This is a genomic window from Ideonella lacteola (assembly GCF_038066555.1).
In the GTDB taxonomy this organism is placed as follows: Bacteria; Pseudomonadota; Gammaproteobacteria; order Burkholderiales; family Burkholderiaceae_C; genus Ideonella; species Ideonella lacteola.
Genome location: NZ_JBBUTG010000002.1, coordinates 1 through 57,278 on the forward strand (window position 1 = coordinate 1; position 57,278 = coordinate 57,278).

45 protein-coding genes (1 of these 45 running past the window's edge) are annotated in these 57,278 nt (G+C 68.2%); 27 read left to right on the forward strand and 18 right to left on the reverse strand.

The window, feature by feature from the left end; translation table 11 throughout:
* Positions 1 to 287 precede the first annotated feature (287 nt).
* Complete coding sequence (locus AACH06_RS03505; protein WP_341424235.1) at positions 288 to 2,135, forward strand: hypothetical protein; 1,848 nt, start codon at positions 288 to 290, stop codon at positions 2,133 to 2,135.
* 204 nt (positions 2,136 to 2,339) lie between these two features.
* On the forward strand, positions 2,340 to 3,374 hold the full coding sequence (locus AACH06_RS03510; RefSeq protein ID WP_341424236.1) for a peptide-N-glycosidase F-related protein: 1,035 nt from the start codon (positions 2,340 to 2,342) through the stop codon (positions 3,372 to 3,374).
* A 99-nt stretch (positions 3,375 to 3,473) separates the two neighbouring features.
* Here the strand turns inward: AACH06_RS03510 and AACH06_RS03515 are convergent, their stop codons facing one another.
* From AACH06_RS03515 to uvrA, 3 genes are all read right to left on the reverse strand, one after another.
* The gene (locus tag AACH06_RS03515) at positions 3,474 to 4,118 is read right to left on the reverse strand and encodes a DUF7010 family protein (RefSeq protein WP_341424237.1); all 645 of its coding nucleotides are present in this window, start codon (positions 4,116 to 4,118) and stop codon (positions 3,474 to 3,476) included.
* Positions 4,119 to 4,261: 143 nt separating this feature from the next.
* Positions 4,262 to 4,999, reverse strand: a complete 738-nt coding sequence (locus AACH06_RS03520) for a hypothetical protein (RefSeq protein WP_341424238.1) — start codon at positions 4,997 to 4,999, stop codon at positions 4,262 to 4,264.
* Positions 5,000 to 5,037: 38 nt separating this feature from the next.
* Positions 5,038 to 10,704, reverse strand: a complete 5,667-nt coding sequence (gene uvrA / locus AACH06_RS03525) for an excinuclease ABC subunit UvrA (RefSeq protein ID WP_341424239.1) — start codon at positions 10,702 to 10,704, stop codon at positions 5,038 to 5,040.
* A gap of 185 nt (positions 10,705 to 10,889) precedes the next feature.
* On the opposite strand from uvrA, the gene AACH06_RS03530 reads away from it, so the two are divergent.
* On the forward strand, positions 10,890 to 12,011 hold the full coding sequence (locus tag AACH06_RS03530; protein WP_341424240.1) for an ABC transporter substrate-binding protein: 1,122 nt from the start codon (positions 10,890 to 10,892) through the stop codon (positions 12,009 to 12,011).
* Here the strand turns inward: AACH06_RS03530 and gtfA are convergent.
* Together gtfA and AACH06_RS03540 are read right to left on the reverse strand one after the other, a co-directional pair.
* Positions 12,001 to 13,515 carry a sucrose phosphorylase gene (gene gtfA / locus AACH06_RS03535; protein WP_341424241.1) on the reverse strand — a complete coding sequence of 505 codons (1,515 nt, stop codon included), beginning with the start codon at positions 13,513 to 13,515 and terminating at the stop codon, positions 12,001 to 12,003. The two genes, AACH06_RS03530 and gtfA, sit on opposite strands and share 11 nt — an antisense overlap.
* Positions 13,512 to 14,822, reverse strand: a complete 1,311-nt coding sequence (locus AACH06_RS03540) for an MFS transporter (protein WP_341424243.1) — start codon at positions 14,820 to 14,822, stop codon at positions 13,512 to 13,514. The genes gtfA and AACH06_RS03540 overlap by 4 nt, the downstream gene beginning before the upstream one ends.
* A gap of 485 nt (positions 14,823 to 15,307) precedes the next feature.
* Here AACH06_RS03540 and AACH06_RS03545 point away from each other — a divergent pair, with 485 nt between their 5' ends.
* Positions 15,308 to 16,408 carry an alpha/beta fold hydrolase gene (locus AACH06_RS03545; protein ID WP_341424244.1) on the forward strand — a complete coding sequence of 367 codons (1,101 nt, stop codon included), beginning with the start codon at positions 15,308 to 15,310 and terminating at the stop codon, positions 16,406 to 16,408.
* 218 nt (positions 16,409 to 16,626) lie between these two features.
* On the forward strand, positions 16,627 to 17,490 hold the full coding sequence (locus AACH06_RS03550) for a Calx-beta domain-containing protein (protein WP_341424245.1): 864 nt from the start codon (positions 16,627 to 16,629) through the stop codon (positions 17,488 to 17,490).
* 30 nt (positions 17,491 to 17,520) lie between these two features.
* On the opposite strand, the gene AACH06_RS03555 is transcribed toward AACH06_RS03550, so the two are convergent.
* Complete coding sequence (locus AACH06_RS03555) at positions 17,521 to 18,471, reverse strand: alpha/beta hydrolase (protein ID WP_341424246.1); 951 nt, start codon at positions 18,469 to 18,471, stop codon at positions 17,521 to 17,523.
* Positions 18,472 to 18,649: 178 nt separating this feature from the next.
* Between AACH06_RS03555 and AACH06_RS03560 the strand changes: the two genes are divergently transcribed.
* The 5 genes from AACH06_RS03560 to AACH06_RS03580 are packed head-to-tail and all read left to right on the forward strand — an operon-like array spanning position 18,650 to position 24,443.
* Positions 18,650 to 21,061: a bifunctional salicylyl-CoA 5-hydroxylase/oxidoreductase gene (locus AACH06_RS03560; RefSeq protein WP_341424247.1), complete on the forward strand. Its 2,412-nt coding sequence runs from the start codon at positions 18,650 to 18,652 to the stop codon at positions 21,059 to 21,061.
* Positions 21,058 to 21,837, forward strand: a complete 780-nt coding sequence (locus AACH06_RS03565) for an SDR family NAD(P)-dependent oxidoreductase (protein WP_341424249.1) — start codon at positions 21,058 to 21,060, stop codon at positions 21,835 to 21,837. Before AACH06_RS03560 ends, AACH06_RS03565 begins: the two co-directional genes overlap by 4 nt.
* Positions 21,834 to 22,391, forward strand: coding sequence for a MarR family winged helix-turn-helix transcriptional regulator (locus AACH06_RS03570; RefSeq protein ID WP_341424251.1), 558 nt, complete (start codon positions 21,834 to 21,836; stop codon positions 22,389 to 22,391). Before AACH06_RS03565 ends, AACH06_RS03570 begins: the two co-directional genes overlap by 4 nt.
* A gap of 32 nt (positions 22,392 to 22,423) precedes the next feature.
* Positions 22,424 to 23,284: an enoyl-CoA hydratase family protein gene (locus tag AACH06_RS03575; protein ID WP_341424252.1), complete on the forward strand. Its 861-nt coding sequence runs from the start codon at positions 22,424 to 22,426 to the stop codon at positions 23,282 to 23,284.
* Between the two features lie 4 nt (positions 23,285 to 23,288).
* Complete coding sequence (locus AACH06_RS03580) at positions 23,289 to 24,443, forward strand: acyl-CoA dehydrogenase family protein (protein ID WP_341424253.1); 1,155 nt, start codon at positions 23,289 to 23,291, stop codon at positions 24,441 to 24,443.
* A 35-nt stretch (positions 24,444 to 24,478) separates the two neighbouring features.
* Here AACH06_RS03580 and AACH06_RS03585 read toward each other — a convergent pair whose 3' ends face one another.
* Both AACH06_RS03585 and AACH06_RS03590 read right to left on the reverse strand, forming a co-directional pair.
* On the reverse strand, positions 24,479 to 25,402 hold the full coding sequence (locus AACH06_RS03585) for a LysR substrate-binding domain-containing protein (RefSeq protein ID WP_341424254.1): 924 nt from the start codon (positions 25,400 to 25,402) through the stop codon (positions 24,479 to 24,481).
* Positions 25,403 to 25,582: 180 nt separating this feature from the next.
* On the reverse strand, positions 25,583 to 26,518 hold the full coding sequence (locus AACH06_RS03590) for a serine protease (protein ID WP_341424255.1): 936 nt from the start codon (positions 26,516 to 26,518) through the stop codon (positions 25,583 to 25,585).
* Positions 26,519 to 26,896: 378 nt separating this feature from the next.
* Here AACH06_RS03590 and AACH06_RS03595 point away from each other — a divergent pair, with 378 nt between their 5' ends.
* The gene (locus tag AACH06_RS03595; RefSeq protein ID WP_341424256.1) at positions 26,897 to 29,323 is read left to right on the forward strand and encodes a collagenase; all 2,427 of its coding nucleotides are present in this window, start codon (positions 26,897 to 26,899) and stop codon (positions 29,321 to 29,323) included.
* 110 nt (positions 29,324 to 29,433) lie between these two features.
* Here AACH06_RS03595 and AACH06_RS03600 read toward each other — a convergent pair whose 3' ends face one another.
* Both AACH06_RS03600 and AACH06_RS03605 read right to left on the reverse strand, forming a co-directional pair.
* Positions 29,434 to 30,201: an intradiol ring-cleavage dioxygenase gene (locus AACH06_RS03600; RefSeq protein WP_341424257.1), complete on the reverse strand. Its 768-nt coding sequence runs from the start codon at positions 30,199 to 30,201 to the stop codon at positions 29,434 to 29,436.
* Between the two features lie 105 nt (positions 30,202 to 30,306).
* A complete protein-coding gene (locus AACH06_RS03605; RefSeq protein WP_341424258.1) occupies positions 30,307 to 31,416 on the reverse strand; it encodes a cation diffusion facilitator family transporter in 1,110 nt (369 codons plus the stop codon).
* 110 nt (positions 31,417 to 31,526) lie between these two features.
* Between AACH06_RS03605 and AACH06_RS03610 the strand changes: the two genes are divergently transcribed.
* Positions 31,527 to 32,318, forward strand: a complete 792-nt coding sequence (locus AACH06_RS03610; RefSeq protein ID WP_341424259.1) for an isocitrate lyase/PEP mutase family protein — start codon at positions 31,527 to 31,529, stop codon at positions 32,316 to 32,318.
* Positions 32,319 to 32,360: 42 nt separating this feature from the next.
* On the opposite strand, the gene AACH06_RS03615 is transcribed toward AACH06_RS03610, so the two are convergent.
* The 6 genes from AACH06_RS03615 to AACH06_RS03640 form a co-directional block, all read right to left on the reverse strand.
* Positions 32,361 to 33,023 carry a protein-methionine-sulfoxide reductase heme-binding subunit MsrQ gene (locus tag AACH06_RS03615; RefSeq protein WP_341424260.1) on the reverse strand — a complete coding sequence of 221 codons (663 nt, stop codon included), beginning with the start codon at positions 33,021 to 33,023 and terminating at the stop codon, positions 32,361 to 32,363.
* 37 nt (positions 33,024 to 33,060) lie between these two features.
* Positions 33,061 to 34,056: a protein-methionine-sulfoxide reductase catalytic subunit MsrP gene (msrP, locus tag AACH06_RS03620; RefSeq protein ID WP_341424261.1), complete on the reverse strand. Its 996-nt coding sequence runs from the start codon at positions 34,054 to 34,056 to the stop codon at positions 33,061 to 33,063.
* Between the two features lie 111 nt (positions 34,057 to 34,167).
* A complete protein-coding gene (locus tag AACH06_RS03625) occupies positions 34,168 to 34,572 on the reverse strand; it encodes a hypothetical protein (RefSeq protein WP_341424262.1) in 405 nt (134 codons plus the stop codon).
* A gap of 36 nt (positions 34,573 to 34,608) precedes the next feature.
* The gene (gene ccsB / locus AACH06_RS03630) at positions 34,609 to 35,991 is read right to left on the reverse strand and encodes a c-type cytochrome biogenesis protein CcsB (RefSeq protein WP_341424263.1); all 1,383 of its coding nucleotides are present in this window, start codon (positions 35,989 to 35,991) and stop codon (positions 34,609 to 34,611) included.
* Complete coding sequence (locus tag AACH06_RS03635; RefSeq protein WP_423221981.1) at positions 35,988 to 38,150, reverse strand: cytochrome c biogenesis protein ResB; 2,163 nt, start codon at positions 38,148 to 38,150, stop codon at positions 35,988 to 35,990. The genes ccsB and AACH06_RS03635 overlap by 4 nt, the downstream gene beginning before the upstream one ends.
* A gap of 115 nt (positions 38,151 to 38,265) precedes the next feature.
* Complete coding sequence (locus AACH06_RS03640) at positions 38,266 to 38,895, reverse strand: c-type cytochrome (RefSeq protein ID WP_341424264.1); 630 nt, start codon at positions 38,893 to 38,895, stop codon at positions 38,266 to 38,268.
* A 50-nt stretch (positions 38,896 to 38,945) separates the two neighbouring features.
* Between AACH06_RS03640 and yihA the strand changes: the two genes are divergently transcribed.
* Entirely contained in the window at positions 38,946 to 39,635 is a 690-nt protein-coding gene (gene yihA, locus AACH06_RS03645; RefSeq protein WP_341424265.1) for a ribosome biogenesis GTP-binding protein YihA/YsxC, read from the forward strand.
* Between the two features lie 93 nt (positions 39,636 to 39,728).
* Here yihA and AACH06_RS03650 read toward each other — a convergent pair whose 3' ends face one another.
* Positions 39,729 to 40,250 (reverse strand): single-stranded DNA-binding protein, encoded by a 522-nt coding sequence (locus AACH06_RS03650; protein WP_341424266.1) that lies wholly within the window; start codon positions 40,248 to 40,250, stop codon positions 39,729 to 39,731.
* A 392-nt stretch (positions 40,251 to 40,642) separates the two neighbouring features.
* On the opposite strand from AACH06_RS03650, the gene AACH06_RS03655 reads away from it, so the two are divergent.
* Positions 40,643 to 41,083, forward strand: a complete 441-nt coding sequence (locus AACH06_RS03655; RefSeq protein WP_341424267.1) for a hypothetical protein — start codon at positions 40,643 to 40,645, stop codon at positions 41,081 to 41,083.
* Positions 41,084 to 41,167: 84 nt separating this feature from the next.
* Here AACH06_RS03655 and AACH06_RS03660 read toward each other — a convergent pair whose 3' ends face one another.
* On the reverse strand, positions 41,168 to 44,350 hold the full coding sequence (locus AACH06_RS03660) for an Rne/Rng family ribonuclease (protein WP_341424268.1): 3,183 nt from the start codon (positions 44,348 to 44,350) through the stop codon (positions 41,168 to 41,170).
* Between the two features lie 841 nt (positions 44,351 to 45,191).
* Here AACH06_RS03660 and AACH06_RS03665 point away from each other — a divergent pair.
* The 13 genes from AACH06_RS03665 to AACH06_RS03725 all read left to right on the forward strand — a co-directional run.
* Positions 45,192 to 46,118 carry an RluA family pseudouridine synthase gene (locus tag AACH06_RS03665; protein WP_341424673.1) on the forward strand — a complete coding sequence of 309 codons (927 nt, stop codon included), beginning with the start codon at positions 45,192 to 45,194 and terminating at the stop codon, positions 46,116 to 46,118.
* Positions 46,115 to 46,777: an HAD-IA family hydrolase gene (locus tag AACH06_RS03670; RefSeq protein ID WP_341424269.1), complete on the forward strand. Its 663-nt coding sequence runs from the start codon at positions 46,115 to 46,117 to the stop codon at positions 46,775 to 46,777. The genes AACH06_RS03665 and AACH06_RS03670 overlap by 4 nt, the downstream gene beginning before the upstream one ends.
* A gap of 7 nt (positions 46,778 to 46,784) precedes the next feature.
* A complete protein-coding gene (locus tag AACH06_RS03675; RefSeq protein ID WP_341424270.1) occupies positions 46,785 to 47,171 on the forward strand; it encodes a Rieske (2Fe-2S) protein in 387 nt (128 codons plus the stop codon).
* Positions 47,172 to 47,288: 117 nt separating this feature from the next.
* Positions 47,289 to 48,320: a S49 family peptidase gene (locus AACH06_RS03680; RefSeq protein ID WP_423221988.1), complete on the forward strand. Its 1,032-nt coding sequence runs from the start codon at positions 47,289 to 47,291 to the stop codon at positions 48,318 to 48,320.
* Positions 48,321 to 48,362: 42 nt separating this feature from the next.
* Positions 48,363 to 49,784 carry a hypothetical protein gene (locus tag AACH06_RS03685; protein WP_341424272.1) on the forward strand — a complete coding sequence of 474 codons (1,422 nt, stop codon included), beginning with the start codon at positions 48,363 to 48,365 and terminating at the stop codon, positions 49,782 to 49,784.
* 150 nt (positions 49,785 to 49,934) lie between these two features.
* Positions 49,935 to 51,119 carry a hypothetical protein gene (locus tag AACH06_RS03690; protein WP_341424273.1) on the forward strand — a complete coding sequence of 395 codons (1,185 nt, stop codon included), beginning with the start codon at positions 49,935 to 49,937 and terminating at the stop codon, positions 51,117 to 51,119.
* 165 nt (positions 51,120 to 51,284) lie between these two features.
* Positions 51,285 to 52,160, forward strand: a complete 876-nt coding sequence (panB, locus tag AACH06_RS03695; protein WP_341424274.1) for a 3-methyl-2-oxobutanoate hydroxymethyltransferase — start codon at positions 51,285 to 51,287, stop codon at positions 52,158 to 52,160.
* 5 nt (positions 52,161 to 52,165) lie between these two features.
* On the forward strand, positions 52,166 to 53,005 hold the full coding sequence (panC, locus tag AACH06_RS03700; RefSeq protein WP_341424275.1) for a pantoate--beta-alanine ligase: 840 nt from the start codon (positions 52,166 to 52,168) through the stop codon (positions 53,003 to 53,005).
* Between the two features lie 125 nt (positions 53,006 to 53,130).
* Positions 53,131 to 54,153 (forward strand): biotin synthase BioB, encoded by a 1,023-nt coding sequence (bioB, locus tag AACH06_RS03705; RefSeq protein WP_341424276.1) that lies wholly within the window; start codon positions 53,131 to 53,133, stop codon positions 54,151 to 54,153.
* 40 nt (positions 54,154 to 54,193) lie between these two features.
* The gene (locus AACH06_RS03710; RefSeq protein WP_341424277.1) at positions 54,194 to 55,120 is read left to right on the forward strand and encodes a pyridoxal-phosphate dependent enzyme; all 927 of its coding nucleotides are present in this window, start codon (positions 54,194 to 54,196) and stop codon (positions 55,118 to 55,120) included.
* Positions 55,121 to 55,156: 36 nt separating this feature from the next.
* Entirely contained in the window at positions 55,157 to 55,552 is a 396-nt protein-coding gene (gene panD, locus AACH06_RS03715; protein ID WP_341424278.1) for an aspartate 1-decarboxylase, read from the forward strand.
* Positions 55,553 to 55,589: 37 nt separating this feature from the next.
* Complete coding sequence (locus tag AACH06_RS03720; protein ID WP_341424279.1) at positions 55,590 to 56,102, forward strand: DUF1993 family protein; 513 nt, start codon at positions 55,590 to 55,592, stop codon at positions 56,100 to 56,102.
* A 20-nt stretch (positions 56,103 to 56,122) separates the two neighbouring features.
* Positions 56,123 to 57,278, forward strand: the 5' portion of a protein-coding gene (locus tag AACH06_RS03725) for an adenosylmethionine--8-amino-7-oxononanoate transaminase (RefSeq protein WP_341424280.1). It continues 227 nt past the right edge of the window; 1,156 of the gene's 1,383 nt are visible here — the first part of the coding sequence; its start codon is at positions 56,123 to 56,125; its stop codon lies off the right edge, out of view.

The window sequence follows — 57,278 nt, forward strand, 5'->3', positions numbered from 1 at the left end:
GGCCGTCCAGGGCGCATGGCGGCGTTGCCCAACTTGCCCAGGCACCAGCCTGGGCGGCGTCGGGCGCCTTGCCCTGCATCCCTGGACAACCCGTTCGCACGGGGCTGCGTCGTGTGAACACGCCCTGACCCCGAGCCTCCCCGGGCGCCCGGGCTCACCCTGGCATCAATACCAATTGAGATACCAATAGATACCAATAAGATACCTGCCAGGCGAGCGAAGGCTCAGCGCCCCCTGAACCCGTCTGTGTCTTCTGCCCCGTCTGCCCCCACACCCTGGAGCCTTCGATGACGATGCATCTGCCCCTGCCCACCCGCCTCAGCACGGCACTGGGCCGTGCCCTGTCCTCGGCCTTGTCCTGCGCGCTGCTGCCGACCGTGGTGTCGCTCGGCGGCGCGGCCCTGTGGATGCCTGCCGCGCAGGCCCAGTCGTACAACAGCGGGGGCAGCGTGCCCGGCTGGCCATCGTTCATCGCCATGGGCGCGATCGGCGGCCCCAACATCACGCCGCCCACAGGCAACTCGCATGGGGGCAACGACGACTTCGGCGGCCGGCCGGTCGACGTGGTGTTCAAGTACGCCGGCGTCAATGGCAATGGCGATCCGGGCGTGATCGACCCGCCGACCAATGCCTGGCGCATGACGAACGACCTCACCACGCTGAGCCAGATCAACGCGCACCCGATGCGGGTGGCCATCGTCGAATACACCGCGCAAATGAGCGGCGGCTTCAACACCGACGACTTCACCAACGGCCCGCCCGGTCAGGCCTCGGGCACTCCCACCGCCAGCTACCTGATGGGCCGGCACCTGTCGTCACTGGCGGCCGACGCGCAGATGCTGGCCACCTACCCGGTCAAGTGGAACGGTGAGTTGTTCCAGGGCTCGCTGCTGATGAACCCCGATCTGCTCGGCGCCATCCAGCAAAACGGCTACATCGGCACGGTCAACGCCGCCTTGCCCGCCGGCGCGGTGGACACCGCCATCGCCCAGGCACTGTGCTTGATGACCACCTCGCGCAGCTACACCAACCACTCGAACCCCAACGGCCTGCCCTCGGCCCCCTATCTGGGCAAGACCTACACAGGCACGCCAGTGCAGATCCTGCAGGCGCTGCTGGCCGACACCTACCCTGTCTGGAGCATCGACAGCCAGGGCGATGCCTACTGGAACACCGCCATCAACAACCAGACCTCGGGCTCGACAAAGAGCCAGGTGGGGCAATGGTTCGACGCGTGCGTGGCCAACCCGGCGTACGACCGCGCCAAGTACCGCCCGCCCGTCTTCCCCGCCGGGTTCGATGGCTGGGTGCAGGCCAACAACTGGCTCATCCGTGCCCTGGCCCCGAACGACAGCGTCACCTTCGGCTGGCAAGAGAACCTGTGGGCCGCCGGCAGCGGCTTCTGGCCCCACCAGACCTTGACGAACAAGCAGGTCGCGTCGACCTTCTCGACCCCCGTGACCAACTGGCTCAAGGCCAACGCACCGAGCGCCATGGCCCGCGGCGGTGCCACGGGCGTGCATTTCGTGCTGTTCGATCGCTACGAGATGGACGACAGCGCCGCCCCGGGCGCGGCCACGCTGTACAACGCCCGCTCATGGGACAACGTGCTCACCGCCGTGGGCCAGGTGAGCAAGAACTTCAAGAACCTGCCGGTGATGCTGTGGCAACTGCCCGGATCCCACCTGCCCAACACCAAGGAGCCGCAGCCCCAACTGTTCCAGGACACCCCGGGCGCCTACGTGTTCAGCACCGCCCCGGTCTACTTCTTCGGCGATGCCAACCTGACGAGCGACCTCTCCAACCTCATCCATGGCCCCGCTGGCGGCAGCACCAACACGGCTGTGGGCAACTACAAGCTCGATTGCAGCGCCTTCGCCTACCACTGCCTGAACGCCAACGACACCTACGGCCAATACCTGCGCCAGTACAAAGGCCTGCCCAACAACTACGACTGGAGCAAGCCGCACGGCAAGCTGGCGCTGGCGGCGAAGAAGAACGTGTTCGCCATCCTCTGGGGCGGTGGCAACACCACCAACGTGATCAAGAACTTCAGCAACTCGGACGACCACGGCTGGCTGGCGGGCAAGATCCAGCAGTACTACACCAACCCCACGCCCGTCGTGTTGCATTGAACGGGGGGCAACAGCCACCGATGCATGCCACCAACGGCCTGGGTGGATGTGCACAACGGCATACCGCGTGAGCGGCCTGACCTGGTCTGGCGAGGGATCTGACGCTTCTTGACATTCATCTGAATCGTGGGCCCATAACGTGCTTGCTCCACGCAGCGGCCGCCCGTGCGGGCCGCGTTGTCGACGACCCACCCCACGATCCAGATGAACACTTCTCTCGCTCGCCTGCCGGTGGCCCTGGCCGCCCTCCTCCTCGCTTCGGCTGCGGCCCAGGCCGCGCCCGGCACCTTCACGCCGTTCAGCGACATCCCGATGTTCGGCCTGTACGCCACCGACGCGCCGCCCTACACACCGCCCGCCGGCGTGCTGATGAAGAACAACGGCACGCGCTACATCACCAAGCTCACCTCGGCCCAGCGCGCGCTGATCGGCAGCGATCTGAAGGCCCGCATCACCTACCACGCCCAGTGCGACAACTACGACCGCCTGGGCGCGATGTTCCTCATCGTCAAGCGGCCGGGCGAAGACCCACTGGACACCGACCCGATCGTTGAAGTGGCCCGTTGGGTGACCCCCTTCAGCGACTTCTGGCAAGGCGCCAAGGCCACCTACACCTTCCCCGAAGCCGACCTGGCCCCGTTCTCGGGCCTGATGCGCAACCGCAATGTCGACGTCTGGCTGGGCATCGACGGTGGTTCGAACCCCTACACCGGCGACCCCTGCACCAACAAGGACGTGACGCCCGAGTTCCGCGTGGTCGGCTTCCGCTACACCGTGGACCTAGTGTCGACCCAACCCGGCAAGGCCAGCAAAGGCCTGCCCTCGATGCCCGTGCCGATGAGCGACTACACCAGCGTGCCGGTTGCGGGCAGCGCCACCTCCAAGCGCACGGGCGGCGGCACCGCGGTGGTCATCGTCAGCGGCCACGGCTCGGCCAGCGGCGGCGATGAATACAAGCACACCGTGGACACCCTCACCGTCAACGGCGCCGCCGTGGGCAGCTTCAGCACCCAGGCCATGTGCGCCGCCTATCGCAAGTACAGCCCCGACGGCAACCCATTCATCTTCCTCAACAACGGCGGCAGCAACCCACGCAACTGGTGCCCCGGCGCCCTCATCCCGGCCCACAGCTTCCGCGTCACGCTCGGCGCCGAAAACACCGTGAGCCTCGACATGGACGACCCCCGCGTGCCCGACGGCTCGTACTACCGCACGTCGATCACGCTGCTGCCTGACTGAGGCAGGGGACGGGTGCCGCCAACCGCGGCACCCGGGCCACTTTGCGGCCCACTTTGCAGCCCATTTGGGGCCCACTTGGAGGCCCTCGTGTCGACCCGCTCAGGCCGCCAACATCCGCCAGCGCCGCTCCAGCACCACGATCGTGACGAGGTAGACCCCGACGATCACCGCGGGGATCAGGGTGAGGCGGTGTTGGGGGAAGGCGAGCCAGGCGGTCAGCACGAGCAGCGTGCGCAGCACGGTGTGGAAGACACCGACCCCATGCTGGATGACCCACGACAACGGCAGCCACATGAGGCCGGTGAGGATGCCCACGCTGAGCGGCACGGAAGAGCTGTCGCACATGGCGAACGGAATGGCGATCGAATAGACCAGCACGGCCATGCCGACAGTCGACATGAACAGGGCATCGAACGGGTTCTTCGGCCGTGAGCGGTCCATGAAGTGCTCGCCGGTGAACCGCGAGATCAGCATGCCGAGGTAGGCGATGCAGCCGGTGGCGATGTAGAGCACCAAGGTGGCCTGGGCCGGCGGCAACGTGGCACCTGCCACGCCCACCACCACCCAGGCCAGCGTGCCGGCCAGCGGCATGGCCAGAAAGCGGCGGCGCGCGAATTCGGCACGGTGGGCATCGAGACTGATGGCCTGACCATCAGCCCCGGTCGATGACGAGTTGCCTGAGGGTGCCAGGGCTGGCGGGATGGCGTTCAAGGCGATGGCGGTGGTGGCAGCGGGGGTGTTCATGGCCGCCACCTTAGCCAGCGCAACCCCATCAGCCGCTGACCAGACGACGGCCAGCCAGCCCATGCGATGAATCGACGGCAGCGCGGCTGGGTGGTCGAGATTCCGACGGGCTGATGAACCGATCAGCCGGCCCGCCGATACCGCTACGAGACTCTGCAGGGGTCGTCGCGCACCCAGGCCTGGCCGGTCAGCAGATCCAGCTCGGCGCTTCGGCACTGGTTGCGGGCCTCGTCGACGGTGGCGTGGCCTTGCAGCGTGGGATGGCCGGGCGTGCAGGGCTTGGCGCAGTGCTGCCGCAGCTGCCCGAATTCGCTGCGCTGCGGCTTCAGGCCGCCCAGCTCTTGCACCAGGCGTTCTTGCGCCAACGCCTCGGTGGCGAAGGCAGGCTTCGCGGAGAGATCGTGTTTCTGCAGTTGAGCGGGCCCCACCCGTGCATCGGCCGCACGCAAGATCTCTGAGGGCAGCCACAGCCGATCGCGCGCCAGGTTCAGGTGGCGGTACTCGTCGGTCGAGCTGTACAAGGTGAGCACCAGTTCATCGTGGGTGGCGACGCGGGCCCAGCCATAGGCCACGGTGTAGTTCACCCGCCAGGCCAGGCCGCTGTTCCAGCCACATTCCACCTCGTGCCCCTGCACCTCGACGCGCTGCGCCATCTCGGCCGCGTTGATGCCGTGGCGCCGCAAGAACTCGTCGCGCCACAGCGCCAGCCAGCCGGCCTGCTGGGTCTTGGCGGCCGCACACAGCGTGGTGCGCATCGCGCCCGCCGCAGCGCCTTCGTCAGCAGCCAACGCTGGCCGGTGGACGATGCCCGCCACAGCGGCCACCGCCAGGCCAGCGGCCCACCACACCGGCCGGCGGGGCGCCGGATCGTTCGAATGCATGGGTTCGCCCCGCATGTGTTCTTTCACCGTTCGGCACCTCATCGCGACAGGACGGGCTTCAGCGCCACGCCGGTGTGCGTCCCCGCGCGCACCACCTGCTCGGGCGTGCCGGCGCACACCACGCGGCCACCGGCGGCGCCGCCTTCGGGGCCCAGGTCGACCACCCAGTCGGCCTCTGCGATCACATCGAGATCGTGTTCGATGACCACCACCGAGTGGCCGCCATCCACCAGCCGGTGCAGCACGTGGATGAGCTTTTCCACGTCGGCCATGTGCAAGCCCACCGTCGGCTCGTCGAGTACATACAGCGTGTGTGGCGGCTTCTGGCCGCGGCGGGTGACGTCGTCACGCACCTTGCTCAGCTCGGTGACGAGCTTGATGCGCTGCGCCTCGCCGCCGCTGAGGGTGGGTGAGGGTTGGCCCAGCGTGAGGTAGCCGAGGCCCACGTCTTTGAGCAACTGCAGCGGGTGGGCGATGGACGGCATGCTGGCGAAGAAGTCCACCGCCTCGTCGACCTCCATGTTCAGCACATCGCCGATGCTCTTGCCGCGCCAGCTCACCGCCAGCGTCTCGGCATTGAAGCGCTGGCCGTGGCACACGTCGCACGGCACCTTCACATCGGGCAGGAAGCTCATCTCGATGGTGCGCATGCCCTGCCCTTCACACGCGGGGCAGCGGCCCTGGCCGGTGTTGAAGCTGAAGCGGGCCGCGGCATAGCCACGGGCCTTGGCCTCGAGCGTCTCGGTGAAGAGCTTGCGGATCGCGTCCCAGAAGCCGATGTAGGTGGCCGGGCAGGAGCGCGGCGTCTTGCCGATGGGCGTCTGGTCGACTTCGAGCACGCGATCGACCGTGCCCCAGCCATGGAGTGCGCTGCATCCGGCGAGGGTGAACTCGCGCGGGGCACCCCGGCCCTTGGCGGCCACCGCCGTGGCCACGTTGGCCAGCAGCACATCGCGCGCCAGCGTGGACTTGCCCGAGCCGGACACGCCGGTCACCGCCACCAGCCGCTGCAGCGGAACGTCGACGTCAACCTGCTGCAGGTTGTGCAGCTTCGCACCGCGAAGCTCCAGCATCGGCGTGGTTGGCGTCACCGCGCGGCGCTCATGCAGCGGGTGTTTCAGCGGAGTGGCCAGGAAGCGGCCGGTGAGTGAATCGGGGTGTGCCGCCAGTTCAGCCGCCGTGCCCTGGGCGATCAGGCGGCCACCGCGGCGGCCGGCACCGGGGCCGATGTCGATGATGTGGTCGGCGCGACGGATGGTGTCTTCATCGTGCTCGACGACCACCAGCGTGTTGCCCTTGTCGCCCAGCTTGTGCAGCGCGTTGAGCAGGATGCCGTTGTCGCGCGGGTGCAGGCCGATGGTGGGCTCGTCGAGCACGTAGCACACCCCTTGCAGGTTGCTGCCCAGCTGCGCGGCCAGCCGGATGCGCTGCGCCTCGCCACCCGAGAGCGTGGGGGCGGCACGGTCCAGCGTCAGGTAGCCCAGGCCCACCTCTTCCAGGAACTCGAGCCGGTTGCGGATCTCGGTGATCACGTCGCGTGCGATGCCGGCCTCGCGGCCCACCAGTTTCAGGCCGTCGACCCAGGCACGGGTATCGCGCACCGACCACTGCGCCACCTCGTGGATGCCCAGCGCCGCGAAGGTCACCGCGCGCGAGCTGGGGTTCAGGCGGGCGCCTTCGCAATCGGGGCACGGCTCGCCGGCCACGCCTTCGACCTCGGGCTCTTCACTCGGGAAGCTCTGCTCGCGGCCCTTGTTGTCGTCGTCGCGTTTGCTGTCGTCGAAGGCCTGGCGTTGTTCGCGCGTCAGCGTGAGGCCGGTGCCCACGCAGGTGGTGCACCAGCCATGCTTGCTGTTGTAGCTGAACATGCGCGGGTCCAGCTCGGCATAGCTGGTGCCGCAGACCGGGCAGGCCCGCTTGGTGGAGAACACCGTCACCTGGCCGATGCGCGCGGTGCTGCCGCCAGCGGCCATCGTGCCGGCCAGGCCATCGAGCGGGTGCAGCAGGTGCAGCACGCCCTTGCCGATGTCCAGCGCCTGCCCGAGCAGCGCACGCAGCTCGGCCTCGTTGTCGGCCCGCACGATCAGGTCGCCGACCGGCAGCTCAAGCGTGTGCTCTTTGAACCGGTCGAGACGCGGCCAGGGGTCGACGGGCAGGAACTCGCCGTCCACGCGCAGGTGGGTGTGGCCACGCGCCTTGGCCCACTTGGCCAGATCGGTGTAGACACCCTTGCGATTGACGACCAGCGGCGCCAGCAGGCCCACATGCTGGCCGGCGTGGTCGCGCAACAGTTGGGCGGCGATGCTCTCGGCGCTCTGCGGCATCACCGGCGCGCCGTCTTTCACGCAGTGCTGCAGGCCCAGCTTGACCCACAGCAGGCGCAGGAAGTGCCAGACCTCGGTGGTGGTGGCCACCGTGCTCTTGCGGCCACCGCGCGACAGCCGCTGCTCGATCGCCACGGTGGGCGGAATGCCCCAGACGGCATCCACCTCCGGCCGGCCCGCCGGTTGCACGATGCTGCGGGCGTACGCGTTGAGCGATTCGAGGTAGCGCCGCTGGCCCTCGTTGAACAGGATGTCGAAGGCGAGCGTGGACTTGCCTGAGCCGGACACGCCGGTGACCACGCTGAACTTGCCGCGCGGGATGTCGACCGACATCGACTTCAGGTTGTGCTCGCGGGCATTGACGATGCGGATCGCGTCGTCTTCCAGGCGGTGCTCGCGGATCTTGCGGCCGAGGTAGGCCCCCTCGGGGTGCAACTTCTCGCTCACGCCCAGCGCACAGTCGTAGTCGCGCAAGGCCTTGCCAGTGTGCGACGAGGCATGGGCGCGGATGTCCTCGGGCGTGCCGAGGGCCACGACCTCGCCACCGGCGTCGCCACCCTCGGGCCCGAGGTCGATCAGCCAATCTGCCGCGCGGATCACGTCGAGGTTGTGCTCGATCACCAGCAGCGAGTGGCCCGCGTCCAGCAGCTTGCGCAGCGCGCGCATCAGCTTGGCGATGTCGTCGAAGTGCAGGCCGGTGGTGGGCTCGTCGAAGATGAAGAGCTGGCCCTTCTTGGCCACCGCCTGCTTGGGCGACGAGGCGGCTTCGGCGAGGAAGCCGGCCAGCTTCAGGCGCTGCGCTTCGCCGCCCGAGAGCGTGGGCACCGGCTGGCCCAGGCGCACGTAATCGAGGCCGACGTCGACGATGGGCTGCAAGGTGCGCACCACCTCGCGATCGTGGGCGAAGAGTTGCACGGCCTCGCTGACCGTCAGCTCCAGCGTGTCGGCGATGCTGAGCTGCCGGTCGCCCCGGATGATCTTCACATCGAGGATCTCGGCGCGATAGCGGCGGCCGTCGCAATCGGGGCAGCGCAGGTACACGTCCGACAGGAACTGCATTTCAACGTGCTCGAAGCCCGAGCCGCCGCAGGTGGGGCAGCGGCCATCACCGGCGTTGAAGCTGAACATGCCCGCGGTGTAGCTGCGCTCTTGCGCCAGCGGCGCCACGGCAAACAGCTTGCGAATCTCATCGAACGCGCCCACGTAGCTGGCGGGGTTCGAGCGCGCGGTCTTGCCGATGGGGCTTTGGTCGACGAAGACGGCACCGGCCAGGTGGTCCATGCCCAGCAACCGGTCGTGCTCGCCGGGTGCCTCGGTGGCCTCGCCAAAGTGGCGCGCCAGCGCGGGCACGAGCACATCCTGCACCAGCGTGGACTTGCCGGAGCCGGAGACGCCGGTCACCACCGTCAGCCGCTGCAGCGGGAACTCGACCGAGATGTTCTTCAGGTTGTGTTCGCGGGCACCTTCGAGCAGCAGCCGCGGCGTGCCCTCGTCGACGAAGCGCTTGAAGCCCATGCCTACGCTCTTGCGGGCGCCCAGGTAGGCGCCGGTGAGCGTGTCGGCCGAGCGGGCGGCCGCGGGCGAGCCATCGAACACGATCTGCCCGCCGCGCTCGCCGGGGCCGGGGCCCATGTCGATCAGCCGGTCGGCGGCCAACATCACCGCAGGGTCGTGCTCGACCACGACCAGCGTGTTGCCCGCATCGCGCAGGCGGTGCATGGCTTCGACGATGCGGTTCATGTCGCGCGGGTGCAGGCCGATCGAGGGCTCGTCCAGCACGAACATGGTGTTCACCAGCGAGGTGCCGAGCGCGGTGGTGAGGTTGATGCGCTGCACCTCGCCCCCACTGAGCGTGCGGCTTTGTCGATCGAGCGTGAGGTAGCCCAGGCCCACGTCGCACAGGTACTTGATGCGGGTGCGCACCTCGTCCAGCAGCAGCTTCAGAGCATCGTCGCGCAAGGCGTCCGGCAAGGTGAGCTGGTCGAAGAAGGTGCGCAGCCGGGTGATCGGCAGCAGCATCAGATCGTGCAGGCACAGGCCCGGCAGCGCTTCGAGCTGCGCGCGCGACCAGCCCACGCCTTGCGGCAGGAAGCGCCGTGAGGGCGCCAGCACCGCATCCGCCTCTTTCTGGCCGCCGAGCCGCCACAGCAGGGATTCGAGCTTCAACCGCGCGCCGCCACAGGTGGTGCAGGGGGTGTAGCTGCGGTACTTGGACAAGAGCACCCGGATGTGCATCTTGTACGCCTTGCTTTCGAGGTACTCGAAGAAGCGGCGCACGCCGTACCACTGCTTGTTCCAGTTGCCGTTCCAGTGGGGCGAGCCGTCGATGACCCAGCTGCGTTGCGCGGCGTTGAGCTGGTTCCACGGCGTGTCGCGCGGGATGCCGGCCTCGCCGGCGTACTTCATCAGGTCGTCCTGGCACTCTTTCCAGGCCGGCGTCTGCAGCGGCTTGATCGCGCCGCCGCGCAGCGTCTTGCGTTCGTCGGGGATCACCAGGCCGAAGTCGACACCGATGACCCGGCCGAAGCCGCGGCAGGTGTCGCACGCCCCGTAGGCCGAATTGAACGAGAACAGGGCCGGTTGCGGCTCGCCATAGCGGCGATCGCTCTCGGGGCAGTGCAAGCCGGTGGAGTAGCGCCACAGCTCGTCCGCGCGAGCCTGCTCGGGCGATGCGGCCGGCGCCGCTTCGAGCGCATACACCGACAGCCTTCCGCCGCCGCGCTTGAGGCCCAGCTCGATGGCTTCCATCACCCGCACCCGCTCGGCCGTTGAGAAGCGGAACCTGTCGGCCACCGCATCCAGCAGCTTGCGATCACCCGAGGTGCGTTCGGCCTGCACCCGGGTGAAGCCACTGGCCGCCAGCCATTGCTCCACTTCCTCAGCGGTCGTGTTGGCCGGCAGTTCCACCGGGAAGGTGACGACCAGGCGCGGGTCACCCGCCGCGGCCGCCCTCGCCTGCAGATCGGCGTAGATGGTCTCGGGGGTGTCGTGGCGCACCCGCAGCGCGGTGTCGGCATCAAACAGCTCGGCGGCCCGGGCGTAGAGAAGCTTCAGGTGGTCGTTCAGCTCGGTCATCGTGCCGACGGTCGAGCGGCTGGTACGCACCGGGTTGGTCTGGTCGATGGCGATGGCCGGCGGCACGCCGTCAACCTTGTCGACCGCGGGCCGATCCATGCGATCGAGGAACTGGCGGGCGTAAGCCGAGAAGGTTTCCACATAACGCCGCTGGCCTTCGGCGTAAAGCGTGTCGAAAACCAGGCTGGACTTGCCTGAACCCGAGGGGCCGGTGACCACCGTCATCTCGCCCGTGCGGATGTCCAGGTCCAGGTTCTTCAGGTTGTGCTGGCGCGCACCGCGGATTTGGATGGTTCCGGAGGACATGGACAACAGGAGACGAGGCTCGGACGAGGTGGAACCCTCTATGTTGGCATGCAGAATTGGCCCCCGCTGTCGCGGGGGGAAACGTGCAATAGGTCTCGTTCGAAGACCGTTCCGCACCTGACTGTCACGAACAGCCACCCCTGGCTATTCACAGAATGAAACACCCTTGCATTGCGGAGTTGTCGATGAGTTCGTGGATTCGTCAGGCCAGCCAGGCGGCATGCCTGCTGGCCTTCTTGGGAACGGCGGTCAATGCCGTGGCCCAGATCAAGATCGGCCAGACCGCCGGCTTCAGCGGCCCGGTCGCCGCCGGCGTGAAAGAGGTGGGCGACGGTGCCAAGCTGTACATCGACTCGGTGAACAAGGCGGGCGGTGTCGCTGGGCAGCAGATTGAGCTGATCGCGCTGGACGACAAGTTCGAGCCCACCTTGGCCGCCGAAAACGCGAAGAAGCTCATCGACCAGGGCGTGGTGGCCCTGTTCCTCACCCGCGGCACGCCGCACACCCAGGCGGTGATGCCGCTGCTGCTGCAGTACAAGGTGCCGCTGATCGCCCCATCGACTGGTGCGATGGCGCTGCACCAACCGGTGCACCCCTGGCTCTTCAATGTGCGCGCCACCTACCAGCGCGAAGCCGAGCGGGCCATTCGCCACCTGAGCCTGATCGGCATCGATCGCATCGCGCTGGTGCAGGTGGACGATTCGTTCGGCGCCGACGCCGCGACGGGCGCCCTGGCCGGTTTCACCGCAGTCAGCAAGCACCCGGTGGTGCACGAAAAGTTCGATCGCAACAAGCCCGACATGGCGCCGGTGATCCCGAAGGTCATCAAGGCGGATGCCCAGGCCGTCCTCTTCATCGGCTCCGGCAACATGGTGGCCGATGGCGTGAAGCTGCTGCGCTCGGCCGGCTCACGCGCCCAGGTGGTGACGCTGTCCAACAACGCGTCGGCTGGTTTCGTCAAATCGCTCGGCGACAACGCCCGCGGCACGGTGGTGAGCCAGGTCTTCCCGTATGAGCGCTCGCTGTCGGCCCCGATCGTGAAAGACGCGATCGACCAGGCCCACGCGGCCGGCATCAATGAAGTGACACCCGCCATGCTCGAGGGCTACACCGCCGCCAAGGTGCTGGTGGAGGGCCTGCGCCGCGCGGCGCCGAACATCACCCGAGAGCGCCTGCGCTCGGCCCTCGAGAGCTTCAAGCGGGTTGACCTGGGTGGCCTGGAGCTGAGCTACAGCCCCACCGACCACAGCGGCCTCGACTACGCCGACCTGTCGATCGTGGGCGAAGACGGGCGCTTCAAGCGCTGACCGAACCGGCCGGCGACGACGCCTGGTCGAAGCGCCACTCGAACGCCACGCCACGGGTGCGGCCAGACAGGCGGTGGGCCAGCGTACGGAAGTTGACCACCAGCCGCACCTCGTCGTCACCGGCATGCCAGCGCATGGCCAGCGTGTCGGCCTCGCTGGCCAGCAGCTCGAAGCTGCCGTTGAAGGCCGGGTGCCGGTTGCGCAGGCGTATCAGCTCCAGCAGACGCTGCACCACCGGCCGCGTCAGCGCCACATCGATGTCATCTCGATCGAAGTGGCTGCGGTTGATGTCGCGGCCAACGCCGGTTCGGCTCAGCAGCGCCATGTCGTTTTCGCCGGCCAGCAGGCCGACGTAGTAGACCTGGGGCACGCCCGGCAGGAAGAACTGGATCGCACGGGCCAACAGATAGGCCTGGTCGTCGCGCGCCAGCGCGTCGTAGAAGGTGCAGTTGACCTGGTAGAGATCGAGGTTCGAGGCCGCCGCACCGGTGGCCCGCCGGCTGTGGCCCCGGCTGTTGACGTGGATGCGTTCAACCAGTTGATCCAGTTCGGCATCGGGCACCAGGCCGGGGTGCCCGGCGCGGTCGGCCGAGTCGGCACCGATGTCGATGATGCCGATGCCGTCGTGGGTGTCGAGCACGGTCAGCGCATTGCGCGGGCGGATGCCGATCCATCGCTTGAGCGGCTCGGCCGTGTGAAAGCTGAAGGCGTGCAGCACCAGTGGTGGCAGCGCAAAGTCGTAGACCCAGTCGACTGCGCGGGCGATCTCGATCTGCCGCTGGTGGTAGGCGTGGATCTCGACCAGCACCTCAATGCCGCGCGCCTTGGCCATGGCCGCGAATTCGCCGATGAAATCAAACGTCTCGGGCATCATGAAGCAGCTGTGGCCAGGCTTCTTGATCGCATAGCCCACCGCGTCCAGCCTCACCATGCTGACTTTCGCGTCGGCCAGCGTCTGCAGGATGCCCCCGAGATACGCTTGCCCGCCAGGGTGACGCACGTCGATGTCGATCTGTTGTGGCGTGAAGGTCGTCCACAGGATCTTGCGTTGGCCGTCACGCAGCGTGGCGGTGGTGAATGGCATGCCCGGGCGCGGACGGTAGATCGTCAGCAGATCACGCTCGGTGGCGCCCTGCGGAAACACGGCATCAAAGGTGAGGAACAGGCCCGCATAGGCCGAGTGGTCGCCGTGCTCGACATAGTCGCGGAACTGGGGCGATTCGCTCGACATGTGGTTGACGATCACGTCGGCCATCACGTCCACATCCTGCGCCAGGGCCTGCACGTCGCCCCAATCCCCCAGCCGCTCATCGACGCGGGTGTGGTCGATGGGGTCGAAGCCAGCGTCGGCGCCATCGATCTTGTGGAAGAACGGCAGCAGGTGGACGCCACCAAAAAGCCCTGCCAAGGGCGCGAACGGCCCGGCCAGCAATGCGCGCAAGTCACGCAGGCCGCCGCCACCCAGGCGGTCGACATAGGTGATGAGTTGAACCTGGTTTTTCATGAAGTGTGTCGGGAAGTCGGCACGCGCAGCACCGCGACGGCGGCAGCCAGCAGCAGCACGCCGGCCAGGCGGATGACGTTGTCGGGTTGGCCACCCAGCCACGCCTGGTAGTACAGCGGCAGCGTCAGCATCTGCAGCAGCATCGGGATCACGATGAACATGTTGAAGATGCCCATGTAGACCCCGGCCCGCTCCGGCGGGATGCTGCCGGCCAGCAGCACATACGGGTTGCCCATGATGCTGGCCCAGGCGAGGCCCACGCCCACCATCGGCAGGAAGAGCCAGGCTTTGTCATGGATGGCGGGCAGCGCCCACATGCCGACGCCGGCGGCGACGAGGCAGATCGCATGCATCACATGCGCGCCGAAGCGCCGGGTGAAGGGCACCAGTGCGAACGCGGCAACGAAGGCCACGGCGTTGTAGAAACCGCCGATTTGGCCGTTGAGCAGGCTGGCCTCGCGAAAGCCGGCGGAGGTGGCGTCGGCCGTGCCGAACATCGTCTTGGCCAGCGAAGGGACGATGTAGATCCAGTAGCACATCATCCCGTACCACTGGAACAGCTTCATCCACCACAGGCGGCGCATTTCTGGCGGCATGTCGCGCAGGGCCTCGGCGATTTCGCGAAGCGTGCCGCCAATGCCGCCTGGCTTGGAGCGGATGATGCGCAACTCGCTCTCGGTGAGCGGCAGCTCGGGGACGCGGCGCACCGACCAGTAGACGGTGGTGAACGACAGCACCGCCCCGATCACGAAAGCCACCATCGTCGACACGGGGATGTGGCTGCCCATCGTGGCGTCACGGTCGAGGCCCCACCACACGAGCAGCGATGGGCTGAGGTAGGCCAGCGTCTGCGCCAGGCCCGTGAAGGCGCTCTGGGTGAGAAAGCCAAGCGCGTGCTGGTCTCTCGGCAGCCGGTCGCTGACATATGCCCGGTAGGGCTCCATGGTCACGTTGTTGGCCGCGTCGAGGATCCACAGCAGGCCGGCCGCAAACCACAGCGCCGGGCTGAAGGGCATGAACAGCAGACCGATGCTGCACAGGATGGCGCCGATGAGGAAGTACGGCGTGCGCCGACCCCAGCGCGACACCGTGCGGTCGCTCATCGCACCGATGATGGGCTGCACCAGCAACCCGGTCATCGGTCCGGCGAGCCACAGCAACGGCAGGCTGGCTTCATCGGCCCCCAGCGTGCGGTAGATCGGGCTCATGTTCGCTTGCTGCAGGCCGAAGCTGAACTGGATGCCGAAGAAGCCGACATTCATGTTCACGATCTGCGAGAAGCTGAGCCTGGGAAGTGGCTTGCCCATTCGTGGAGGTGGATGACAGAAGAAAGATCAGGGCGCCGGGGCGGTGGCCCCGCCACGGCGCCCCACGTCGACCGCAGAGGGCTTAGGGCGTGTTCTCACGACGCAGCCCCGTGCGAACGGGTTGTCCAGGGATGCAGGGCAAGGCGCCCGACGCCGCCCAGGCTGGTGCCTGGGCAAGTTGGGCAACGCCGCCATGCGCCCTGGACGGCCCGTTCCCGCAGGGTGCCACCAGAACCAGCCGCCCGCGGCGTTGCAAAGCCTCGCCGGGGCCGCACCCCGGCTTCGTTTTGCGCCTTGCGCTCGACCGGTTCTGGTGGCAACGCAGCGGGGCTGCGTCGTGTGAACACGCCCTAGGGGCTCGGCGCCCCTTGCCTGCGGGAGACGCTTCTTGGCCCTCCGCTTCTAGCATCGCGCACGAATCGTCCACCCCACCCGGGCCGCCTGCGCCTCTGGCTGCGCGCCCCGGGCCATCGCAGGAGCCGACCATGCCGGCCACCCCCATCCGCTTTGCCGCCAGCCGCGACGGCGTCCGCCTCGCCTACGTGGCCGAAGGTTCCGGCCCGCCCGTGGTGAAAGCGGCGCACTGGCTGAGCCACATCGAGTTCGACACGGACAGCCCCGTCTGGCGCCATTGGCTGCGCGACTGGGCGGCCGAGCATCGCCTGTGGCGCTACGACGAGCGGGGATGCGGCTTGTCCGACCGCGCGCCGGCGGATCTCTCCTTCGAATCGTGGGTGAACGATCTCGAAGCGGTGGTCGATGCCAGCGGGCTGGAGCGGTTCGCCTTGCTGGGGGTGTCGCAAGGCGGTGCAGTGGCGCTGGCGTACGCCGCCCGGCACCCCGAGCGGGTCAGCCATCTCGTGCTCTACGGGGCTTACGCGAGGGGTCGGCTGGTGCGTGATCGGTCGCCCGCGGCGCGCGAGGAGGCCGATCTGATGCAGCGCCTGGTGCGGCTGGGATGGGGCCGCGACAACGAGGCGTTTCGGGCGCTGTTCACGGCGCAGTTCATCCCCGGCGGCACGCTGGAGCAACTGCGTTGGTTCAACGAGTTGCAGCGCCGCTCGGCCACGCCGGAAGACGCCGCGCGCTTCCTTGATGAGTTCAACCGGCTCGATGTGACGGCGCTCGCCGCCCAGGTGCGCTGCCCGACGCTGGTGCTGCACGCGCGCGACGACCAGCGGGTGCCCTTCGACGAAGGCCGGCTGCTGGCCGGGCTGATCCCGCATGCGCATTTCGTGCCGCTTGATTCGCGCAACCACGTGCTGCTCGACGAGCCTGCCTGGCCGGTGTTCATGGCCACGGTGCGCCAGTTCCTGTCGGCCGACGCGCACGCCGAGCGATCGCCTCGGCCCGGCGCTTCGGCGGGCGATTGGACACCGCGCGAGCGGCAGGTGCTCGACCTGATCGCGCGCGGCGTCGACAACGCCGGCATCGCCGATGCGCTGCGACTGAGCAGCAAGACGGTGCGCAACCACGTGTCACTGGTGTACGACAAGCTGCAGGTCCACAGCCGGGGGTCGGCGGTGGTGCGGGCACGCGAGATCGGCTTCGGCACGGTGTCGAGGGCGCCGCAACTGCGGGGTTGACACCGCTGAGCCGGGACACGTGTCCCGCCGCACGGCAACGCGGCCCGAAAAACGCTCTGGCCCCATCGCGCAGCCGGGACATCGGCCTCAAGACGATCGGGACGCCCGGCCGATGAAATCTCCCCTGGTTGTCGCGGCTGCTGATCGATGAATCACGCCGCCCAACTGCGGGGTGGCATGGGGCCGCCCTGCCACGTCGATACAGGGAGCAATCCATCATGAAATGCATCACCTCGTGGCTCGCCATCCTGGGCCTGGCCACGTCCTTCGCCACCCCCTCTGCCACCTTCGCCGCGACCGGCGCGCCGCGCATCGCGGTGACCGACGCCACCACGGTCTCGGACGGTGGTGGCGACCAGGTCGCACGCTTCGACGTGCTGGCCGTGTACGACCCGGTCTTGATCACCTGCCCGATCGACCAGCCGGACTGCAACCGCCGACAGTTCTCGTTCTGCGTGGGCTACCGCACCGTCTCCGGCAGCGCCGTGGCGCCCGGCGATTTCACGGCCGTGGATGGTCAACTCAGCCGAACGGTGGTGGTCGATGGGCCCGACCTCATCGACATCGGCACGGTGGAGGTGCCGGTTCATGGCGATGCGCTCGTCGAGGGCACCGAGCACTTCAGCCTGCAACTCTCGAACGGCGTGGGTTGCGCCAACCAAGGCAGCCTGTCGGATCCGGTGGGTGAAGCCACCATCGTCGATGGCGCCTTTGGCCGGCCCGATCTGCTCGTCAGCCGCATTGAGCTGGTCGATGGCTGCGAGATCCAGCTCACCTTGACGAACGCTGGCACGGGCGGCGTGCCGGAATCGGCCTACCACCCCACCGCCGGCGCGGTGCTTCAGATGCGGGCCGACGGTGCCGCCTGGGGTGGCCTGCGCCTGCTGGGCGCCGACCCGTCGCGCCTGTTGCAGACGCCGGGCGCCTCGGTGGTTCACCGCTGGTTCCCCGACACGCCCAACCTGCAACTCTCGGCCGGCCTGCATCAACTGGAGGCGACGATCGACCAGAACAACGTGGTGGTCGAGTCGATCGAGACCAACAACACCCGCCGCCAACGGGCGTCGTGCGTTCTGCATTGAGCCCGCAGGGCACATCGCGCCCTGCCGTGCTCAGGGCGTGATGTTGCTCGTCTGATTGGCCCAGTTCTTCGGCTGGAAGAAGATCTCGCCGCTGCCGGCCACGAAGGCCTGATGGGCTTCGGCATCGCCCTGCAGCTGGTCCATCAGCCAGGCGGTGGGGTAGCCCAGGTAGCCGTAGACGCCGTTGTGGCAGGTGGAGCCCACCAGCGCGCAATCGGGCTGGCCCATCATGTCGTTGTGGTTGGCGCCGCGCAGCGTGGCCCAGAACTTGGGCAGCGTCGACGGCATGGCGCGGTAGTACGCCGCGTTCGATTGCAGGCCCCGCGTGCCCTTGGGTTGCCGCGAGGGCGAGATCACCACATCCAGGCTGCCGTTCAGGTAGAACACCGATCCCGCACGCAGGCGGGACGGATCGGTGCAGTTGATCTCGTCGCTGCAGAAGACCTGGGCCGGCAAGGCCATCGCGATGGCGGTGCGGATCGCGCCGCCCGAATCTCGCATCGCATTGATCACGCCGGTGGCGCCTTGCGAATGCCCCATCGCGCCGATCCGGTCGACCGCGAGCGTGCCCTCGAAGGGGCTGCCGGGCCGCGTGTTCTCGGCTGCCATGAAGCGCGCCGCATCGCGGATCTCGCGCCCGGTGCCGGTGTTGGGCTGCCGCGTGGCCACCACCACGAAGCCCCAGCTGGCCAGGTGGCGCAGCAGGTAGTCGTAGTTGTACGGCGCGGTGCCGGTGCCATTGCCCCAGGTGACGATCGGGTGCTTGAAGCCACCGAGCCCGGGCGTTTCCGGCCCGTAGATGTCGAACGCATAGCCGGACGAGTCACAGCAGCCGAACGACGGGCGATGGCTCACCGCCCACGGCCCATCGGCATAGAACCGCTTCTCGATCTCACCGGTGGGCGCGTTGGGCACGGCCGAGAGGGTCGCGCCGCTGCCGGCCAGGGCCAGCGCGGCGAACAAGGTGTGCAAGAGCTTCATGGCAGGGTGTGTTGAGGTGGTGAAAGGGCAGGGTGGAAGGCGACTGGGCGGCGGCCGGCGCAGTGTCGTGAAAGCAGGCCTCGATGCCAACCCGAGATAGCGAGCACCGTGCCACGCCTTTGATTGACACTTAGATAATTCACAATTAAAGTAATTTCGACCAGCCCCAGGTGAGCGCATGAACATCGTCTGCATTGGCGGCGGCCCCGCCGGCCTGTACTTCGCACTGCTGATGAAGCAGCAGAACCCCGCCCACGACATCACCGTGGTCGAGCGCAACCGCCCTTACGACACCTTCGGGTGGGGGGTGGTGTTCTCGGACCAGACGATGGAGCACATGCGGCAGTGGGACAAGGCGACCGCCGACGAGATCGAGCAGGCCTTCAACCACTGGGACGACATCGAGCTGCACATCAAGGGGCGGGTGATCCGCTCGGGCGGCCACGGCTTCGTGGGCATCGGCCGCAAGAAGCTGCTCAACATCCTGCAGGCGCGTTGCGAAGCGCTGGGCGTGAAGCTGGTCTTCGAATCCGAAGTCGACTCGGATGCCGACTTCCCCGACGCCGACCTGATCATCGCCAGCGATGGCATCAATTCGCGGGTGCGCACCCGGCACGCCGAGGTCTTCCGGCCTGACATCGTCACCCGGCCCAACCGCTACATCTGGCTGGGCACGAAGCGCCTGTATGACGCCTTCACCTTCCTGTTCGAGAAGACCGAACACGGCTGGTTCCAGGCCCACATCTACAAGTTCGACGAGACCACCTCGACCTTCATCGTCGAGTGCCCCGAGCATGTCTGGAAGGCCCACGGGCTGGACCAGGCCACGGCGGACGAATCGGTCGCCTTCTGCGAGAAGCTCTTCGCCGACAACCTGCGCGGCGAAAGGCTGATGACCAACGCGCGCCACCTGCGCGGCTCGGCCTGGCTCAACTTCCAGCGCATCACCTGCGAGCAGTGGTCGCTCTTCAACGGCCGCAGCCACGTGGTGCTGATGGGCGATGCGGTGCACACGGCGCACTTCGCGATCGGCTCGGGCACCAAGCTGGCGTTGGAAGACGCGATCGAGCTGACCAAGCAGTTCCGCGACCACGGCAACCACATCGACGTGGGCGCCGAAGAGATCGCCGATGTGCTGAAGAACTACCAGGCCGAACGCCGCGTGGACGTGCTGCGCCTGCAGAACGCGGCGTGGAACGCGATGGAGTGGTTCGAGGCCTGCGGCGAGCGGTATTGCGACCAGCTCGAACCCGAGCAGTTCATGTACTCGATGCTGACCCGCAGCCAGCGCATCAGCCACGAGAACCTGCGCCTGCGCGACAAGCAGTGGCTCGAAGGCTACGAGCGCTGGATCGCGGCGCGCTCTGGGCTCGCCGAGCCGGCCGATCACCACGGCCCAGCCGCGTCCGCAGCCCGGGGGCGCGTTCCGCCGCCGATGTTCACGCCGTACACGGTGCGAGGGCTGACGCTGAAGAACCGCGTCGTCGTGTCGCCCATGGCCCAGTATTCAGCCGTTGACGGCATGCCCGGCGACTACCACCTGGTTCACCTGGGTGCGCGCGCGCTGGGCGGCGCGGGGCTCGTGTTCGCCGAGATGACGTGCCCCAGCCCGGATGCCCGCATCACCCCCTCGTGCCCCGGGTTGTGGAACGACGCCCAGCGCGACGCCTGGCGTCGCATCGTCGACTTCGTCCACCAGCACTCAGACGCCAAGATCGCCCTGCAGCTGGGCCATGCCGGCCCCAAGGGGTCGACGAACGAACCGTGGGTGGGAGACGGCGCCGATCGTCCGCTGGCGCACGGCAACTGGCCACTGTGGTCGGCCTCGGCGCTCGCCTACGAGCCGGGCGCCACGGACGTGCCCCGGGCGCTCACCCGCGCCGACATGGAGCGCATCCGCGATGACTTCGTCGCCGCGACGCGGCGGGCCGCCGAAGCCGGCTTCGACTGGCTCGAGCTGCACTGCGCGCACGGCTACCTGCTCTCGGCCTTCATCTCGCCGCTGACCAACCGTCGCGCGGATGACTACGGTGGCTCGCTGGCGAACCGGCTGCGCTGGCCGCTGGAGGTCTTCCAGGCGATGCGCGCCGTGTGGCCGCACGACAAGCCCATGTCGGTGCGCATCTCGGCGCACGACTGGGTCGAAGGCGGCATCACGCCCAGCGACGCGGTGCAGATCGCCCACGCCTTCAAGGCGGCGGGCGCCGACCTGATCGATTGCTCCTCCGGCCAGGTCAGCCCCGAGCAGAAGCCGGTGTATGGCCGCATGTTCCAGACACCGTTTGCCGACCGCATCCGCAACGAAGCGGGCATCGCCACCATCGCCGTGGGTGCCATCAGCGAAGCCGACCATCTGAACTCGATCATCGCCGCCGGCCGGGCCGACCTCTGCGCGGTGGCCCGCCCGCACCTGGCCAACCCGGCGTGGACGCTGCAGGAAGCCGCCAAGATCGGCTACACCGCCATCGACTGGCCGGCGCCCTACCGCTCGGGCAAATCGCAGATGGAAACGCTCATCCAGCGTGAACGTGCCGCACTGGGCGCCGCGGGCGCCGCACCGGCCACCAAGCCCCGGGGGGACGGCGCATGAGCACGGCGCAAGTTTCTTCCGGCGTGATGGACCGCCCGCATGCGCTGGTCACCGGCGCGAGCCGTGGCATTGGTGCCGCGATTGCCCGGGCCCTCGCAGCCGACGGCTGGCGCCTGACCTTGACCGCGCGTGAAGCGCCGACCGTGCTGGCCCAGGAACTGGGCGCCTTCGCGATCGGCATGGACCAGACCCAGGCCGATTCGGTCGCCGCCGCCTTCGACGCGGCGCGGGCCGCCCAGGGGCCCCTGTCGGCGCTGATCAACAACGCAGGCGCGGTCGAGACGGCGCCGTTCGCCAAGACATCGCCCGAGCTGTGGCAACGCATGCTCGATGTCAACCTGACCGGCCCGTTCCTCTGCTGCCAGGCGGCGTGGGCCGATCTGAAGGCCGCGGGGCCGCGCGGGCGCATCGTCAACATCGCGAGCACCGCCTCGCTCAAAGGTTATGCCTACGTGTCGGCCTATGTCGCGGCCAAGCATGGGGTGCTGGGCCTGACCCGCACGCTGGCACTGGAGCTGGCGAAGGACGGCGTCACGGTCAACGCCGTCTGCCCTGGCTACACCGAGACCGACATCGTGCGAGACGGCATCGCCAAGGTCGTGGCCAAGACGGGCCGCAGCGAGGCCGAGGCGCGCGCCGGCTTCACCGCGGGCAACCCGCAAGGCCGGCTGGTGCAGCCCGAAGAAGTGGCGGATACCGTGCGCTGGCTGTGCTCGCCGGCCGCCGGGTCGGTCCATGGCCAGGCGATCGCCGTGTGTGGTGGGGAGACGATGTGAGCACCAAGAAGAAGGGCGCAGCGCCCCGCCTGCTCGACGATGCGCAGATCGGGCTCGAGGCCCGCCTGGGCGACGCGGACCACCAGGCCCTGAAGGTGTGGCTGCGTCTGCTGGCCTGCACGACGCAGATCGAAACCGAGATCCGGCGCCGGCTGCGGGCGCACTTCGGCATGACGCTGGCCCGCTTCGACTACCTGGCCCAGCTGCATCGTCACCCGGAAGGCTTGCGCATGAGTGCCTTGTCGCGCTACCTGATGGTGACTGGCGGCAACGTCACGGCACTCACCGACGACCTGGAGCAAGAGGGCCTGGTGCTGCGCGAGACCGATGCCGAAGACCGCCGCTCGTTCAAGGTGGCGCTCACCCCAGCCGGCCGGCAGGCTTTCGAGCGCGTGGCGCAGGTGCACGAAGCCTGGGTCGTCGAATTGCTCGCGGGCCTCGATGGCGATCAGAAGCACCAACTGCAAGACCTGCTCGGCCGTTTGCGCGTGCACCTCGCGCAGCCCGACGCCGACGCCACCCCACCCAAGAAGGCTGCGCGCGACGCGGCCTGACTCTCAGCCTCTGAGATTCCCCAGGAGACCCCATGACTGATTCGACCGATCGGGTGGACCCGGCGCTGGCCGCCGGCAATCGCCAGGCACTGGCCGGCTACCAGGCGCGGCACTTCGGCTGGCGCGTGGCCGATGGCGTGGCCACCGTCACCCTGAACCGGCCTGAGCGCAAGAACCCGTTGACCTTTGACTCTTATGCCGAGCTGCGCGACCTGTTCGGCCAGTTGCGCTACGCCACCGATGTGCATGTGGTGGTGCTGGAGGGGGCGGGCGACAACTTCTGCTCGGGCGGCGATGTGCACGAGATCATCGGTCCGCTGATCCGCCTGAAGGCGCCCGAGTTGCTGATGTTCACCCGCATGACCGGCGATCTGGTGAAGGCGATGCGGGCGTGCCCGCAGCCGATCATCGCGGCCATCGACGGGGTGTGTGCCGGGGCGGGGGCGATTCTCGCCATGGCGTCGGACCTGCGCGTGGGCACCGCGCGCTCGAAGACGGCCTTCCTCTTCAACCGCGTGGGCCTGGCGGGCTGCGACATGGGCGCGTGCGCCATGCTGCCGCGCATCATCGGCCAGGGGCGCGCATCGGACCTGCTGTACACCGGCCGCGCACTGCCGGGCGACGAGGCCCATGCCTGGGGCTTCTTCAATCGCCTGGTGCCACCCGAGAGCCTGGGCACCGAGGCGCAGGCGTGGGCGGCCCAGATCGCGGCCGGCCCCACCTTCGCGAACGGCATCACCAAGACCATGCTCCACCAAGAATGGGCGATGACGATCGAGCAGGCGATCGAGGCCGAGGCGCAGGCCCAGGCCTTGTGCATGCTCACCGAAGACTTCGGCCGTGCCTACCGTGCCTTCGTGGCCAAGCAGAAACCCGTGTTTGAAGGCAACTGACGCCATGGACCGCACCGACTGGCCCTTCTTCGACGCACCGCACCGCGCCTTTTCGACCGCGCTCGACGCCTGGGCTGCGGCCCACGTGCGCGATGTGCACGGCGACCACGATGTCGACGCAGCCTGCCGTCAGCTCGTGCGTCAACTGGGTGACGCCGGCTGGCTGAAACACGCGGTCGCCGGCCGCGAGTACGGCGGTGCGGGCGAGACGATCGACACCCGCACGATCTGCCTGGCCCGCGAGACGCTGGCACGCCACAACGGCCTGGCCGATTTCGCTTTCGCGATGCAGGGGCTGGGCTCGGGCGCGATCTCGTTGGCGGGCACGCCGGCGCAGAAGGCCCGCTGGCTGCCCCGGGTCGCTTCGGGTGATGCGATCGCCGCTTTCGCGCTCTCCGAGCCCGATGCCGGCTCGGATGTGGCCGCCATGCAGTGCGTGGCCCGCATCGAGGGCGATGTCGCCATCCTCGATGGCGAGAAGACCTGGATCTCCAACGGCGGCATTGCCGATGTGTACGTCGTGTTCGTGAGGACGGGCGAGGCACCCGGATCGCGCGGCCTCTCGGCATTTGTCGTCGAGGCGGGCACGCCGGGTTTCGAGATCGCCGAGCGAATCGACGTGATCGCGCCGCATCCGCTGGCACGGCTGCGCTTCTCGGGCTGCCGCGTGCCCCTCGGCCACCGCATCGGCGAGGCGGGCGAAGGCTTCAAGGTGGCGATGCGCACGCTGGACGTGTTCCGCACCAGCGTCGCCGCGGCGGCGTTGGGCTTCGGCCGGCGAGCGATGGACGAAGGGCTGGAACGCGCCCGCACGCGCCCGATGTTCGGCGGTGTGCTGGGCGATTTCCAGCTCACCCAGGCCAAGCTGGCCGAGATGGCCACCACGCTCGATGCGGCGGCCTTGCTCGTCTACCGCGCCGCCTGGCAGAGAGACCAGGGCCAGAACGTGACCCGCGAGGCGGCAATGGCCAAGATGTTTGCCACCGAAGGCGCGCAGCAGGTGATCGACGCCGCGGTGCAGATGTGGGGTGGCCGCGGTGTGCGCAGCGGCGAGACGGTCGAGCGGCTGTACCGCGAGATCCGAGCCTTGCGCATCTACGAAGGTGCCACCGAAGTGCAGCAGCTCATCATCGGCCGCGACGTTCTGAAGAACGGCTGAGAGCCCGCCCCCACCTGCTGGCTTCGCCGGCTGGGTCAGGCCGCGTCGTCGGCCGGCGAGTCCGCCAGGAAGCCCACTTCCTCGACCAGGAAGTCGGTCAGAGCCTGCCAGGCCGGCTGTTGGGCCATCGGTCGACTGCACACCAGCCAATAGGCGCCCCGCGCGGGGATGCTGAGGGCGAAGGGCCGCACCAGGCGCCCGGCCAGGAGGTCTTCTTCGATCAAGGGCAGGTGGCCCAGGGCCAGCCCATGTCCGGCCGCGGCCGCCATCATCAAGGCGTTGCTGTCGTCGATCAACTGCCCTCGGCGCACGGGGGTGTCGGGCGCGCCGGCACGCTCCATCCAGCGCTCCCAATCGACGAAGCTGTCTTCGTGCAGCAGGGGGTAGTGGCGCACATCGGCCGGCGTGGCCAGCGGCTGGTCAGGGCGGATCAGCGATGGCGCACAGACGGGGCTGAGTGACAGGCCAAACAGTGGCCGAGAGACGGTCCGCGGGCTTTGCGGCCGCTCTCGAGACCACAGCACCGCCGCCTCAATCTGGCCCTGGGCTCGCAGGTTCGAACTGCGTTCGTGGTTCAGATGCAGCTCGATGTCGGGATGCCGCTCGCGAAACCGGGGCAACCGGGGGATCAGCCAGCGGCTGGAGAAGGTGGGCGTCACCGACAGCCGCAGGCTGTGGGTGCCTGCGCCGCCGGCCTTGAGTTGTTCGAGGACAGCGTCGATGCGGGCGAACGATTCGGTCAGCTCTGCCAGAAGACGCTCACCCGCCGGCAGCAGGCGGATCTGGCGCTGGCTCCGCTCGAACAAGGGCTGGCCGAGTGCCGTCTCCAGCGCGCGAACCTGGTGGCTGACGGCGCCCTGGGTGACGCACAGTTCGGCCGCCGCTTCGGTGAATGACAGCTTCCGTGCAGCTGCCTCGAAGTAGCGCAAACCATTGAGGTGGCGCAGGTGGCGTCGCATGGCCGGCGTTCTCGTGGCAAGGTCGTTCAACGCACGGGAGGCACCTGGCGCCAGAGGCGGCAGGCGCCCTTGCGGAGAGAGGACATTCAGGCCGGCCACCGGGCTGTGGACGGCTGGTCGGCATTGTGGCTCCGCGTGCGGGGCCGGGTTGGCCACGCACGCGAAGACGTGCACGCTCGATCAGGGCTTGGCGACTTGGTCTTTCACCCACGGCCCGAGCACGGCCAAGCGTGAGTAGACGCCATACAGATCGGGCTGGGCGCAACCGATGCCCCAGCTCACGACGCCCACCTGCAGGCGGAACTCGCCGCTGCTGTCCTTGGCCACCAGCGGCCCACCAGAATCGCCGCCGCAGGTATCCTTGCCGCCTTCCTTGAAGCCGGCGCACAGCATCGTGTTGGTGATGGCGCCGTCGTACGAGTCGGACGAGTTGCACACCTCGCGGTCGACGATGGGCAGCCGCACATTCAGCAGCTTTTCGGGGTAGGGCGGGTTGGACTGGGTCGAGCCCCAGCCCATGCCCCAGGTCGGTTTGCCGGTGGCGGCGTGCTTGTTCTCTTCCTTCAAGGTGGTGGCGAAGGCGACGGGCTCGATGTCGTTGACCTCTTCGGTGAGGCGGATCACCGCCACGTCCGAATCGGTGGTGTCCTCGTTCCAGTCGGGGTGCACGGTGATCGAGGCGATGTTGATGCGGCGGCCGCCTTGCGTCAGGTCTTGGGTGCCGACAAGCACTTGTGTGTTCTTCGCGGTGGCACCGGTCAGCGTGATGCAGTGGGCCGCGGTGAGGATGTCGCGCTTGCTGATCAGCGACGCGCCGCAGAACCGCGAGTCGAAGTTGTCGGCGATGCGCTTTTCCATCAGGCTGGCCATGAAGGGCCACCGGCCATCCTTGGCCGGCTTGCCGCCGACCACTTCCGGTTGCGCGTCCTGGACGGGGCCGCCGTGGCGCGCCGACAGCTGCGCCTGGTACGCCTCGACTTGCTCGCGCATCGTGCCGGCCTGGGCCAGGACCGGCAGCAGGCCCGCCGAGCCGAGCATGGCGGCGCCGAGAGCAGTGCGGCCAACCGAGCGCCCAGCCCTGCGCCCCAAGGCGTTCTTCAGATGAGTGGGTTTCATGGTGTCTCCTTCCTTGTGGGAGGCCGGGCGGACTCAGGAGCAAGCCAAGCCGCCGCAGCCGATGTAAGGCGGTGATCGCCTCGCGAGCCGGAATCATGATGCATGCGGCGCTTTGCCAACAACGTCACAGATCGTCAGTAACCACGCGGCCTTCTCACATGAAGCCAGCTCATGAGTCCGGGCGATTCTTTTCGCTTGTTCGGGCCTCCGATGTCGACTCGAATCGCGCTCACCCCGCTGCCCCCGCTTCGGCCCCAGAAAGGCCCGAGTCCTTGGTGCGCAGGGCGCGTTCCTTAAGAGCCATGACGAGGAGACAAATTGAAGACTTTCCCCAGAGTTGGGTCGCCCAGAAGGCTGGCGACCGCCTCCATCGGTTTGATGCTGCTGTCGCAGGCAGCGATCGCGTGGGCATCGGCCCCTGACCGTGAGCCCGGTGATGCACGCCGGGCACCGATTCACGCCAACCCGGGTTGGCCCCAGGCCGGCGAGCATGTGTCGAAGGCCGCGAGGCCGCCTGCGCTGCTGCCTTTGCGACGGGCGGACGATTTCGTGCCCAACCGGCTGGAGATCGGCCAGTCGCCGAGCGAGGTGGTGCTGCCGGTGTCCGCACGCGTGAAGGCCGCGCGCGAGGTGCAGCGCTCGGGCCGCTTCCGAGCTGAGGGCGTCGGCCCGGCCGGTGCGTCCTGCACCGGGACCGATTTCGTCGGGAAGACCGGCTCGGCGCTGATCTCGTTCATCGATGCGGCCGACCTGACGGCGTGCATGTACAGCCTCTACTACGGCAGTGCGAACGACTACCGCACGGTGTTCAGCAACGCCAACATCATCACCGTGGCCGATGAGCTCAAAGCGCGGTCGGTGAGTTACCAGGGCAACGACAGCAACCACTCCATGAACCTGCTGTCGTTCTTGCGGACGGCGGGCTACTGGCGCTTCATGAGCAAGGAGGGCGACAAGGCCAACAACATCCCGCCGGGAGACCCGACCATGATGTCGCGGGCCCTGGCGGCGATGATGCAGCTCATCGCCTCGCCCCACTTCTTCGACAAGACGGAAGACAACGCCTACTTTGTCAGCGAGGTCTACAAGACGACGCCCTCGGGCTGGGCGCTGTCGTATGCGCCGTCCGCCAAGAAGTGGATCGATCAGGTCACCCCCAGCACGCCGGCCGTCGGCTACTGGACCAATGAAGCGATCGTGTCGGCCATGAACGTCTTCTACCTGGGCTCTTACCAGGCCGATTACGTGAACGTGGTGCAGAACGACGTCAGCTATGCCAAGAGCTTCGACGCCTTCCTGACGCGCAACATGGGCCTGCTGGGCACCGAAGACAGCTACCACCAGGCCAACGCGATGGGCGAGCTGATCCGCTTCGTGCAGTACACGCCGCAGAGCGCCCAGGTGCGTGCCATGGCCACGGCGCAGATGCCGAACTTCCCGGTCACGCAGGACACGACGATCGATGTGTGGATACGCGCATCGGGCATGGTCGACTACTACGACAGCGCCAACTGCGCCGCCTACGGCACCTGCAACGGGCAGGACACGGTGGCGGCACTGAAGCTGCCGATCCGCTACGAGTGCGGCACACAGTACGTCATCCGCTCGCAGGCGATGACCTCGTCTCAGCTCAGCTCGACCTGCACGTCGGTCACGCAGGAGTCGAAGTACTTCCATGGCCTGGTCGGCACGAGAAAGGGCAAGCCGGTCGCCAATGACAAGAACAAGACGCTGGAGCTGGTGGTGTTCGACAACTACACCGAGTACGCCCGCTTCTCAGGCTTTCTCTTCGGCAACGACACCAACAACGGCGGCATCTACCTGGAAGGCACCCCGTCGCAGAAGGGCAACCAGGCCCGGTTCCTGGCCTACCGGGCCGACTGGCTCTCGAACTTCGAGATCTGGAACCTGAACCACGAGTTCGCGCACTACCTGGACGGCCGCTACAACATGTGGGGTGGTTTCGGCGACTATCCGCTGGACGTGGGCGGCGGCCGGCAGTCGTCGGTGTGGTGGATCGAGGGCTTCGCCGAGTACATGTCGTATTCGTACCGCCGCCAGTACTACGCGGACGCGACCTCCAGGGCGCAGACGGCGCCTGTGGCCTTGAGCGAGGTGATGCGCAACACCTACGACAGCGGTGCGACCCGGGTCTACAACTGGGGCTACCTGGCGGCGCGCTACATCCTGGAGCGACAACCCCAAGAGCAGAAGACCTTCTTGCCGATGATGCGCATGGGCGATTACGACCAGTACAGCACGTACATCAAGGGTCTGGGCACCTCACTGGACAAGGACTTCTCGGAGTGGCTGACCCAGTGCGTGAGTGGGGGCGACCGGACGTCGGCACGCTGCGTCAGCAAGGGCGAGGGGACCAAGCCGCTGCTGGATCCCACGGCCATCGGCCCCTGCGTGATGGCGCGCAACGATGCGCTGGACAACGGCTGCTCGCGCGAATTGACCAAGGCGGGCGTGCTGTCGTTCTACATCTCGAACGACGACTTCACCAAGACGATCTTCAAGCTCAGCCGGATCGGCGGAAGTGTCGATCTCTATGCGAGGGCAGGTTCCTGGCCGACCACCTCGAACTACGACGTCAAGGTGCAAAGCACCGGGCAGGATGTGTCGCTCACCCTGCCGAACAAGGGCTATGGCTTCTCGTATGTGATGGCCGTTCCGAAGAGCGGCTTCACCCAGGCGACCTTGCGCGGCATGTTCAGCGAGCTGCCGTTCCCGCCGGGGTCGCAGGCCTTGCACTGCATCGATTCGATGAGCAGCCTGCTGGCCCAGGCTTGCACCCGCTGACCCTGGCGTGACGCCCGTCGCCCGACGGGGCGACACACCCCGGCCCGGCCGGCGTTGCACACGCCGCCGGGGCCGGGGCACTTGGGGGTACGCGGGTGGTGGGGGTGGCGTCAGGCCGCCACGCCGACCATCAACTTGGCTGAGTAGCCCAGGTCCACCGAGCCCTTCACCTTCGCCATCTGCAGCGAGGTGCCGTCGCTGAACACGTTGTCATGCGCGAAGTCGGGCACCGAAGTGTTCTGGCCACGGGCGGCGTACAGCGGGGAGGCGTAGACCGTCTTGGTCACCGATTGCGGGAAGGCCAGCTGCGAGGTGGCCGTGGCCGAGCCGCCGGTGTTCGCGTTCAGGTAGACCTGGAAGTGGATGTGGGTGATGCGGCCGGCGTACCAACCGGGGTAGACGAGGTCGAAGTGCACCGCGCCCTTGGTGTTGGTGAGCTGGATGCCGCGCATGAAGGTCTGACCACGGGTGTCGTGGCCGGGCTGCTGGTAGCCGGAGTACACGCCATCCTTGTCGCAACACCAGATGTAGACCGCGGCGTTGCCGATGGGTGCGCACGACTTGTTCACGTTGACCAGCTTCAGCGTCAGGGCGAGCGGCACGCCCGTTTTGCCTTCGGTGATGTCGCGCCGCATCATCGTGTCGTCGTCCAGCACGCTCAGCAGCGGGTAAGGCCCGGCGGTTTCCTGGGGGATGAGGGCGCAGCTGCGTGCGGCGGCGTAGTCCAGCGCGTCGTACTGCTCGGCCCAGGTGTCTGCTGCATTCGCCACGCCGGGCAGCCCGATCAGCGGCACGGCCGACAGGGCGCCCAGGGCACCGAGCGCTTCGCGTCGGGTGGGCAGGTCGGGGGAATCCTGGCGATCAAAGTCCTGTGACATGGCGCGTCTCCTTGCGTTGGCTGTGGAGCGCTCAGTCTCGAGGCCCCCTCTTGCTGAAGCGTGAACGCTACCGCGCAGGCCTGACATACCAGGTGACCGGGCGCTTCAGCTTGTGACGCCGCGTGAGTCCTGGGGGTGCAACCGGCAGGCGTGCTGGCTGGTGCCGCGCTCCAGTTGCAAGGTGCAGTGATGGATCTTGAAACGTTGTTCGAGCTGCCGGTCGACCTCGTCGAAGAAGGCGTCGCCCGGGGTGCCCTCGGGGATCACCAGGTGGGCGGTGAGGGCGGTTTCGGTGGTCGACAGCGGCCAGATGTGCAGGTCGTGAACATCGGTCACGCCGGGCAGGCTGGCAAGGTAAGACCGCACTGCGCGTGCATCGACATGCGGTGGCACGGCGCCCAGGGCGAGATCGAGCGATTCGCGCAGCAGGCCCCAGGTGCTCCACAGGATGACCGCCACGATGCCCAGGCTGATCAGCGGATCGACCAGGTACCAGCCGGTCTGCCGCATGACCAGCCCACCCACCACCACGCCGAGCGACACGGCAGCATCCGCTGCCAGGTGCAGGAAGGCGCCGCGCAGGTTGAGATCGTGTTCGCTGCCCTTGGCGAACAGCCAGGCCGACAGCCCGTTGACGACGATGCCGATCGCCGCCACCGCCATCACCACGTCGGCGGCCACGGCAGGTGGCTCGGCAAACCGGCGCACGGCCTCCCAGCCGATACCGCCGCAGGCCACCAGCAGCAAGGTGGCGTTGGCCAGCGCGGCCAGGATCGAGCTGCCGCGCAGGCCGAAGGTGAAACGCTCGCTGGGGGCGCGGCGCGACAGCAGGGCGGCGCCCCAGGCGAGCGCCAGCCCCAGCACGTCCGAGAGGTTGTGCCCGGCATCGGCCATCAAGGCGGTCGAGTTGGCCCACACGCCGTAGCCGAACTCGACGGCCACGAACACGCTGTTCAGCACGATGGCCACGGCGAAGGCGCGGCCGGCGTTGTGGGGATCACCGTGGGCATGGCCGTGATGGCCGTGGCCGTGGTGATCGTGGGCGCTGCCGTGGGCGTCGTGACCGTGGTCGTGATCGTCGTGGTCGTGGTGCCCGTGCTCGTGCTCGTGCTTGTGGGCGTGCGCGTGCGCGTGGCCGCAGGCGGGGCCGTGCGTGTGGCCTTCGTGGCGATGTCCCGGGGGGTGGTCGTGGGCAGAGTGGTCGTGCGAGGGCATGAATCCAGTGTCCCATGGGGTGCGGGTGTGCGGGGAGATGTCCGTATCCGGCGAGCGGGTGCGGCGTGCTTCGGGCAGCATCCGACCCTGACCATTCTTTGGGAGACGACATGTCCATGACCACCGTGGCCGACAAGGCCGCCCTCTTTCGGCAACTGCATGCGCGATCGGGGGTGTTCGTGATGCCCAACCCGTGGGATGCCGGCTCGGCCAAGCTGCTGGCAGGGCTGGGGTTCGAGGCGCTGGCCACGTCGAGCGCCGCATCCGCCATGTCGATGGGCCGCACCGATTACCAACTGACGCTTGACGACGCGCTGGCGCATGCCCGGGCCATCGTCGAGGCGACCGATCTGCCCGTCTCGGCCGACCTGGAGAACGGCTTCGGCCACGCGCCGGAGGTGGTGGCGCAGACCATCCGCCTCGCGGGCGAGGTGGGCCTCGCCGGTGGCTCGATCGAAGATGCCAGCCAGCAGGCCGGCGAGCCGATCTATCCGTTGAGCCAGGCGGCCGAGCGGGTGGCGGCGGCAGTGGAGGCCGCCCGCTCGATGGGGCGCCCTTTCACCCTCACGGCGCGTGCCGAGAATTTCCTGAACGGCCGCCCGGATCTGGACGACACGATCCGCCGCCTACAGGCCTTCGAGGCCGCCGGTGCGGATGTGTTGTTCGCGCCGGGCCTGCCCAGCCTCGACGCGGTCAAGACGGTGTGCAGCGCGGTCGCCAAGCCGGTCAGCTTCATGGTGGGCATCCCGGGCAAGTCGTTCAGCGTGGCCGAGCTGGAAGCCGCCGGCGTCAAGCGCATCAGCCTGGCCACGTCGCTGTACCGCGCCGCGATGAACGGCCTGAAGGCGGCGGCGGAGGAGATCCGCCGCGACGGGACCTTCGGCTACCTGAGCCTGCGCTGATCGGCCGGCGCTGGTGAGCCGGCGCAGATCAGCCCGCGCAGATCAGCCGGCGTGGGTGGCCGGGGCCGGCCGCGCCGGCACCTGGGTACGCTGGCGCCACGCGTTTCGAAGGCGCCAGCCGAGCAACAGTCCGACGATCGACGCGTAGACGGCGACCTCGCCGTACAGGTGCTTGCCCGAACGCATCCAGAAGAAGTGCAGGATGGCCAGAACCGCGATCGCGTAGATCGCCCGGTGCAGCGCCTGCCAGCGACGGCCCCCCAAGGCCTTGATCGCCCGGTTGAACGACGTGGCTGCCAGCGGCAGCAGCAGCAGCCAGGCCAGCGTGCCCACCAGGATGAACGGGCGCTTGGCCACATCCTTCAGCAGTGCGTCGATCTCCAGCCCTTGGTCGAGCCAGGCGTAGGCCAGCCAGTGCAAGGTGCCGTAGATGAAGGTGGCCACGCCGATGGCGCGGCGGTGCCGCAGCAGCTGATGCCAGCCCGTCCACTGCCGCAACGGGGTGATGGCGAGCGTGAGCACCAGGCCGCGCAGCGTCCAGTCGCCCAGGCCGCGGATCAGCGCTTCGGCCGGGTTGGCGCCCAGCTTGTCGTTGATCGCGCCCCACAGCAGCCATGCCAAGGGCAGCGCCAGCAGCGTCCACAGCACCGGCTTGGTCGCCTTGTGGGCCAGCAGCCGGTTCACGAGCGTCGATGGTCCAGTCATCGAATGAGGGCAGCGAGCCGAACAGAGCGCGGCGGCGTCAAAACTGCTTCTTCAGGTCCATGCCGGCATACAGCTGGCCGACCTGGGCCTCGTAGCCGTTGAACATCAAGGTCTGGCGGCGCTTGGCGAACAGGCCGTCGTCACCGATGCGGCGCTCGGTGGCCTGGCTCCAGCGCGGGTGGTCGACCTGCGGGTTCACGTTCGAATAGAAACCGTATTCGCTGGGATTGGCGCGTTCCCAGCTGCTGACCGGCTGCTTCTCGACGAAGCGGATCTTGACGATCGATTTCGCGCTCTTGAATCCGTACTTCCAGGGCAGCACGATGCGGACCGGCGCGCCGTTCTGGTTGGGCAGCACCTCGCCATAGAGCCCGAAAGTGAGCAGGGCGAGCGGGTGCATGGCTTCGTCCAGCCTCAGGCCTTCGGTGTACGGCCAGTCGAGCACCCCCGAGCGCAGGCCGGGCATCTGCGCCTTGTCGGCCAGGGTGGTGAACTGCACGAACTTGGCGTTGCCGGCGGGCTCGACGCGCTTGATCAGCTCGGCCAGCGAATAGCCGACCCAGGGGATGACCATGGACCAGCCTTCGACGCAGCGCAGGCGGTAGATGCGCTCTTCCATCGGCGCGAGCTTGAGCAACTCGTCGAGGTCGTACACCTTGGGCTTCTTGACCTCACCTTCGATGCTCACGGTCCACGGCCGCGGCTTGAGCCGCTGCGCCGTCTGGGCCGGATCGTGCTTGTCGGTGCCGAACTCGTAGAAGTTGTTGTACGAGGTGACGTCGTCGTAGGGCGTTGGCTTGTCCATCACGAGCGCCCCCGCCACACCGCTGCGCGCGCCGCGCAGCGCGGCGAGCTTGCCCGGGCCGGCGGCCTGGGCCCAGGCGGTGGCGGGCACCAGGGCGGGCCCGATGCCGGCGCCGGCCAAGCCGAGGGCAGCACGCTGCAACCATTCGCGGCGCGACTGGTAGACGGCTCGGGGGGTGATGTCCGACGTTGTGCGGTGGATGAAGCCGCGGTCCTTCAGCAGGTGCATGGGTCTCTCGCGCTGGAGCGCCCGGCGGGCGCTTGAGGGTCAGTCGGTGCAGGCCGGTGAGACCTTACGCCGCCAGCGAGGTTCCGTGTGCAGCGTCACGCCGGGCGATGATCAGCGGGCGCTGCCGCTGCCATCTTCCGGCGTGGGGTCGTCGGCCGACGCCACGCCCGGAATGATCGTGCCGAGCCCGGCGTCGCCGAAGAGTTTGAGGGCACGGCTGCTGCTGCGCTCGCGAAAGGTCTTGCGCGAGAAAAGCTTGGCCTGCGCTTCGGAGGGGAGATCGGTGATGTTGATCAGGTTGCGGCTGATCAGGGTGTCGATCACGTCTTCGAGCACGCGGACGAAATCGGCATCCAGGCGCGCAAAGCGTTCGCTGGCGCCGTCGTCGCCGACCGAGGGGCCGCCCAGGAAGGCACGCACCTCGGGGTGGTCGTCCGGCAGGAAGTCGGCCTCGTCGACCGCCTCTCGATGCAGGCTGACGATTTGGCCGGCGGCGTCTCGGCGGGCGTAGGGCATGGCGGCGATGTTAGTCAGGTCGGCCGCCGCGGGCGATCACAAAGCGCCGTACGAATGCAGGCCCGACAGGAACATGTTCACACCGAGGAAGGCGAAGGTCGTGATGACCAGCCCGCCCAAGGACCACCAGGCCGAGGCGTTGCCGCGCAGGCCCTTCATCAGGCGCATGTGCAGCCAGGCGGCGTAGTTCAGCCAGACGATCAGCGCCCAGGTTTCCTTCGGGTCCCAGCTCCAGTAGCCGCCCCAGGCTTCGGCAGCCCAGAAGGCCCCCAGCACGGTGGCGATCGTGAAGAAGGCGAAGCCGACAGCGATCGCCTTGTACATGAGGTCGTCCATCAGCTCCAGCGAGGGGGTGCGGGCGTTGATGGGGTTGCGCAGCGAAATCATCACTGCAAAGAAAGCGGCCGTGCCGCCGATCATCCGGGCGCCCTTGAAGAGGGCTGTCTGCATCTGATCGTCCGGGGCGCCCAGCAGGGCGTAGGCGCCCATCAGCACCAGCACCCCGCCCGGCACGCCCACCAGCCCCTGCCACAGGTGCCGCGGCGTGGAGGTCTTGAGCAGGCAGGCCAGCGCGACCATTGCCGCCAGGGCAAAAGTGCCATAGCCGATGAAGTTGGCGGGCACGTGCAGCTTCATCCACCAGCTTTGCAGTGCCGGCAGCAGCGGCTGGATCTCGTGCGCTTCGCGGGCGAAGATGTACCAGGCCAGGAAGCCGACCGCGGCGCTGATGATCAGCATCACGAAGGGCCCGAGCGCGCGGGTCTTGTAATGGGCCTCGTAGTACAGGTAGAACAGCGTCGTCAGCCAGCAGAACAGCACGAAGACTTCGTACAGGTTGCTGACCGGGATGTGACCGATCATCGGGCCCATCTGGTGGCTCTCGTACCAGCGCACCATCGTGCCGGTGAGCGCCATGAAGACGGCGGCCCAGGCCAGCCGAGAGCCGATCCGGAGGCCGGCGGCATCACCCGCGGGCGCGCCCGCGACGGCTGGCCCGCGCGAGAAGAAGCCGATCCAGTAGAACAGCGTGCTCATCCAGAACAGCGTGCCCATCCAGAGGAAGGCGCTTTGGCTGGACAGCAGGTACTTCAACAGGAACACCTGGCTGCCGGCCGCGAGATCGGCGCCGAAGCTGTCGGTGGTGCGGGCGTAGAGGTTGATCGCCAGCAGGCTGGCCGCGCCGACCCCGGCGGCCAGCAGGCGCAAGGGCCCCCAGAACCAGCCGAGAGCGATCAGGGCCGGCACCGCGCCCGCCAGGATGCCCTTTTCATAGCCGTCCATGGCGACGCCATAGCGCCGGAAAGCGTAGACCGCGCCGCCGATGACGAGTGCGGCGAACAGCCAGTCCAGCGGAGCGCGCCGGCTGACCAGGCTTTGCCGGCCCAGGTCGAGCGTGGTGGTGGTCGTGGTGGTGTTCATCGGGTGCCTCCGGCGGTGGACAGCAATTCGTCGCGCAGCTTGTCGAATTCGGCGTCGATGTCGAGAGTGCGCCTCGGGGTGGACATGGCGATCTGGGTGCGGGTGGTGCCCGCTGTCTCGCCATCGGCCAACCAGATCCACAGGCGGCGTTCGCGCACGTACAGCATCGCGAAAACGCCCAGGATCAGCAACACGGCACCGAGATAAACCAGCACCTTGCCAGGGGCGCGTGCCACCTGGAAGACGCTGGCCTGCACGACGTCGAAGTTGGTCAGCGTCAGCAGCACCGGGGCCGGGTAGAGGAAGCTGTCGGACAAGGAAAGCACCGCCTGGGTCATGAAGGCCTCGGTGGCCGGGCCCGGTTCGAGTGGTTTCAGGCCCGCTTGTTCCCGCGCCGATTGGTTCAAATCGAACAAGGCGCCGTTCAGGATGCGCAACATCACCTCGGCGATGCGCGAGCGTTCCGCTTCGGGCACGTTGGTTTCGATGAACTGGCTGATGGCGCTCAGGCCGCCCAGGCGCATCGCCTCGCTGGCCTGGCTGGGCGCCTCGGCGCCGGCGAACAGCCCGAGCGCGCGGGCGGCCGTCAGGCGCAGTTGCTCGGTCATCTCGGGCTTGCCGGCGGGTGTGGCCAGCGTGGCATAGCGCCGGGCCGCCTGGTCGCGCAGGTTGGCATCATTCAGCGCCGCCCGCAGCCGCAACCAGCCCTCGAGGCTGGCGTTTTCGTCGGCCGGCATGCGGAGATAGCGGAAGTTCTCGGCCGCGGAATCGCGCACACCGGCCACGTACACCTGCTGCCCGTCCAGTTCCACCGGCAGCATGTAGTTGTGGAACTCCCGGGCCTGGCCGGCACTGTCGCGCAGGCGGTAGGTGACCGAGGGCCCCACGTTGCGCATCGTCTTGGCCTTGTCGGGGTTGACGCCCGCACCGAGGTGCTTGTCCAGCGTGCCCACCAGGTCGACCTTGCGCAGATCGGTGCCGCTCTGGGCATTGGCCTCGGCCATGTTCTCGACGTTGATGGCTTTGAGCGCGGTGATCTCCAACTGCAGGCGCTGTTTGTCGACGTTGCTCATCAGGCCGGTGGTCTCGCCGACCCGCAGCTTCACGTCGAACGGCTCGCCACCCGCCGAGAGCGGGTAGGCCTTGAGCTGCACCATCGAGCCGCCGTCTTCGACGCTGCTCTGATAGATGGCAATGCCCCGATGGTGGGCCGGCTCGTTGACCTTGATGGTGGCAGCGACCGCTTCGCCCGTTTCATGGTCGTGGATCACTACATCGCTGGCGAACAGGCGTGGCATGCCGGTGTCGTAGTACTCGACGGTGAACTTTTTCAGCTCCACATCGAACGGCAACTCCTGCAGCACGGTGCCTTGCGGCATAGACAGCAGCGCGACACCGGCGCGGCCGCCCTCGGGCACAAGCAGGTTGCCGCGGAAAGTGGGGTTGCTGGCCGACAGCCGATGTTCGGCGGGCACGTCCTTGATGAACTGGTAGCCGCCGTCGAACACGCTCTTGCCGGCCAGCGCCATCTGCGCCCGCACGATCAGGTCGCCATCGGCCAGGCCCCCGAGGCAGATCAGCACGATGGCCGAGTGCGCCGCCAGGTACCCCACCTTGCTGGCCCGGCCGGCGCGTGCCGCGACCATCGTGCCATTGGCGCGCACCTGGGCTCGGGCGCGCCAACCGTGCCGGCCCAGCACCGCGGCGACCTGCTGCAGCGCGGCCTCGCGGCCCAGGGGCAGTACCGCGTCCGCCTTGTGGTGAAAGTAGGCGAGTGATTGCTCCCGCACATGCTCTTTGAAGCTGCGCAGGTCCGCCACGATCTTGGGCGCATTGCGGGCGATGCACAGGCTGGTCGAGACCACCAGGAAACCCAGGATCACCAAGAACCACGGCGCCGAATAGACGCTGAACAGCTGGAAACGGTCGAACAGCTCGGCCCAGAACGGCCCGAACTTGTTGACGTAGTTGTTGAAGGGCTCGTTCTGCTGAACGACCGTGCCGATGATGGCGGCGATGCAGATCACGGCCAACAGCGTGATCGCGAATCGCATCGATGACAGCAACTCGACGGCCTGACGCCAGGCGCTGGCCGGGGAAGGGCGGGGCGGTGTGCCGACGGGCGGGGCGGCGTCAACGAGGTCGGTCGGGGCGGTCATCGGATCGGATTATCAGAATCAGCGGCCGGCCCCAGGGGCGCCTCGGGCATGCCAACCAAAGAAAAGGCCGGTCAGAGACCGGCCTTCACGGGGGCATTCTGACTGCTGCTGCGCGTCAGCGCAGGCCGGCAATGTAGTCGGCCACGGCCGCAATTTCCTCGTTGTTCATGCGGGCTGCAATCTCTTGCATCTGGACACTGTTCATCCGCTTGTGGTCGCGGAACGCCTTCATCTGCAGATCGATGTAGTCGGCATGCTGGCCGCCGATGCGCGGGTACTGGGCGGGGATGCCAGAGCCGGTGGGGCTGTGGCAGCCGGCGCAGGCGGGCACCTGCTTGTCGGCGATGCCGGCGCGGTAGATCTTCTCGCCCAGTGTCACGGTGGCCTTGTTCTTGGCGAAGCCCGGCTTGGCCTGCTTGCTGGCGTAGAACGCGGCGACGTTCTTCATGTCGGCTTCGGTCAGCGGTGCGGCCATGCCTTGCATGATCGCGTTGGTGCGCTTGCCCGACTTGAACTCGGTGAGCTGCTTGACGATGTACTCAGGGTGTTGGCCCTGCAGGATCGGGTTGGCGGGCGAGCCGCGCGAGCCATCGGCGGTGTGGCAAGCGGCGCAGACGTTGGTCGACAGCTCCTGGCCCTTGGCGAGATCCACCTTGGCGGGCGCCGCCGGCTCGTTGGCCCACACGGGCAGCGCCACAGCGGCAGCCAGAAGGGCGGAGAAGGCAACAGCGGCAGGGGTCTTCATTCGGCAGGCCTTGATTGTTCGAACAAAACCCGCGGATTTTACAATGCTCCATGACCGCATCGAACCGCTTGCCTACAGGCACGCCGAGTGACACCACGCGCACCGCGCTGGCCTGGGCCCATGGCGCCCGCTTTCTCACCACCGCCAGCCAGCTGGATCAACTGCCACAAGGCGATCTCCCCGAGTTCGCCTTCGTGGGACGAAGCAATGCCGGCAAGTCGACTGCGATCAACGCGCTGGCGCAACGCAGGCAATTGGCCTTCGCCTCGAAAACGCCGGGCCGCACCCAGCACATCAACCTGTTCGAGCTGGGCCCGAAGGATGCCCCGGACGCCTACCTGGCCGACTTGCCCGGCTATGGCTACGCCACCGTCGAGCGCACCGCCAAGCTGCGCTGGCAGCAGGTGATGGCGGACTACCTCGCGATCCGCCGCAACCTCGCGGGCGTGGTGTTGTTGGTCGACAGCCGACTGGGCTTCACACCCCTGGACCGTCAGTTGCTCGACTTTGTGGCGCCGCGGGTGACCACCGGCGAGGTCAAGCTGCTGGTGTTGCTCACCAAGGCCGACAAGCTGAACAAGAAGGAGCAGGCGGCGGCCCTGGGGGTGGGGCAGGACGGCCTGGCCGATCTCGCCACCGAAGCCGCCGACATCGGGATGCTGCTGTTCTCGGCGCCCAAGCATCAGGGCCTGAACGACCTCGCCGAGACGGTCTACGGCTGGGCGCATCCCGAGGCCTGACTGCGGCCAGCCTCGCGCGTGCTGGCGTCCGGAGCACGCACCCACAAAAAAGCCCGGCGGGTGCCGGGCTGGTTCATCGTGCAGATCGGTGGATCAGAACGGGATGTCGTCGTCCATCTCGTCGATGCCCGCATTCGAGCGCGGGGCGGGCCGTGGTGCCGGTGCGCGCGGGGCGGGTGCCGGCGAGCGGCGCGGGGCGCTGCTGCCGCCACCGCTTTCGTCCATGTCGCGGCTGTAGCCACCGTCATCGCCGCCGCCCATGCCGCCGCCGCCACCGCCTTCGCGGCCACCCAGCAACTGCATGGTTTCTGCGACGATCTCCGTGGTGTAGCGGTCGTTGCCGTCCTTGTCCTGCCACTTGCGGGTCTTCAGGCGGCCTTCGATGTAAACCGGGCGGCCCTTCTTCAGATACTCGCCCGCGACTTCGGCCTGGCGGTCGTACAGCACGACCGAGTGCCATTCGGTTTCTTCCTGGCGCTCGCCGGTGTCGCGGCTCTTCCAGTTGCGGGTGGTGGCCAGGCGCAGGTTGCACACCGCCGCGCCGCTGGGGGTGTAGCGCACCTCAGGGTCGCGCCCCAGGTTGCCGATGATGATGACTTTGTTGATCGAGGCCATGCGGGCGGCTCCAGCGAAAAATCTGTGGGAATGTCCAGTGCCGATTGTGCCGCAGCGCCCCGGCGTCGGGTGGCTGGCGGAGTGGCCAGCGGGGTGTGATTGCCAAAGCTAGGGGACGAGAAAAGTTGAGTTTTCCCGTCCCCCGCCGACTGATGGCCTGTCGCGCCGAACTTAGCGACGCCATTCCAGGGTGCCGGCTGGTGAGGCATTCGGGGCGTTTGGGTCCGGATCACACAGATCCTGGCGCAGCGCCCGATGGGTGGCCGCGACAGCGCAGCGCCGTCAAGGTGGCGCCGGGTGAACCGTCCTCCGGGCGGAACCGCTGAAGTCCGCACGGGTCCATCACGGATGGGACACTGCCCCTTAAGTCGTAGGACCTTCAAGGAGATCGCATGAAGATGTTTCCGTGGCGCCTGGTGGGCGTGGTCGCCGCTGGTGTGTGTGGCGTTCTGCAGGTGGCGTGTGCTGCGCCCACGGCGGCTGCACCGGCGAAGCCAGCACCGGCTGACGTGGCCATTGGCAAAGACGTGGAGACCTTGTCACGCCAGTTGCGCGAAGCGATCGGCGAGCCCCGCTGCACCGCCAGCGAGCAGTGCAAGACGATGGCGGTAGGCCACAAGGCCTGTGGTGGGCCCGAGACTTACGTGGTCTGGTCCACGGCGGTGACCGATGGCGGCCGCCTGCGGGCGCTGGCCGATGCCTACACCGAGGCGCGCCGGAAAGAGGGTGAACAGGCCGGTCGTGTGTCGGACTGCTCGCTAGTCACCGATCCAGGGGCGCGTTGTGAAGCGCAGCGGTGTGTGCCGGCAGGGCGCTCACCGGCGGTGATGTAGGCCAGCTCGGGCACATTCCCCAAGAAAAAACGCCACCTCGAAAGGTGGCGTTGTGCTTCAGGCGGCCGGGGCCGCTGTGTGGGCTCAGTGGCCGGCGCTGCGCTGGTCGAACGGCAGGGTGAGCTGGCTCAGGTCCTTGCGGGTCTCGACGAGCACCAGCGGGCCTTCGTCGACCACGACGACCGGCGGACGTTCGCGCGGTACGTGGACCGGCTTCGGTTCGGCAGCCATGGCCTCCTGGGCGGCGCGGATCTTGTCTGCGTCTGAATTGACCCAGGTGAGGCCCGCCGTATCGGCGATGCGCTGCAACTCATCCAGGGCCAGCACGTAGGGCTCGACGCGAACCGGCTGGGGCGCGGGCGGCGGCGGAGCCACCACCGGCGTGCTGGCCGCTTCGGTGGCGGCCATGGCCGCCTGCGCTGCTGCGATCGGGTCGACCGAGGGCTCGATACCGGCCGACTCGCGACGGCCTTCGCCCCGTTCACCACGCTCGCCTCGATCCCGGCGTTCCCGGCGCTCTCGCCCTTCGCCCCGCCCTTCGCCGCGTCGTTCACCACGCGGTTCGCGGCTTTCGCCTTCTTCTGCGGGCTGCGGTTGTTCCGCCGTTGCGCTCGGTGCTTCGTCGGCCACGTCGGCGGCAATGGCGGCATCGCCTTCCGCCGGCGCGATGTCGCGATCGCCTTCTTCGCCGTTCACGCCATCACGCGCCTCGTCACGGGGCCCACGGCCGCGACGACGACGGCGGCGGCGGCCACCTTCACCTTCAGTGCGTTCGCCTTCCGGCCGATCGCCCTCGGCGCCCACGGCACCTTCAACGGTCACGCCCTCGGCCGTGCTCTCGATCACCTCGGCGTCGCTGGGGCGCTCGGCCTGGCTGTCGCGGTCACGATCGCGTTCGCGCCGTGGCGGTCGTTGCTTGCCCGAACCCTCTTCCGACGATCCGACAGGCACTTGCGGCTGGGTGGCCTCGAAGCGGTCGGTCTCGGCCACGGCGACCGGGGCATTGGCACCACGGCGGTTATCGCGGCGCTCACCACGGTCACCACCTCGCTGGTCGCGGCCCTCACGGTTGTCGCGGCCTTCGGCGCGCACATCGTTGTTGCGCGCTTCTCCGCGGTTCTCACCGCGGCCTTCCCGGCGGTCCGGCCGATCCTGACGGCCCTCGCCCTTGTTGTCCGGACGGCCCTCTTGCCGGTTGCCGTCGCGGCCACCGCGGCCATCCGCGGGCTTGGCACCGCGTTCACCACCGCGTTCGCTGCGCTCATGCCGATCGCCTCGGCGACCGTCGCGGCCGCCCTTGCCGCGTTCGCCTCGGCCGCCCTCACGGGGCTGCTCGCGGCCACCGGTGCGTGCGGCCGGTTGCGCCTCCGGCGTGGCGGGGGCAGGTGCCGGTGTGGCCGGCGTTTCGCCAAAGCCCAGCAGACGCTTGAGCCAACCAAAGAAGCCGCCACCCGAAGGTGACGACGCTGGCGGCCGGGCCCACTGGGGCTCGGGTGCGGCCTGCGGCGCGGGGGCAGGCGCGGCGGCGGCCGGGGCCGGGGCGGGCGCCGGCGGTGCGATCGGGGCGGGTTGGTCGGGCAGCACGCCCTTGATGACCGGTTCCTGCTTGGGCTTGGCCTTCTCGCGGCGAGAAATCGCGACCTCGTCGTCCGGCTCCTCGATCATCGTGTAGCTGGCTTGCAGGTTCTCCAGACGCGGATCGTCGTGACGCAGGCGCTCCAGCTTGTAGTTCGGCGTTTCGAGGTGCTTGTTCGGCACGAGCAGCACGGTGGTGCGCTGCTTCAATTCGATCTTGGTGATCTCGGTGCGCTTCTCGTTGAGCAGGAAGGACGTGACCTCCACCGGCACCTGAACGTGCACGGCGGCGGTGTTCTCCTTCATCGCCTCTTCCTGGATGATCCGCAGGATCTGCAGCGCAGACGACTCGGTGTCGCGGATGTGGCCGGTGCCGTTGCAGCGTGGGCAGGTGATGTGGCTGCCTTCGGACAATGCGGGGCGCAGGCGCTGGCGTGAGAGCTCCAGCAGGCCGAACTTCGAGATCGACGAGAACTGCACGCGGGCCCGGTCCTGGCGCAGCGCATCGCGCAGGCGCTGCTCGACTTCGCGGCGATTCTTCGACTCTTCCATGTCGATGAAGTCGACGACGATCAGGCCGCCCAGATCGCGCAGGCGGCACTGGCGCGCGATTTCGTCGGCGGCTTCGAGGTTGGTTCGGGTCGCGGTCTCCTCGATGTCGCCGCCGCGGGTGGCGCGCGCCGAGTTCACGTCGACAGCGACCAGCGCTTCGGTGTGGTCGATCACGATGGCGCCGCCGGACGGCAGATTCACCGTGCGGCTGAACGCGGTCTCGATCTGGTGCTCGATCTGGAACCGCGAGAACAGCGGCGCATCGTCGCGGTAGCGCTTCACGCGATTGGCCGTTTCCGGCATCACGTGGTTCATGAACTGTTGCGCCTGATCGTAGATGTCGTCGGTGTCGATCAGGATCTCGCCGATGTCGGCGGTGAAGTAGTCGCGGATCGCGCGGATCACCAGCGACGATTCCTGGTAGATCAGGAACGCGCCGGCATTCAGGCGCTTGAGCTTGCGACCATCGGCGTCGGTGGGCGTGTTGACGACGCGCGCGCGGCGCTTGCCCGTCTGGGGATCCTCTTCTTCCAGCTCATACTGCGGTTCCGCGGCGCCGGAAATGGCCGCCCACAGCTTGAGCATGTAATTCAGGTCCCACTGCAGCTCGGCGGCTGAGCGGCCGATGCCGGCTGTGCGGGCGATCAGGCTCATGCCCTTGGGGTACTCGAGCTGATCGAGGTTTTCCTTGAGCTCTTCCCGGTCCTCACCCTCGATCCGGCGCGAGACGCCGCCGCCACGCGGGTTGTTGGGCATCAGCACGAGGTAACGGCCGGCCAACGAGATGAAGGTGGTCAGCGCCGCGCCCTTGTTGCCGCGCTCTTCCTTTTCGACCTGGACCAGCAGTTCCTGGCCGTTGGAAATCACATCCTGGATCTTGGCGTCGCGAACTGAAACGCCATCTTTGAAGTACTGCCGGGAGATTTCCTTGAACGGCAGAAAACCGTGGCGGTCTTCTCCGTAGTCGACAAAACAGGCCTCGAGCGAAGGCTCGACCCGCGTCACCACCGCCTTGTAGATATTGCCCTTGCGTTGTTCGCGGCCCTCGATCTCGGTCTCGAAATCAAGCAGTTTCTGGCCGTCGACGATCGCGAGACGCCGCTCTTCCGGCTGGGTCGCGTTGATCAGCATTCGCTTCATGTGCACTCCTCGTCACGCACCCGTCCCGTAAGCGATGGGACAGGCGCGAGCCTGTGAGGCCACCCGCCTTCGACGACAACGTCGTCGGCGTGCGCCTCGACCGATGCACGAGAAACAAAGGCGGCGGCCGAGGAAGGAATCGCCCTGGACTGCTTCGAACCGCTGTTGGCGGTTTCAGCGAGGCAGCGTTGGCGCGTGCGGCGACAGCACCGCGGCGTGAGCGCGAACCTTTCCCGTTCCCGAACCGGCCCAACGTGCCGGATGCAAGCCCGCGACGATCCTGGGCCGCGCCGGCGTCCAATCGCCGGGGCCGAGGGTCTGCAGACCGAAGGGGTGGGGGGAGTTCATTGCGCGAACGGCGCTTGGGGTTGTCGTCGCAGGAGGCCAGGCGCGGTGCGGGTTGCGCCCGCATCTGGCTTCCAAAAACCTTGGTGGATCTCCGCATGATCGCGGAGCGGCACATCCGAATGTGTTTCTCTGCCACGCCCGACGTCGCAGCCGCCGAGCCACTTTGGGGCTCGCCATTCCGCGCCGTGATGAACGTGTTGCATCACCTTGATACACGGGCTGCACTTGCTGCCCGCTGCCACCCCAGACTCGCAGTGCCCGGGTAAACTCTTGAAAATCAAGCACTTACGGCTCTAACGTGGCGCAGACCATTATAAAGGCGAAAAGTCGCGCGCTGGCGGGCCCTGTCACGCGGCGGTCACCGAAATCGCCTGCCACCGGGGCAAAAGGGCCGAAATCGACGCCTTCTCGCGAAGAATCCCGGCCGGCACCGCCAGCCCCCGCGGCGGAAGTACGGCGCGTCACGGTCGACGAAGGGTCGGCCGGGCAGCGGCTGGACAATTTCCTGCTGCGTGAGCTCAAGGGCGTTCCCAAGACCCATGTCTACCGGATCATCCGGTCGGGCGAGGTGCGGGTGAACCGCGGCCGCGCCACCGCTGACACACGCCTGGCGCTGGGGGACGAGGTGAGGGTGCCGCCGGTGAGGGTGGCCGCTGCGGCGTCCGACGCGGCGTCGGCTCATGTGCCACCCCGCGAATTTCCGGTGTTGTTCGAAGACGAGCATCTGCTGGTCATCGACAAGCCCGCTGGCGTTGCCGTACACGGCGGCAGCGGCGTCAGCTTCGGCGTCATCGAGCAGTTGCGCCGCGCCCGGCCCGAGGCCCGCTTCCTTGAACTGGTGCACCGGCTGGACAAGGAAACGTCCGGCCTGTTGCTGCTGGCGAAGAAGCGCAGCGCATTGACCCACCTGCAGGATCAGTTCCGCCAGCGTGAAACGGGCAAGACCTATGCGGCGCTGGTCACGGGCACCTGGCCGGCGAACAAGAAGGTCATCGATGTTGCGCTGCACAAGTACCTCAACGCGGAAGGCGAGCGGCGGGTTCGTGCCGTGTCGGCCGACCATGACGAGGGGCAGCGCTCGATCTCGCTGGTGAAGGTGGTGAAGGTCTACGACCACGCGCCGCCCGGCTTCACCTTGCTGGACGTGACGATCAAGACCGGCCGCACCCACCAGATCCGCGTGCACCTGGCGCACGAAGGGCACCCGATCGCCGGCGACGACAAGTACGGCGAGTTCGCGCTCAACAAGGCGCTGGCGGCCGGCAAGTTCGCCGGTGGCTGCAAGCTGGACCGCATGTTCCTGCACGCTCGCCGCCTGGCGTTCGACCATCCTTCCAGCGGGGAGCGCATCGAACTGCACGCGCCGCTGCCGGCCGAATGCGAGACACTGCTGTCGCGCCTGTCTTCCACCGTCTCATGACCCGAACCCGACGCTTTGACCTGATCGCCTTCGACTGGGATGGCACCCTGTTCGATTCCACCGCGCTGATCGTGCGCAGCCTCCAGGATGCTTGCCGCGACATCGATGCCCCGGTGCCGGATGCTGAACGTGCAGCCTATGTGATCGGCCTGGGGCTTCGCGATGCGCTCGAGCACGCGGTTCCGGGCCTGCCTGCCGACCGCTACACCGAGCTGGCCGCCAGCTACCGCCGCCACTATTTGGCCAGCCAGCACGAGCTGAGCCTGTTCAAGGGCACGCTCGAGATGCTCCGCGCGCTCAAGGCGCGCCAGCACTTCCTGACGGTGGCCACCGGCAAGACCCGCCGCGGCCTGGACGAGGTGCTGACGATGACCGAGCTGCAGGGGCTGTTCGATGGCAGCCGCACCGCCGACGAGACGTTTTCCAAGCCCCATCCGCGCATGCTGCAGGAGCTGATGGCCGAGTTCGGGGTGGATCCGTCGCGCACCTTGATGGTGGGCGACACGACGCATGATCTGCAATTGGCCGTCAACGCCGGCACCGCTTGTGTGGGCGTCAGCTTCGGTGCCCACGATCACGCCTCGTTCGAACCCTTCTCTCCGCTGTTCATTGCGCATTCGACGGCGCAACTGCACGAGTGGCTGATTCACAACGCCTGATCACGCGATGAACGCGCCTGCCCGCCTGAGCGAACAGCCCCTGTGCGCCAGCGTTGATCTGGAAGAACGAGGCCGGGCGGTGGTGTTCGACGTGCTGCTGTGGGGCGCACCGGCGCGGGCCTTTGCCCTGCGATTCGACGGGCGGGTGGTCGCCTACATGAACCGCTGCGCCCATGTGCCCACGGAGATGGATTGGCAGCCCGGCGACTTCCTCGACCTGGACAAGCGCTGGATCATTTGCTCGATCCACGGCGCGACCTACGAGCCCTCCGATGGGCACTGCGTGGCCGGTCCTTGCCGCGGCGAGCGCCTGATGGCGCTCGATATCGTCGAGCGCGATGGGCAGGTGTATTGGTATCCTAGCCCGGACATCCGGCCTGTCGTTTTCGACTGACGCCGCGTACGCGATGCCCGAATTCCGTTTGACCCTACCGAGCTGTCGATGAGCCTGCCCGAAGATTCCGCGCCCCAACCGGCGCCTGCCCCGGCGCCCGCGCCCGCCCCGGCCGAGATGGCTGCGGCCCCTGCGCCATCGGTCGTCGCACCGCCGCCCCCTTCCCCCGCGCCGCCCCCTTCCCCCGCGCCGTCCCCGGCGCCGCAGCCGGAGGCCGCCAGTCAACTCGCCGGCATGGAGGCTCTGCTGAGACAGGTTTCGTCCGAGCTGCTGCGCGACCGCCGCAGCGCGCGGCGCTGGAACCTGGCGCTGCGCCTGGGCTGGTTCGGCCTGGTGCTTGCCGTGGTTTGGGGCCTGTCGACTCAGCGCGGCGGCCACCCCAACGCGCCGGCCGGACCGCACACCGCGCTGGTCGAGGTGCGTGGCGAGATTGCGGTCGATGCCGAGGCGAACGCCGAGCAGTTGGTGTCGTCCATCAAGACCGCCTTCGAGGACGAAGGCGCCAAGGCGGTGGTGCTGCGCATCAACTCGCCCGGTGGCAGCCCCGTGCAGGCCGGCATCATCAACGACGAGATTCGTCGCTTGAAGGCCAAGCACAAGAAGAAGGTCTACGCCGTCGTCGAAGAAACCTGCGCTTCCGGGGCCTACTACATCGCTGTGGCGGCCGATGAGATCTACGTCGACAAGGCCAGCCTGGTCGGTTCGATCGGTGTGCTGATGGACGGCTTCGGCTTCACCGGCCTGATGGACAAGCTGGGCGTCGAGCGGCGCCTGCTGACCGCCGGCGAGAACAAGGGCATGCTCGATCCCTTCTCCCCGGCCAATGCCAAGCAGACGGCCTACGCCAAGGCGATGCTCGACCAGATCCATCAGCAGTTCATCACCGTCGTGCGCGAAGGCCGCGGCGATCGCTTGAAGGAAACGCCGGAGACGTTCTCCGGCCTGTTCTGGAACGGCGAAGAGGCTGTCAAGCTCGGCCTGGCCGATCAGTTCGGCAACCTCGACTTCGTGGCACGCGAAGTGGTGGGCTTCGAGGAAGTCGTCGACTACACGCCGCAGGAGAACGTGGCCGAGCGCCTGGCCAAGCGCTTTGGTGCGTCGATCGGCGAAGGGGCGGTGCGCACCTTGCGCACCCTCACGCTGCGTTGATCGAGGGGTGCCACTGATGACCCAGGACGGCCCGCAGACTCGATGGCCGACCTGACGCCCTCCGACGTCGCCCCAGCCCGCGATGCGGGCGATGCCGCTCAGCGGCTGGCGGCGCGTGTGCAGGCGTGGCAGCACCGCAACCCCTTGGCCAGGCGTCTGCCTTTGGCCGATGTGGGCGGCTTGGGGGTCATCGCCTTGCCTTATGGCCCCGCGGACGCCAAAGGCAAGTGGCAGCCCTTGTTCCACCAGCCGCGGCTCGTCCCCGGCTTGTCGCACCGCGCGCTGGTCGAATTCGCCCAGCGCCATGCGGTGGCTTACCGTCCCGGGCCGGAAGACTGGCCGCTGCGCGAGATCGAGCGCGACGATGCCGCGACCGAGCCGGCGCCCGCCACCCGCTATTTGCTCACCGCGGCCATCACCGAGCCGGTCAAGCCTGGCGCGCAGCCGCGTCGCCTGCTGATCGCGCCCGAAGGTCGCGCCATCTGGGGCCCGCGGCCCCTCAGCCGCCAGCGCATCGTCGTCGCCGGCGTGCTGCTGCTGGTGTTGCTGACGGCAGCGGTGTGGGCCCTTCGGTCACGCGGTCGGGCCAGTGCGCCGGTGGCCGGTGCCGCGGCGCCGGCGTCGATGCCTGCCTCTTCGGCCAGCGCCCCGCGCGAGCCCACGCCGGCCGCGGCGCCCGCGCACCACGCCGCCGCGTCGACGACACCGGCGGCGCCTCCGAACGCGGCCTCGGCTGGATCCGCCGCCTCGGCCAGGGCGCTGGCGCCAGCGGTTCCGGCCGGGGCCAGCGCTGCGGCGCATGGGTCGGCGGCCGTTCCGGCGGCATCGCCTTCGCCACCGCCATCTGGCTCCCCCTCTGCCCCCACCTCCGCTGCGGCGGGAGCAGCCGTGAAGGCCGTGGCGCCGCCATCGGTGCCACCAGCGCCTACCCGGACAGCCTCAGCCTCGCGCGCGGCGCCCTCGGTAGCGGCGTCCGCGTCCCAGGGGGGGGCGGCCAAGACATCGGTGGCGGCACCGGCACCGGCACCAGCACCGTCCCCGGCCACTTCCGCATCGGCCGCTCTGGCAGGGGGGCATGGCACGCCCGCCGCGGCCACGCCGCCGCCGGCCGCTGCCTCGCCCGCGCTGCCGCCACCGAAGCTGCTGCCCATGCCGGCCCGTCGCGGTGGGCCCGCGCCGGGGGCCGAAACGCCCACGTCGGCCGAGCCGGAGGTGGCCCTGCCGGCCGGCCCGCATTTCGCGCTGGTGTCGATGCCCACCAAGAAGCGCGCGGAGGCCGAAGAGACGCTGGCCCGCGTCAAGCAGCTGCTGGGGCCGGCGATTGGCTCGATGCAGGCACAGGTCATGCCCTCTCCAGAAGGATTCGTCGTCACTGTGTGGCCTTTGCCCACCCAGGCCGATGCCGAGCAACTGGCCCAGGTGTTGGCCCGCCGTGGTGTGCCGATGAAGTGGCTGGAGTTCTGAAGGCTGGGGTGTGAGGCGGTGCCTGTCTCGGCTGCCGACACCCGGGCAGAGCAGGCCGCGCCGACGGGCAGGCGTGGTCTTCGTTGATCTGTGGCATGCCTGCCGGAAGAATGTGAAGGCCCACCAGAGCGTGGGCCGCAAGATCCCGTCATGAGCGAATCCGAGGTTGCCTCCGTCCCTGCCGAGCCCCGCAAGCGCAGCCGCCACGTGCGGCCCGCCGAGGCGCGCGTGCATGTGCCGGCGCGCACGCCGCCGGCAGGGCGAAGCCATGGCTTGCCATCGCCCCGCCGCTTGCTGGCCGCTCAGGTGGTGGCCTGGCACAACGGGCACCCGCTGGCGCGCAAGATCACCCGACGGCAGCTCGGCGGCTACGGTGTCGTGAGCCTGCCGTTTTCGCCCGCCTTGCCCGAGGGGCAGGAGGGGCCCCCGCCATTCCCGATGTTCGACGACCTGTCGCTCATCCCGGGCCTGTCGCGCAGCAAGGTGGTGGCACTGGCGCTGGCGCAAGGGTGGAAAGAGCGGCCCGGCGCACCGGAATGGCCGCTGCGCAAGGTGCCGGTGTCCAAGGGGTGGAACGAGTCTGAATCCGAGCCGATCTACCTGCTGACCGTCGCCCTCAAGCGTGGCAGCAAGAAGCCGCCGTTGCGGCTGCTGATCGGACGATCTGCGGCCGTCGATCCGCGCGGCGTGATCGGCCACCGGCTGTCGAGCCGGCCCAAGCTGGCGCTTGCGGGGGCATCGATGGTGCTGCCGGCGGTCTTGCTGGCCTGGGCTCTCAAGGCGATGTGGCCTGCATCGGGCCCCAGCCTTGCGCCTGCAGAGCCTCTGGTGGCCGAGGCGGCACGCGGCGGCGCACCACCGTCGAATGGGCCGTCGGGCCGCGTGGGCGCCGCGCCTGAACGGGCGATTCAGGCCACGACGCCACCCCTTGCCGGCGCCACCGACGCTGCCCCTCGTGGGCCGGTGGTGGCGGGGGCGGACGACATCCTGCCCGTGCCTCGAGAGCGTGGCTCGTCGGGCAAGGGGCCTCGAGTCGGCACCGGCGTGTCGGCCGACGTTGGTGATCTTCGCGCCGCCGCCACCAGTGCCGACCAGTTCCGCCTGGTCGGCCCGGCGCAGCGTGACCCGACGGCGCTGGAGAAGCAGGCGAATCAGCTGCAGTCGGCACTCGATGCGATGGGTCAGACGGGCGGGCGCCTGCGCATGGACGTCGTGGGTACGGCCGAGGGAGATGCGCTGTCGATCGGGCCACTGGGCGACCAGGCCGAGGCCGAGCGCATCGCCCGGCGGCTGGCCGCCCACGGCATCAATCTGAAGGTCACCGAGCAGCCCTGACGCGCCAGATCTGCGGCGGGGCGGCACGGTGTGTCAGCGGCGAAGGCCGCTCACCCAGACGGTGCGGGAGAGCCCGGTTTCCGGGTTTTCCCCAGCCCCGGCGAGTTACAGGCAGAATCCGCCCCGTGCTGCAGCGCAGCACCCCGTCCACCCCCTGGTAGTCCCATGAGCGTCCACCCTCAGCCCGCCCCCGAAGCCAGCGCCCCACGTCCCGCGTGGAACCTGCCGCGCCTGCGCGAAGCCGCCGCGCGGGGCGAGAAGCTGGCGATGCTGACCTGCTATGACGCCACCTTCGCGCGCGTGCTGGATGAAGCCGGCGCCGACATTCTGCTGGTGGGCGATTCGCTGGGCAATGTGATCCAGGGCGAATCCAGCACCCTGCCGGTCACGCTGGAGCAGATGGCTTACCACACCCGCGCCGTGGCGCAGGGCAAGCGCCAGGCCTTCCTGATCACCGATCTGCCGTTCGGCACCTATGAATCCAGCCCGCAGCAGGCGCTGGCATCGGCGGTGGCGCTGATGCGCGCCGGCGCGCAGATGGTCAAGCTCGAAGGGGGTGGCTACACCGCCGAGACCGTGCGCTTTCTGGTTGAGCGCGGCATTCCCGTGTGTGCGCACCTGGGCCTCACGCCGCAGCGCGTGCACGCCATCGGCGGCTACCGTGTGCAGGGCCGCGACGATGCCGCCGCGCAGGTGCTGCTCGACGACGCCACGGCGCTGGCCCAGGCGGGCGCGGCCTTTCTCGTGCTGGAGCTGGTGCCCTCGGCGCTGGCACGCCGCATCACCCAACAATTGCCACAGCTGATGACGATCGGCATCGGCGCCGGGGCCGGCACCACCGGCCAAGTGCTGGTGATGCACGACATGCTGGGGCTCACCGGCGGCGCCCACGCCAAGCGTCCGCGTTTCGTGCGCGATTTCACCCGGGTGCCTGGCACCCCGCCGGAGGCCCCGGGCCTGTCGGTGCCGCAAGCGGTGGCGGCCTACGTCAAGGCGGTCAAAGACGGCAGTTTCCCCGACGAAGCTGTCCACGGCTACTGAGTTCCATGCAAGTCATTCATTCCATCGCCGAGCTGCGCCGCACCCTGGCCCGGCAGAACCAGACCGTTTTCGTGCCCACGATGGGCAATCTGCATGAAGGGCATTTGTCGCTCGTGCGTGAGGCCAAGCGCTGGGGCGGGCCGGTGGTGGCGAGCGTCTTCGTCAACCGGCTGCAGTTCTTGCCGCACGAGGATTTCGATCGCTACCCGCGCACCCTGGCGCGTGATGTCGAATTGCTCACCGGTGCGGGCTGCAATTTCGTCTTCGCGCCTGACGAGGCAGAGCTCTACCCCGAGCCGCAGGTCTACAAGGTGGCGCCGCCGCCTGCGCTGGCCGACATCCTGGAGGGCGAGTTCCGCCCGGGCTTCTTCAACGGTGTGTGCACCGTGGTGCTCAAGCTGTTCCAGTGCGTCCAGCCAGCGGTGGCGGTGTTCGGCCAGAAGGACTACCAGCAGCTCAAGGTGATCACCGAGATGGCGCGCCAGTTCGCGCTGCCGGTCGAGGTGGTGGGGGCCCCCACCGTGCGGGCCGACGATGGCCTGGCGCTGTCGTCGCGCAACGGCTACCTCGGCGAGACCGAACGGGCCGAGGCCATTGCGCTGCCGCAGGCCCTGCGGGTGCTCGCCGACCGGGCCCGCGAGACGGCCACCACGCTGACTGCGCTGGAGCAAGAGGCGATGCAGGCGCTGGCCGCCCGCGGCTGGGCACCGGATTACCTCACGCTGCGCCGTCGCAGCGACCTCCTTCCACCCACCGAAGAGCAGCGCCTGGGCCACGAGCCTCTGGTGGCGTTGGGTGCGGCGCGTTTGGGTACCACGCGCCTGATCGACAACATCGAGTGTTGAACTGACGCGCCTTCGCCCGGCCCTTTGCGGGGACGCCGGCCGCTTTCGAGCCTGCCGGTGGTCCCTTCAGAGCCAGGATGAGATGAGCGTCACCGGGCCCTGAGACATTGGAGAAAGTTAGCCACATGACCGTCGCCGAGCAAACGATCCACCTGCACCGTCCTGCCAAGTCGAAGGCGGGCGCAGCCCCGACGGCCGAGCGCTGGCCGGTGGCCGACATCGAGGCGCTGTTCGAGTTGCCGCTGACCGAGCTGGTCTTCCAGGCCCAGACGGTGCACCGTGAGCATTTCGATCCGGCCGAGGTCGAGCTGGCGACGCTGCTGTCGATCAAGACAGGCGGGTGCCCCGAGGATTGCGGCTACTGCCCGCAATCGGTGCACTACGACACGGGCGTGGAAGCCGGCAAGCTGATGGAGGTGACGGCGGTTCGCGAAGCCGCCGAGGCCGCCAAGGCGGCGGGCGCCACCCGCTTCTGTATGGGGGCGGCCTGGCGTGCACCGAAGGACCGCGACATCGAAAAGGTCGCCGAGCTGGTGCGCGAGGTGAAGTCCATCGGCCTCGAAGCCTGCTGCACACTCGGCATGCTCAGCGAGGGTCAGGCCCAGTCGCTCAAGCAAGCCGGTCTCGACTACTACAACCACAACCTCGACACCGCGCCCGAGGCCTATGGCCGAATCATCTCGACCCGTGATTACCAGGATCGCCTGGACACGCTCGAACACGTGCGCAATGCCGGCATGAACGTGTGCTGCGGCGGCATCGTCGGCATGGGTGAATCACGCCGCGAACGTGCCGGCCTGGTGGCGCAACTGGCCAACATGGAGCCCTATCCCGATTCGGTGCCGATCAACGAGCTGGTGCAGGTCGAAGGCACGCCACTGGCCGGTACCGAGAAGATCGATCCGTTCGAATTCGTCCGCACCATCGCGGTAGCGCGCATCACCATGCCCCGGGCCCGGGTGCGCCTGTCGGCGGGCCGTCAGCAGATGGACGAGGCCTTGCAGGCGATGTGCTTCCTGGCCGGTGCCAACTCCATCTTCTACGGCGATCGCCTGCTGACCACCGGCAACCCCGAGGTCGAGCGCGACCGTGCGCTGCTGGCGCGCCTGGGCCTGCACGCCCGCGATGGGCAGCACGGCCACCGCTGAGGCTTCGCGCGAATCCCGGCAAGGCAGCGTGGGAGGGGCGATGGCGCCTTTGCATCTGAATACGCCACTGGTCGAGTCGGCCCCGTTGTCCCGTTTGGCGGGCCGGCGCGTCTGGCTCAAGCTGGACGCATTGCAGCCGTCGGGTTCGTTCAAGATCCGCGGCGTGGGCCGCGCCTGCCAGACCTACCTCGAACGCGGTGCCCGCGGCTTCGTCAGCTCATCCGGCGGCAACGCCGGCCTGGCGGTGGCCTATGCGGGCCGCTGCTTGGGCGTGCCAGTGCGGGTGGTGGTGCCCAAGACCAGCACCGCGAGGGCGCGTGAGCTGCTGGCCGCCGAGGGCGCGGAGGTGACGGTGCATGGCGACTCTTGGGTCGAGGCCAATGCCCTGGCCCAATCGCTCGTCGGGCCGAACGACGCCTTCGTTCATCCCTTCGACGACCCGCTGCTGTGGCCGGGCCACGCCACCCTCATCGACGAGGTCGCGGCCTCCGGGCTGCGGCCTGGCGCGGTGCTGCTGTCGGTGGGAGGCGGTGGCTTGTTCAGCGGCGTGGTGGAGGGGCTGGCGCGCAACGGCATGGCCGACGTCCCCGTCTTCGCTGTGGAAACCGACGGTGCGGCCTCCTTGCAGGCCAGCCTCAAGGCGGGGCAGCTCGTGTCGCTGGAGGCCATCACCTCGATCGCGACCTCGCTGGGCGCCAAGCAGGTTTGCCGCCAGGCGTTCGAGCTGGCCCGATCGCACCCGGTGACCGGCTTGGTCGTCAGCGATGCGGATGCCGTCCGCGCATGCGTGCGACTGATGGACGACCACCGCCTGGTCGTCGAGCCGGCGTGTGGCGCGGCGCTCGCACCGCTGCACCGGGGCGAGCCCGCCCTGGCCTCGGTTGAGGGTGACCTGCTGGTGATCGTGTGCGGCGGCGCCACCGCCACCGCCGCCCAGTTGCTCGCCTGGTCCGAGTCGCTTCGTTAACCCTTTTGTCCATGCCGCTGCGGCGGCCGCCTTGCCATGTTCAGAAACTTCCTGCACGCCAAGATCCACCGCGCCACGGTGACGCACTGCGAACTGCACTACGAAGGTTCCTGCGGCATCGACCAGGACCTGCTGGACGCCAGCGGCATCCGCCCGAACGAGCAGGTGCACATCTGGAACGTCACCAACGGCGAGCGCTTCATCACCTACGCCATCTCGTCGCCGCGCGGCAGTGGCGTGATCTCGCTGAACGGCTCGGCGGCGCGCCGCGCCAGCGTGGGCGACCTGGTGATCATCGCCGCCTTTGCCTCGGTGCATGAGGACAAGATCGACCAGCATGTGCCGAAGCTCGTTTTCGTGGACGAGGCCAACCGCCTGAAAGAGCTGCGCCACGAACCCGCCGGCCCGCAGGCAGGGGTGGCCGGGGGCTGAGCGTCGTGCCAGGGCCGCACGCTTGCCGGGCCGTGTGATGGCCGACGCCTGCCTGTACCTCGCATCGGTGCCAGTGTTTCGCCGCTACTTCGGCCAGTCGGCCGGCTGGTTCGAGCGAGCGCAGGCGCACGGTGGCGATGCGCTGCTGCAGGCGCGTCTGGCGCCCGACATGCTCTGTTTCAGTGAGCAGATGGCCACCGCCGCGCACTTCAGCCTGCGTGCCAGCTACCCTCTGGCCGGGCTGCCGGTGCCGGCCTTCGACAGCGCACCAGCCACCTGGACCGGCTTGTACGTGCGATGGGCGCGGGTCGCGGCGTTGCTCGATGTGCTGGACCCCCTCGCGTTCGCCGGTGCTGAGGCCCGGGTCATCCACGCCGATGCCGGACAGGCGACCTTGTCGCTCGACGGCGCGACCTTTCTGCACCAGTTTGCGCTGCCGAACTTCCATTTCCACCTGGCCATGGCCTACGCGATCCTGCGCCAGCAGGGGGTGCCGTTGGGCAAGGCCGATGTCGATGGCTTCCACCGCTATCCGGCCGTGGCCGCCTGAGACCCTGTGAACGAGCTCTGATGGGATTGAATGACGACTGGCGTGCCCGCAGCCTGAAGGCGGTGTGGCACCCCTGCACACAGATGAAGCTGCACGCGCCGCAGGGCGGTGCGCAACCGCTGATCCCGGTGGCTCGCGCGTCCGGCGTGTGGCTGCACGACCATGAAGGCCGGCGCTACCTCGACGGCATCAGCTCGTGGTGGGTCAACCTCTTCGGCCACAACCACCCTGCGATACGCGAGGCTCTGGTCGACCAGCTCCACACGCTTGACCATGTGATGCTGGCTGGCTTCACCCATGCGCCGGTGGTCGAGTTGTCGGAGCGCTTGTCCGCCTTGACCGGCCTCGGCCACGCGTTCTACGGCAGCGATGGAGCGAGTGCGACCGAAATCGCGCTGAAGATGAGCGCCCACCACTGGCGCAACGCCGGTCGCCTCGGCAAATGCCGTTTCGTGGGCATCGCCGGTGGGTACCACGGCGAGACCGTCGGCGCCTTGGCGGTGACCGACATCGCCTTGTTCCGCGAGGCCTATGCGCCGCTGGTGCGTCTGGCGGCCACTGCGCCGAGCCCGGATGCCCGCCAGGCCGAGCCCGGTGAATCGGCCGCCGACGTGGCCGAGCGGGCGGCCGCGGCACTGGACGCCTATCTCGCCGAACATGCCAACGAGACGGCCGCCGTCATCGCCGAACCGCTGGTGCAGTGCGCCAGCGGCATGGCGATGCACGATCCGATCTACCTGCGCCGCCTGCGCGAGTTGTGCGATCGACATCAGGTGCATCTCGTGCTCGATGAAATCGCGGTCGGCTTCGGCCGCACCGGCACGCTCTTCGCGCACCAGTGCCCCGGGGCCGACATCCGTCCGGACTTCCTGTGCCTGTCCAAGGGGCTGACCGGCGGCACGCTGCCCCTGTCGGCGGTGTTGACGACCGACGCGGTCTACGAGGCCTTCTACGACGACGATGTGGCGCGCGGCTTCTTGCACTCGCACAGCTACACCGGCAACCCCTTGGCGTGTCGCGCCGCGCTGGCCACGCTGGACCTGATCGAGCAGACCGACGCGGTGTCGCGCAACATCGCCACCGCACAACGCCTGGCGGCGCAGTTGGCCCCACTGACGCAGCACGACCGGGTGCGCCATGCACGGCGGCAGGGAATGATCTTCGCGTGGGACATCG

What these genes read in the sequence shown, in the direction of transcription:
- AACH06_RS03660 (WP_341424268.1), bottom strand. Translation starts at nt 44,350, where the DNA reads ATGAAGCGAATGCTGATCAACGCGACCCAGCCGGAAGAGCGGCGTCTC.
- AACH06_RS03520 (WP_341424238.1), bottom strand. Translation starts at nt 4,999, where the DNA reads ATGCATTCGAACGATCCGGCGCCCCGCCGGCCGGTGTGGTGGGCCGCT.
- AACH06_RS03560 (WP_341424247.1), top strand. Translation starts at nt 18,650, where the DNA reads ATGAACATCGTCTGCATTGGCGGCGGCCCCGCCGGCCTGTACTTCGCA.
- AACH06_RS03540 (WP_341424243.1), bottom strand. Translation starts at nt 14,822, where the DNA reads ATGGGCAAGCCACTTCCCAGGCTCAGCTTCTCGCAGATCGTGAACATG.
- AACH06_RS03575 (WP_341424252.1), top strand. Translation starts at nt 22,424, where the DNA reads ATGACTGATTCGACCGATCGGGTGGACCCGGCGCTGGCCGCCGGCAAT.
- AACH06_RS03565 (WP_341424249.1), top strand. Translation starts at nt 21,058, where the DNA reads ATGAGCACGGCGCAAGTTTCTTCCGGCGTGATGGACCGCCCGCATGCG.
- AACH06_RS03690 (WP_341424273.1), top strand. Translation starts at nt 49,935, where the DNA reads ATGAGCGAATCCGAGGTTGCCTCCGTCCCTGCCGAGCCCCGCAAGCGC.
- AACH06_RS03670 (WP_341424269.1), top strand. Translation starts at nt 46,115, where the DNA reads ATGACCCGAACCCGACGCTTTGACCTGATCGCCTTCGACTGGGATGGC.
- AACH06_RS03650 (WP_341424266.1), bottom strand. Translation starts at nt 40,250, where the DNA reads ATGGCCTCGATCAACAAAGTCATCATCATCGGCAACCTGGGGCGCGAC.
- AACH06_RS03550 (WP_341424245.1), top strand. Translation starts at nt 16,627, where the DNA reads ATGAAATGCATCACCTCGTGGCTCGCCATCCTGGGCCTGGCCACGTCC.
- AACH06_RS03675 (WP_341424270.1), top strand. Translation starts at nt 46,785, where the DNA reads ATGAACGCGCCTGCCCGCCTGAGCGAACAGCCCCTGTGCGCCAGCGTT.
- AACH06_RS03610 (WP_341424259.1), top strand. Translation starts at nt 31,527, where the DNA reads ATGTCCATGACCACCGTGGCCGACAAGGCCGCCCTCTTTCGGCAACTG.
- AACH06_RS03505 (WP_341424235.1), top strand. Translation starts at nt 288, where the DNA reads ATGACGATGCATCTGCCCCTGCCCACCCGCCTCAGCACGGCACTGGGC.
- AACH06_RS03590 (WP_341424255.1), bottom strand. Translation starts at nt 26,518, where the DNA reads ATGAAACCCACTCATCTGAAGAACGCCTTGGGGCGCAGGGCTGGGCGC.
- AACH06_RS03625 (WP_341424262.1), bottom strand. Translation starts at nt 34,572, where the DNA reads ATGCCCTACGCCCGCCGAGACGCCGCCGGCCAAATCGTCAGCCTGCAT.
- AACH06_RS03580 (WP_341424253.1), top strand. Translation starts at nt 23,289, where the DNA reads ATGGACCGCACCGACTGGCCCTTCTTCGACGCACCGCACCGCGCCTTT.
- AACH06_RS03595 (WP_341424256.1), top strand. Translation starts at nt 26,897, where the DNA reads ATGCTGCTGTCGCAGGCAGCGATCGCGTGGGCATCGGCCCCTGACCGT.
- AACH06_RS03530 (WP_341424240.1), top strand. Translation starts at nt 10,890, where the DNA reads ATGAGTTCGTGGATTCGTCAGGCCAGCCAGGCGGCATGCCTGCTGGCC.
- AACH06_RS03555 (WP_341424246.1), bottom strand. Translation starts at nt 18,471, where the DNA reads ATGAAGCTCTTGCACACCTTGTTCGCCGCGCTGGCCCTGGCCGGCAGC.
- AACH06_RS03605 (WP_341424258.1), bottom strand. Translation starts at nt 31,416, where the DNA reads ATGCCCTCGCACGACCACTCTGCCCACGACCACCCCCCGGGACATCGC.
- uvrA (WP_341424239.1), bottom strand. Translation starts at nt 10,704, where the DNA reads ATGTCCTCCGGAACCATCCAAATCCGCGGTGCGCGCCAGCACAACCTG.
- AACH06_RS03710 (WP_341424277.1), top strand. Translation starts at nt 54,194, where the DNA reads ATGGCGCCTTTGCATCTGAATACGCCACTGGTCGAGTCGGCCCCGTTG.
- gtfA (WP_341424241.1), bottom strand. Translation starts at nt 13,515, where the DNA reads ATGAAAAACCAGGTTCAACTCATCACCTATGTCGACCGCCTGGGTGGC.
- AACH06_RS03680 (WP_423221988.1), top strand. Translation starts at nt 47,289, where the DNA reads ATGGCTGCGGCCCCTGCGCCATCGGTCGTCGCACCGCCGCCCCCTTCC.
- AACH06_RS03545 (WP_341424244.1), top strand. Translation starts at nt 15,308, where the DNA reads ATGCCGGCCACCCCCATCCGCTTTGCCGCCAGCCGCGACGGCGTCCGC.
- panC (WP_341424275.1), top strand. Translation starts at nt 52,166, where the DNA reads ATGCAAGTCATTCATTCCATCGCCGAGCTGCGCCGCACCCTGGCCCGG.
- panB (WP_341424274.1), top strand. Translation starts at nt 51,285, where the DNA reads ATGAGCGTCCACCCTCAGCCCGCCCCCGAAGCCAGCGCCCCACGTCCC.
- bioB (WP_341424276.1), top strand. Translation starts at nt 53,131, where the DNA reads ATGACCGTCGCCGAGCAAACGATCCACCTGCACCGTCCTGCCAAGTCG.
- ccsB (WP_341424263.1), bottom strand. Translation starts at nt 35,991, where the DNA reads ATGAACACCACCACGACCACCACCACGCTCGACCTGGGCCGGCAAAGC.
- AACH06_RS03510 (WP_341424236.1), top strand. Translation starts at nt 2,340, where the DNA reads ATGAACACTTCTCTCGCTCGCCTGCCGGTGGCCCTGGCCGCCCTCCTC.
- AACH06_RS03685 (WP_341424272.1), top strand. Translation starts at nt 48,363, where the DNA reads ATGGCCGACCTGACGCCCTCCGACGTCGCCCCAGCCCGCGATGCGGGC.
- AACH06_RS03515 (WP_341424237.1), bottom strand. Translation starts at nt 4,118, where the DNA reads ATGAACACCCCCGCTGCCACCACCGCCATCGCCTTGAACGCCATCCCG.
- AACH06_RS03720 (WP_341424279.1), top strand. Translation starts at nt 55,590, where the DNA reads ATGGCCGACGCCTGCCTGTACCTCGCATCGGTGCCAGTGTTTCGCCGC.
- AACH06_RS03585 (WP_341424254.1), bottom strand. Translation starts at nt 25,402, where the DNA reads ATGCGACGCCACCTGCGCCACCTCAATGGTTTGCGCTACTTCGAGGCA.
- AACH06_RS03635 (WP_423221981.1), bottom strand. Translation starts at nt 38,150, where the DNA reads ATGACCGCCCCGACCGACCTCGTTGACGCCGCCCCGCCCGTCGGCACA.
- yihA (WP_341424265.1), top strand. Translation starts at nt 38,946, where the DNA reads ATGACCGCATCGAACCGCTTGCCTACAGGCACGCCGAGTGACACCACG.
- panD (WP_341424278.1), top strand. Translation starts at nt 55,157, where the DNA reads ATGTTCAGAAACTTCCTGCACGCCAAGATCCACCGCGCCACGGTGACG.
- msrP (WP_341424261.1), bottom strand. Translation starts at nt 34,056, where the DNA reads ATGCACCTGCTGAAGGACCGCGGCTTCATCCACCGCACAACGTCGGAC.
- AACH06_RS03615 (WP_341424260.1), bottom strand. Translation starts at nt 33,023, where the DNA reads ATGACTGGACCATCGACGCTCGTGAACCGGCTGCTGGCCCACAAGGCG.
- AACH06_RS03600 (WP_341424257.1), bottom strand. Translation starts at nt 30,201, where the DNA reads ATGTCACAGGACTTTGATCGCCAGGATTCCCCCGACCTGCCCACCCGA.
- AACH06_RS03655 (WP_341424267.1), top strand. Translation starts at nt 40,643, where the DNA reads ATGAAGATGTTTCCGTGGCGCCTGGTGGGCGTGGTCGCCGCTGGTGTG.
- AACH06_RS03640 (WP_341424264.1), bottom strand. Translation starts at nt 38,895, where the DNA reads ATGAAGACCCCTGCCGCTGTTGCCTTCTCCGCCCTTCTGGCTGCCGCT.